Origin of the sequence: Rhodococcoides kroppenstedtii, assembly GCF_900111805.1 — a bacterium.
GTDB lineage: Bacteria > Actinomycetota > Actinomycetes > Mycobacteriales > Mycobacteriaceae > Rhodococcoides > Rhodococcoides kroppenstedtii.
The window spans coordinates 57672-115342 of sequence record NZ_FOJN01000015.1; the positions used below are offsets into that span (position 1 = coordinate 57672).

General features: G+C 70.6%; 57 protein-coding genes and 2 pseudogenes (2 of these 59 cut by a window edge). 9 read left to right on the forward strand and 50 right to left on the reverse strand.

Annotated elements, in window-relative coordinates; translation table 11 throughout:
* Both BMZ18_RS16205 and dxr read right to left on the reverse strand, forming a co-directional pair.
* Nucleotides 1–260 carry the 5' end (the start) of a M50 family metallopeptidase gene (locus tag BMZ18_RS16205; protein WP_068364527.1) on the reverse strand. Its footprint begins 958 nt before the window's first position, so 260 of the gene's 1218 nt are visible here — the first part of the coding sequence; its start codon is at nt 258–260; the stop codon falls past the left edge of the window.
* A gap of 2 nt (nt 261–262) precedes the next feature.
* On the reverse strand, nt 263–1453 hold the full coding sequence (gene dxr / locus BMZ18_RS16210) for a 1-deoxy-D-xylulose-5-phosphate reductoisomerase (RefSeq protein WP_280141997.1): 1191 nt from the start codon (nt 1451–1453) through the stop codon (nt 263–265).
* A gap of 49 nt (nt 1454–1502) precedes the next feature.
* On the opposite strand from dxr, the gene BMZ18_RS16215 reads away from it, so the two are divergent.
* Nucleotides 1503–2084, forward strand: a complete 582-nt coding sequence (locus tag BMZ18_RS16215) for a DUF1990 domain-containing protein (protein ID WP_068364523.1) — start codon at nt 1503–1505, stop codon at nt 2082–2084.
* Between the two features lie 111 nt (nt 2085–2195).
* A complete protein-coding gene (locus BMZ18_RS16220) occupies nt 2196–2471 on the forward strand; it encodes a DUF2631 domain-containing protein (protein WP_068364520.1) in 276 nt (91 codons plus the stop codon).
* A gap of 12 nt (nt 2472–2483) precedes the next feature.
* Here the strand turns inward: BMZ18_RS16220 and rlmN are convergent, their stop codons facing one another.
* A complete protein-coding gene (gene rlmN / locus BMZ18_RS16225; RefSeq protein ID WP_068100669.1) occupies nt 2484–3596 on the reverse strand; it encodes a dual-specificity RNA methyltransferase RlmN in 1113 nt (370 codons plus the stop codon).
* A 130-nt stretch (nt 3597–3726) separates the two neighbouring features.
* Here rlmN and BMZ18_RS16230 point away from each other — a divergent pair, with 130 nt between their 5' ends.
* Both BMZ18_RS16230 and BMZ18_RS16235 read left to right on the forward strand, forming a co-directional pair.
* The gene (locus BMZ18_RS16230; RefSeq protein ID WP_082895112.1) at nt 3727–4122 is read left to right on the forward strand and encodes a LapA family protein; all 396 of its coding nucleotides are present in this window, start codon (nt 3727–3729) and stop codon (nt 4120–4122) included.
* Nucleotides 4123–4197: 75 nt separating this feature from the next.
* A complete protein-coding gene (locus BMZ18_RS16235) occupies nt 4198–5055 on the forward strand; it encodes an HpcH/HpaI aldolase/citrate lyase family protein (protein ID WP_068105491.1) in 858 nt (285 codons plus the stop codon).
* 21 nt (nt 5056–5076) lie between these two features.
* Here BMZ18_RS16235 and BMZ18_RS16240 read toward each other — a convergent pair whose 3' ends face one another.
* The 7 genes from BMZ18_RS16240 to rpsB form a co-directional block, all read right to left on the reverse strand.
* Nucleotides 5077–7455 carry an ATP-binding cassette domain-containing protein gene (locus BMZ18_RS16240; RefSeq protein ID WP_068364517.1) on the reverse strand — a complete coding sequence of 793 codons (2379 nt, stop codon included), beginning with the start codon at nt 7453–7455 and terminating at the stop codon, nt 5077–5079.
* Nucleotides 7456–7486: 31 nt separating this feature from the next.
* Complete coding sequence (locus BMZ18_RS16245; RefSeq protein WP_068100664.1) at nt 7487–8227, reverse strand: class I SAM-dependent methyltransferase; 741 nt, start codon at nt 8225–8227, stop codon at nt 7487–7489.
* Complete coding sequence (locus BMZ18_RS16250; protein WP_082895111.1) at nt 8211–9092, reverse strand: phosphatidate cytidylyltransferase; 882 nt, start codon at nt 9090–9092, stop codon at nt 8211–8213. The genes BMZ18_RS16245 and BMZ18_RS16250 overlap by 17 nt, the downstream gene beginning before the upstream one ends.
* On the reverse strand, nt 9089–9646 hold the full coding sequence (gene frr / locus BMZ18_RS16255) for a ribosome recycling factor (RefSeq protein ID WP_068100662.1): 558 nt from the start codon (nt 9644–9646) through the stop codon (nt 9089–9091). The genes BMZ18_RS16250 and frr overlap by 4 nt, the downstream gene beginning before the upstream one ends.
* Before the next feature lie 51 nt (nt 9647–9697).
* Nucleotides 9698–10420 (reverse strand): UMP kinase, encoded by a 723-nt coding sequence (gene pyrH, locus BMZ18_RS16260; protein WP_068100660.1) that lies wholly within the window; start codon nt 10418–10420, stop codon nt 9698–9700.
* A gap of 168 nt (nt 10421–10588) precedes the next feature.
* A complete protein-coding gene (tsf, locus tag BMZ18_RS16265) occupies nt 10589–11413 on the reverse strand; it encodes a translation elongation factor Ts (protein ID WP_068364514.1) in 825 nt (274 codons plus the stop codon).
* A 137-nt stretch (nt 11414–11550) separates the two neighbouring features.
* A complete protein-coding gene (gene rpsB, locus BMZ18_RS16270; protein WP_068105484.1) occupies nt 11551–12447 on the reverse strand; it encodes a 30S ribosomal protein S2 in 897 nt (298 codons plus the stop codon).
* Between the two features lie 318 nt (nt 12448–12765).
* Between rpsB and BMZ18_RS19190 the strand changes: the two are divergent.
* A pseudogene (locus tag BMZ18_RS19190) lies at nt 12766–13218 on the forward strand (M23 family metallopeptidase); the annotation flags it as partial.
* A 100-nt stretch (nt 13219–13318) separates the two neighbouring features.
* Here BMZ18_RS19190 and BMZ18_RS16280 read toward each other — a convergent pair.
* The 4 genes from BMZ18_RS16280 to BMZ18_RS16295 all read right to left on the reverse strand — a co-directional run bounded on the left by BMZ18_RS16280 (nt 13319) and on the right by BMZ18_RS16295 (nt 16801).
* Entirely contained in the window at nt 13319–14566 is a 1248-nt protein-coding gene (locus BMZ18_RS16280; RefSeq protein WP_082895110.1) for a MinD/ParA family ATP-binding protein, read from the reverse strand.
* A gap of 117 nt (nt 14567–14683) precedes the next feature.
* Nucleotides 14684–15574: a tyrosine recombinase XerC gene (locus tag BMZ18_RS16285; protein ID WP_068105481.1), complete on the reverse strand. Its 891-nt coding sequence runs from the start codon at nt 15572–15574 to the stop codon at nt 14684–14686.
* Nucleotides 15575–15581: 7 nt separating this feature from the next.
* Nucleotides 15582–16352, reverse strand: coding sequence for a siderophore-interacting protein (locus BMZ18_RS16290; protein WP_068364511.1), 771 nt, complete (start codon nt 16350–16352; stop codon nt 15582–15584).
* A gap of 104 nt (nt 16353–16456) precedes the next feature.
* Nucleotides 16457–16801 carry a histone-like nucleoid-structuring protein Lsr2 gene (locus tag BMZ18_RS16295; RefSeq protein WP_068100654.1) on the reverse strand — a complete coding sequence of 115 codons (345 nt, stop codon included), beginning with the start codon at nt 16799–16801 and terminating at the stop codon, nt 16457–16459.
* Between the two features lie 251 nt (nt 16802–17052).
* Between BMZ18_RS16295 and BMZ18_RS16300 the strand changes: the two genes are divergently transcribed.
* The gene (locus tag BMZ18_RS16300; protein WP_068364510.1) at nt 17053–18375 is read left to right on the forward strand and encodes a DNA cytosine methyltransferase; all 1323 of its coding nucleotides are present in this window, start codon (nt 17053–17055) and stop codon (nt 18373–18375) included.
* On the opposite strand, the gene dprA is transcribed toward BMZ18_RS16300, so the two are convergent.
* The 9 genes from dprA to BMZ18_RS16345 all read right to left on the reverse strand — a co-directional run bounded on the left by dprA (nt 18301) and on the right by BMZ18_RS16345 (nt 27326).
* Entirely contained in the window at nt 18301–19398 is a 1098-nt protein-coding gene (dprA, locus tag BMZ18_RS16305; protein ID WP_068364653.1) for a DNA-processing protein DprA, read from the reverse strand. The genes BMZ18_RS16300 and dprA overlap by 75 nt on opposite strands.
* Before the next feature lie 38 nt (nt 19399–19436).
* Complete coding sequence (locus BMZ18_RS16310; protein ID WP_068100651.1) at nt 19437–20966, reverse strand: YifB family Mg chelatase-like AAA ATPase; 1530 nt, start codon at nt 20964–20966, stop codon at nt 19437–19439.
* Nucleotides 20966–21328 carry a YraN family protein gene (locus BMZ18_RS16315; protein WP_068100649.1) on the reverse strand — a complete coding sequence of 121 codons (363 nt, stop codon included), beginning with the start codon at nt 21326–21328 and terminating at the stop codon, nt 20966–20968. Before BMZ18_RS16315 ends, BMZ18_RS16310 begins: the two co-directional genes overlap by 1 nt.
* Before the next feature lie 199 nt (nt 21329–21527).
* A complete protein-coding gene (locus BMZ18_RS16320; protein WP_027505026.1) occupies nt 21528–21833 on the reverse strand; it encodes a DUF2469 domain-containing protein in 306 nt (101 codons plus the stop codon).
* Between the two features lie 7 nt (nt 21834–21840).
* Nucleotides 21841–22569, reverse strand: coding sequence for a ribonuclease HII (locus BMZ18_RS16325; RefSeq protein ID WP_074922309.1), 729 nt, complete (start codon nt 22567–22569; stop codon nt 21841–21843).
* A complete protein-coding gene (gene lepB, locus BMZ18_RS16330; RefSeq protein ID WP_068364647.1) occupies nt 22566–23318 on the reverse strand; it encodes a signal peptidase I in 753 nt (250 codons plus the stop codon). Before lepB ends, BMZ18_RS16325 begins: the two co-directional genes overlap by 4 nt.
* Before the next feature lie 172 nt (nt 23319–23490).
* Nucleotides 23491–23832, reverse strand: coding sequence for a 50S ribosomal protein L19 (rplS, locus tag BMZ18_RS16335; RefSeq protein ID WP_068100648.1), 342 nt, complete (start codon nt 23830–23832; stop codon nt 23491–23493).
* A 201-nt stretch (nt 23833–24033) separates the two neighbouring features.
* Nucleotides 24034–24903: a hypothetical protein gene (locus BMZ18_RS16340; RefSeq protein WP_139204002.1), complete on the reverse strand. Its 870-nt coding sequence runs from the start codon at nt 24901–24903 to the stop codon at nt 24034–24036.
* Between the two features lie 83 nt (nt 24904–24986).
* Entirely contained in the window at nt 24987–27326 is a 2340-nt protein-coding gene (locus BMZ18_RS16345) for a Tex family protein (RefSeq protein ID WP_068364508.1), read from the reverse strand.
* Between the two features lie 82 nt (nt 27327–27408).
* Between BMZ18_RS16345 and BMZ18_RS16350 the strand changes: the two genes are divergently transcribed.
* Nucleotides 27409–28380 carry a serine hydrolase gene (locus tag BMZ18_RS16350; RefSeq protein ID WP_139204003.1) on the forward strand — a complete coding sequence of 324 codons (972 nt, stop codon included), beginning with the start codon at nt 27409–27411 and terminating at the stop codon, nt 28378–28380.
* On the opposite strand, the gene trmD is transcribed toward BMZ18_RS16350, so the two are convergent.
* From trmD to BMZ18_RS16390, 8 genes and pseudogenes are all read right to left on the reverse strand, one after another.
* On the reverse strand, nt 28377–29057 hold the full coding sequence (trmD, locus tag BMZ18_RS16355) for a tRNA (guanosine(37)-N1)-methyltransferase TrmD (RefSeq protein ID WP_068105469.1): 681 nt from the start codon (nt 29055–29057) through the stop codon (nt 28377–28379). The two genes, BMZ18_RS16350 and trmD, sit on opposite strands and share 4 nt — an antisense overlap.
* A 38-nt stretch (nt 29058–29095) precedes the next feature.
* On the reverse strand, nt 29096–29638 hold the full coding sequence (rimM, locus tag BMZ18_RS16360) for a ribosome maturation factor RimM (RefSeq protein WP_068364505.1): 543 nt from the start codon (nt 29636–29638) through the stop codon (nt 29096–29098).
* A gap of 10 nt (nt 29639–29648) precedes the next feature.
* Complete coding sequence (locus BMZ18_RS16365; protein ID WP_068100637.1) at nt 29649–29891, reverse strand: RNA-binding protein; 243 nt, start codon at nt 29889–29891, stop codon at nt 29649–29651.
* Nucleotides 29888–30346: a 30S ribosomal protein S16 gene (gene rpsP, locus BMZ18_RS16370; protein WP_068364502.1), complete on the reverse strand. Its 459-nt coding sequence runs from the start codon at nt 30344–30346 to the stop codon at nt 29888–29890. The genes BMZ18_RS16365 and rpsP overlap by 4 nt, the downstream gene beginning before the upstream one ends.
* A 203-nt stretch (nt 30347–30549) precedes the next feature.
* On the reverse strand, nt 30550–30939 hold the full coding sequence (locus BMZ18_RS16375; protein ID WP_068364499.1) for a universal stress protein: 390 nt from the start codon (nt 30937–30939) through the stop codon (nt 30550–30552).
* A complete protein-coding gene (locus tag BMZ18_RS16380; RefSeq protein WP_068100631.1) occupies nt 30936–32462 on the reverse strand; it encodes a tripartite tricarboxylate transporter permease in 1527 nt (508 codons plus the stop codon). The genes BMZ18_RS16375 and BMZ18_RS16380 overlap by 4 nt, the downstream gene beginning before the upstream one ends.
* Nucleotides 32462–32986, reverse strand: coding sequence for a tripartite tricarboxylate transporter TctB family protein (locus tag BMZ18_RS16385; RefSeq protein WP_068105467.1), 525 nt, complete (start codon nt 32984–32986; stop codon nt 32462–32464). Before BMZ18_RS16385 ends, BMZ18_RS16380 begins: the two co-directional genes overlap by 1 nt.
* Before the next feature lie 8 nt (nt 32987–32994).
* Nucleotides 32995–33963 (reverse strand): annotated as a pseudogene (locus tag BMZ18_RS16390) (Bug family tripartite tricarboxylate transporter substrate binding protein).
* Nucleotides 33964–34070: 107 nt separating this feature from the next.
* Between BMZ18_RS16390 and BMZ18_RS16395 the strand changes: the two are divergent.
* Together BMZ18_RS16395 and BMZ18_RS16400 are read left to right on the forward strand one after the other, a co-directional pair.
* Nucleotides 34071–35708, forward strand: a complete 1638-nt coding sequence (locus BMZ18_RS16395) for a sensor histidine kinase (protein WP_068364496.1) — start codon at nt 34071–34073, stop codon at nt 35706–35708.
* 30 nt (nt 35709–35738) lie between these two features.
* Nucleotides 35739–36422, forward strand: a complete 684-nt coding sequence (locus BMZ18_RS16400; RefSeq protein ID WP_139204004.1) for a response regulator — start codon at nt 35739–35741, stop codon at nt 36420–36422.
* Between the two features lie 111 nt (nt 36423–36533).
* On the opposite strand, the gene BMZ18_RS16405 is transcribed toward BMZ18_RS16400, so the two are convergent.
* The 19 genes from BMZ18_RS16405 to BMZ18_RS16495 all read right to left on the reverse strand — a co-directional run.
* Nucleotides 36534–37622, reverse strand: a complete 1089-nt coding sequence (locus tag BMZ18_RS16405) for an amidohydrolase family protein (protein ID WP_082834094.1) — start codon at nt 37620–37622, stop codon at nt 36534–36536.
* A 13-nt stretch (nt 37623–37635) separates the two neighbouring features.
* A complete protein-coding gene (gene ffh / locus BMZ18_RS16410; RefSeq protein ID WP_068364493.1) occupies nt 37636–39189 on the reverse strand; it encodes a signal recognition particle protein in 1554 nt (517 codons plus the stop codon).
* A 79-nt stretch (nt 39190–39268) separates the two neighbouring features.
* The gene (locus BMZ18_RS16415) at nt 39269–41737 is read right to left on the reverse strand and encodes a [protein-PII] uridylyltransferase (RefSeq protein WP_068364490.1); all 2469 of its coding nucleotides are present in this window, start codon (nt 41735–41737) and stop codon (nt 39269–39271) included.
* Between the two features lie 109 nt (nt 41738–41846).
* A complete protein-coding gene (locus BMZ18_RS16420; protein ID WP_068100623.1) occupies nt 41847–42185 on the reverse strand; it encodes a P-II family nitrogen regulator in 339 nt (112 codons plus the stop codon).
* A 1-nt stretch (nt 42186) separates the two neighbouring features.
* Entirely contained in the window at nt 42187–43500 is a 1314-nt protein-coding gene (locus BMZ18_RS16425) for an ammonium transporter (protein WP_206027492.1), read from the reverse strand.
* 234 nt (nt 43501–43734) lie between these two features.
* Nucleotides 43735–45159, reverse strand: coding sequence for a signal recognition particle-docking protein FtsY (gene ftsY, locus BMZ18_RS16430; RefSeq protein ID WP_139204005.1), 1425 nt, complete (start codon nt 45157–45159; stop codon nt 43735–43737).
* A 38-nt stretch (nt 45160–45197) separates the two neighbouring features.
* Nucleotides 45198–48803, reverse strand: a complete 3606-nt coding sequence (gene smc, locus BMZ18_RS16435) for a chromosome segregation protein SMC (protein ID WP_068364481.1) — start codon at nt 48801–48803, stop codon at nt 45198–45200.
* An 82-nt stretch (nt 48804–48885) separates the two neighbouring features.
* The gene (locus tag BMZ18_RS16440; protein WP_068364478.1) at nt 48886–49176 is read right to left on the reverse strand and encodes an acylphosphatase; all 291 of its coding nucleotides are present in this window, start codon (nt 49174–49176) and stop codon (nt 48886–48888) included.
* Nucleotides 49173–49583 carry an OsmC family protein gene (locus BMZ18_RS16445; protein WP_068364474.1) on the reverse strand — a complete coding sequence of 137 codons (411 nt, stop codon included), beginning with the start codon at nt 49581–49583 and terminating at the stop codon, nt 49173–49175. Before BMZ18_RS16445 ends, BMZ18_RS16440 begins: the two co-directional genes overlap by 4 nt.
* 20 nt (nt 49584–49603) lie before the next feature.
* The gene (locus BMZ18_RS16450) at nt 49604–51979 is read right to left on the reverse strand and encodes a lysylphosphatidylglycerol synthase transmembrane domain-containing protein (protein WP_068364471.1); all 2376 of its coding nucleotides are present in this window, start codon (nt 51977–51979) and stop codon (nt 49604–49606) included.
* A gap of 49 nt (nt 51980–52028) precedes the next feature.
* Complete coding sequence (locus tag BMZ18_RS16455; protein WP_068364469.1) at nt 52029–52754, reverse strand: response regulator; 726 nt, start codon at nt 52752–52754, stop codon at nt 52029–52031.
* A gap of 52 nt (nt 52755–52806) precedes the next feature.
* Complete coding sequence (mutM, locus tag BMZ18_RS16460) at nt 52807–53691, reverse strand: bifunctional DNA-formamidopyrimidine glycosylase/DNA-(apurinic or apyrimidinic site) lyase (protein ID WP_068364466.1); 885 nt, start codon at nt 53689–53691, stop codon at nt 52807–52809.
* 7 nt (nt 53692–53698) lie between these two features.
* Nucleotides 53699–54481, reverse strand: coding sequence for a ribonuclease III (rnc, locus tag BMZ18_RS16465; RefSeq protein WP_068364464.1), 783 nt, complete (start codon nt 54479–54481; stop codon nt 53699–53701).
* Nucleotides 54482–54494: 13 nt separating this feature from the next.
* Nucleotides 54495–54677: a 50S ribosomal protein L32 gene (gene rpmF, locus BMZ18_RS16470; RefSeq protein WP_068100609.1), complete on the reverse strand. Its 183-nt coding sequence runs from the start codon at nt 54675–54677 to the stop codon at nt 54495–54497.
* A 107-nt stretch (nt 54678–54784) separates the two neighbouring features.
* Nucleotides 54785–55312 (reverse strand): YceD family protein, encoded by a 528-nt coding sequence (locus tag BMZ18_RS16475; protein WP_068364461.1) that lies wholly within the window; start codon nt 55310–55312, stop codon nt 54785–54787.
* A 172-nt stretch (nt 55313–55484) separates the two neighbouring features.
* On the reverse strand, nt 55485–56258 hold the full coding sequence (locus BMZ18_RS16480) for a DivIVA domain-containing protein (protein ID WP_068100606.1): 774 nt from the start codon (nt 56256–56258) through the stop codon (nt 55485–55487).
* A gap of 140 nt (nt 56259–56398) precedes the next feature.
* The gene (gene coaD, locus BMZ18_RS16485) at nt 56399–56881 is read right to left on the reverse strand and encodes a pantetheine-phosphate adenylyltransferase (RefSeq protein WP_068100603.1); all 483 of its coding nucleotides are present in this window, start codon (nt 56879–56881) and stop codon (nt 56399–56401) included.
* 13 nt (nt 56882–56894) lie between these two features.
* Nucleotides 56895–57482 (reverse strand): 16S rRNA (guanine(966)-N(2))-methyltransferase RsmD, encoded by a 588-nt coding sequence (gene rsmD, locus BMZ18_RS16490; RefSeq protein WP_068364455.1) that lies wholly within the window; start codon nt 57480–57482, stop codon nt 56895–56897.
* A gap of 1 nt (nt 57483) precedes the next feature.
* The coding region annotated (locus BMZ18_RS16495; protein ID WP_342028311.1) for a biotin/lipoyl-containing protein crosses the window boundary (this coding region is incomplete at its 5' end): on the reverse strand, nt 57484–57671 show 188 of its 558 nt. 370 nt of the annotated region lie beyond the right edge of the window.

Below are 57671 nucleotides of genomic sequence, written 5' to 3' on the forward strand. Positions count from 1 at the left end.
GCGCGGTCGACCTCGTCGGGTGCGAGTTCGTCGACCGCCGTCATGCCGGCGATGTCGCAGAACCCCCCGGCGGGGATCGCCTTGAGTCCGTACTCGGTCTCACCGCGACGCCAGGAGAAGATCTTGGGGCCGAAGCCGATGTAGTAGCGGCGGACCTTCATGCCGGTGGCCTTGGCCACCCACATGTGGCCGCATTCGTGCAGTGCGATCGAGATGCCGATGCACACCGCGAACGCGACGACGCCGAGAACGAACACCATCGTCAGGAACGGCCTTTCTGTGCTGCGAGGTCCCGAGCGCGGTCACGGGCCCACGCGTCGGCCTCGAGGACGTCGTCGACCGTGGACGGTGGCGCCGACCAGCGGTCCGCGCCGTCCTCCACCACATCGGCGACGACGTCCACGATACGAGGGAAGGACAGGTCACCGGCAAGGAACGCCGCGGCGGCGACCTCGTTGGCGGCGTTGTATACCGCGGTGAGACACCCGCCGAGCTCTCCGGCCCGGCGCGCGAGCGCGACGGCCGGGAAGACGGCGTCGTCCAATGGCTCGAACTCCCAGGTGCTCGCCGTCCGGAAGTCCAGCGCGGGCGCGGCGTCCGCGACGCGATCCGGCCACCCCAGGGCCAACGCGATCGGCAGCAGCATCGACGGCGGACTGGCCTGCGCGAGGGTCGACCCGTCGGTGAACGTGACCATCGAGTGGACGATGGACTGCGGGTGCACGGTGACGTCGATGCGGTCGTACGGAATACCGAACAGCAGATGCGCCTCGATGACCTCGAGCCCCTTGTTGACCAGGGTCGCGGAGTTGAGGGTGTTCATCGGCCCCATCGACCAGGTGGGATGCTTGCCGGCCTGTTCCGGGGTCACCGACTCCAGACTCGCGCGGTCGCGTCCGCGGAACGGCCCGCCGGACGCCGTCACAACCAGCCGGGCCACCTCCTCGGCCCGACCCCCGCGCAGGCACTGGGCGAGCGCGGAGTGCTCCGAATCGACGGGCACGATCTGGCCGGGTGACGCCGCGTCGGTGACGAGCGATCCACCGGCCACGAGCGATTCCTTGTTGGCCAGCGCCAGACGCGCGCCGGATCGCAGCGCGGCGAGCGTGGGTGCGAGCCCGAGCGACCCCACCAGACCGTTGAGCACGACGTCCGCCTCGGTCTCCTCCACCAGCTGCCTCACCGCGTCCGGGCCCGAACGCACTCCGGGCAGATCGAGTCGCGCTGCGGCACGGGGATCGGCGACCGCGACCCCGGTCACCCCGGTCTCGGCGATCTGCCGCGCGAGCAGGTCGATCGAACCGCCTCCCGCGGCGAGGCCCACCACGGTGAATCGATCGGGCCGCGCGGCCATCACTTCGAGCGCCTGCGTTCCGATCGAGCCCGTGCTGCCGAGCACGAGCACGCGCGTCGGGCCGTCACCATGCGTCGAGTCAAGGCTGTGCGTCGTCACCCGGACAGTGTGGCCGACGCACCTGACAGGCTCGTGTGAGGATGGCGCGGTGGCTCTTCGTCCGTCCGCCGATCCCGCCTCCTACCGCGCCGCACCGCTGACGTACCCGGAGGTCGGGGGCACGGCGTCGGAGTCGATGCCCTCGGCCGGCTACCACCACGTACGGGAGTCCCGGCCCCTCGGTCGCGGCGTCGAGCTGTTCGACGAGGCCGCACGGCGACTGCTGCGCTGGGACATGCACCGCGGCGCCGGCCTCGCGGTGCGCGCCACCGCGGTGGAGGCGGAGCCCGACGCGATCGTCGTCCTCGGACTGGGCCCGATCCGGATCCCCTGCCGGGTGGTCGACGTCATCGATCGGGTCGATCGGGTCGACGGGATCGACGACCGAACGGACGCCCGACGGGAACGCGGCTTCGCCTACGGAACGCTCCCCGGCCATCCGGAACGCGGCGAGGAGCGCTTCGTCGTGCGATACGACGAGCGCACCGGCGCGGTGTCGGCGCACATCCGGGCGTTCTCGACGGCGGGAAACGCAGTGGTCGCCCTCGGTGGCCCGCTGAATCGACTCGTGCAACGCGTGGCCACCCGGCGCTACCTCGACGCCCTGGTGACCACCGAGTCGCGCCCCTGAGCGAGCCGCTACGACGACCGGTCGTACGCCGCGATACGATCACGGCACGTCTCGCCCCCGGGGCCCCGCGGGCGAACCCACGGACCCCGACGAACTTCAGGAGGATCGGTCGTGACCGGAAGCATCGAGCCGCGCTCGGACGCCCCGCGCGTTCCCGCCACGAACGTCCACATCGCCGAGGTCCCCTCCGCCGCGTGGGGATGGAGCGGCGAGGCGCCGCGCACGTTCCGCATCGCCGGCTGGATCATCTCGCTGTTCCTGCTGGTGATGATCATCGGCAATCACACCGGCCGCGTCGAGGACCTCTGGCTCGTCGGCTTCGCCGTGCTGCTGTGGATCGTGCTGATCCGCGACATCGTGCTGCGCCGCAAGCCGCGCCGCGGCTGACCGCCGACCGACTCAGTTCTCGGCAGCCAACTGGCCGCACGCCGCGGCGATCTCCTGACCGCGCGTGTCGCGCACGGTGCAGGAGACACCGCCGGCGCGCACGCGGCGGACGAACTCCTCCTCGACCGGCTTGGGGCTCGCGTCCCACTCGCTGCCCGGCGTGGGGTTCAACGGAATCAGATTCACGTGGACCAGCGCGCCCAGCGCCTTCTTCAGCTTCTTTGCCAGCAGATCCGCTCGCCACGGCTGGTCGTTCACGTCACGGATCAGCGCGTATTCGATGGACACCCGTCGTCCCGTCGTGTCGGCGTAGTACCGCGCAGCGTCCAGCACCTCGGCGATCGACCAGCGGTTGTTGACCGGCACCAGAGTGTCGCGGAGTTCGTCGTCCGGGCAGTGCAGGGACACCGCGAGGGTCACCGTCAGACCTTCGTCGGCGAGTTTGCGGATCGCCGGGGCGAGACCGACGGTCGAGACGGTCACCGACCGCTGGGACAGGCCGAGCCCCTCGGGAGCGGGTGAGACGATGCGCTTGACCGCCGCCACCACGCGCTTGTAGTTGGCCAGCGGCTCGCCCATGCCCATGAACACCACGTTGGACAGGCGACCCTCGCCGCCCTCCACCACGCCGTCGCGGAGGTCGGCGGCCGCGGAGCGCACCTGGTCGACGATCTCCGCCGTGGACAGATTGCGCTGCAGTCCTCCCTGGCCCGTGGCGCAGAACGGGCAGGCCATACCGCACCCGGCCTGACTGGAGATGCACAGCGTGGCGCGGTCGGGGTAGCGCATGAGGACCGATTCGAGCAGGGTTCCGTCGCCCGCCCGCCACAGCGTCTTGCGGGTGTCGCCGCCGTCGCAGGCGACGTGCTTGACGGGGCTGAGCAACGTCGGGAACAGAGCGGCTCCGACCTTCTCGCGCACCGAGGCGGGCAGGTCCGTCATCTTCTCGGCGTCGGCCTGCAGCCGCCCGTAGTACTGCCGGGCGAGCTGGTCGGCTCGGAACGCCGGCAGGCCGAGCTCGACGACGGCGGCGCGGCGCTGGTCGGCGTCGAGGTCCGCGAGGTGCGTCGCGGGCATGCCGCGGCGGGGTGCGTCGAAGACGAGGGGAAGAGCGGTGGGTGCCATAGTGCCTCCAGTGTCTCACTGCGGAGCGGTGAGCTCGACCGGCTCGACCGGCTCGGTCGCATCGCAACCGGGCTTGATACCCCGGGCTCGGTAGGGTGCAAACACTTCTCGCCCGGGTAATCATTCCCTCATGTCTCGCACCTCGTCCGGCGCCGCCGATTCCGCCGCGTCCGACCCCACCGATCCGACGTCGTCCGCGCTGCCCGGATCGGGACTCGATTCCGGTGGCTCCGACGTCGCCGTCTCCGACAGTCGTCTCCCGGCCGGGAAGACGCCCGACGGCGTGAAGCACACCCGCGCCGCCGCGCTCTACACCGGCCTGGTGGTCGGCGCGATCGTGCTGGTCGTGTTGATGGTGTTCATCCTGCAGAACCTCGACAGCGTGCCGATCCACCTGTTCGGCTGGACGTTCGATCTCCCCGTCGGCATCGGGATGCTCCTGGCCGCGGTGGCCGGCGCCCTGGTCATGGCCACGGCGGGTGGCGTGCGCATCCTGCAGGTCCGTCGGGCGGCCAAGCGTAAGTAGCGTCACATGGTGTCGTGAATGTTCGGTGCCACACGTGAACACTATTGACGCAACCTTCCCCGATCGACTGTGGCGATGCACAGTGGGGTGGTGACGACCTTCCTGGAGAACCCCGTGTCATCAGTCGCTGCGGACCGGGCCCGGTCGTGGCTGCTCGTCCCCGGAAGCAAGCCCGAGTTGTTCACCCCGGCCCTCGAATCCGAGGTCGACGCCGTCATCCTCGACATCGAGGATGCGGTGTCCCCCGCCGGCAAGCCCGCGGCGCGCGACGCCGTGGTCGCCTGGTTGCGCGGCGGCCGTCGCGCGTGGGTCCGCATCAACGACGCCACCACCCCGTTCTGGGCCGACGACCTCGACGCTCTGCGCGGCATCGACACCCTCGAGGGCGTCATGCTCGCCAAGACCGAGAGCGGTAGCCAGGTGGAGGCCACGGCCGCTCGGCTGGGCGACGGTATCCGCGTGGTCGCACTCGTCGAGTCCGCGATGGGCCTCGAGGCCGCGCCGGAGATCGCGCGGGCGGACGCGACGTTCCGTCTCGCGTTCGGCAGCGGGGACTTTCGCCGGGACACCGGAATGAGCGACGAGCCGATGGCGATGGCCTACCCGCGGGCACGCCTGGTGGTCGCCAGCCGCGCCGCCCGCCTCCCCGGTCCGATCGACGGACCGACGTTGACGGTCAACGACGAGCACCTCGCCCGGGACAGCCGACTCACCGTGTCGATGGGTATGACCGGTCGCCTCTGCATGCACGCCGGCCAGGCGCCCGTCGTCAACCGCGAGCTGGCTCCCTCCCCCGACGACGTGATCTGGGCGCGCGACACCATCGCGGCGCTCGGTGTCGACGGCGAGCACGTGCGCGACGGCAGCGATCTTCCGCGCCTCGCCCGCGCGAAGAAGATCACCGATCAGGCGCGGGCCTTCTCCATCGGCTGACCCCTACCGATCGGCGGCCCGTCACCGCCGCACGTACTCGGCCAGGTGCCGGCCGGTCAGAGTGGACCCGTCCGCCACCAGTGCGGCGGGCGTCCCCTCGAACACCACCGATCCGCCGTCGTGACCCGCCCCGGGGCCGAGGTCGACGATCCAGTCGGCGTGCGCCATCACCGCCTGGTGGTGTTCGATCACGACGAGCGTCGTCCCGGCATCGACCAGCCTGTCCAGGAGCGCCAGCAACTGCTCCACGTCGGCGAGATGCAGACCGGTGGTCGGCTCGTCGAGAATCAGGACCCCACCCTTCTCCCCCATGTGCGTCGCCATCTTCAGCCGCTGGCGTTCGCCGCCGGAGAGCGTCGTCAAGGGCTGACCGAGCGCGACGTACCCGAGCCCGACGTCCGACAGGCGCGTCAGGATGCGGTGCGCGGCGGGCAGGGCCGCCTCGCCGTCGCCGAAGAACGTCGACGCCTCCGCGACGGACATAGCGAGCACCTCGCTGATGTCGCGACCGCCGAGGTGGTAGTCCAGGACCGAGGCCTGGAACCGACGGCCCTCGCACACCTCGCACGGTGTGCTCATCCCGGCCACGATGCCGAGGTCGGTGTAGATGACCCCGGCCCCGTTGCACGCCGGGCACGCCCCCTCCGAGTTCGCGCTGAACAGCGCCGGCTTGACCCCGTTCTGCTTGGCGAACGCCTTCCTGATGGGGTCGAGCAGTCCGGTGTAGGTCGCGGGATTGCTGCGGCGAGAACCCCGGATGGGACTTTGGTCGACCGTCACCACCCCGTCCAGCCCGGCGAGCGACCCGTGGATCAGGGTGCTCTTCCCGGAGCCCGCGACGCCGGTGATCACCGTGAGCACACCCGTCGGGATGTCGACGTCGACACCGCGGAGGTTGTGCCGATCGGCACCGCGGATCTCGAGCGCGCCGGTCGGGGTTCGAAGGGTCTCCTTGAGGGCGACCCGATCGTCGAAGTGCCGACCGGTCACCGTGTCGCTTCTGCGCAGACCTTCCACGTCCCCCTCGAAGCAGACCGTGCCACCCGCAGTGCCGGCGCCCGGCCCGAGGTCGACGATGTGGTCGGCGACGACGATGGTCTCCGGCTTGTGTTCGACCACCAGCACGGTGTTGCCCTTGTCCCGGAGGGACTGCAGCAGCCCGTTCATGCGCTCGATGTCGTGCGGGTGCAGTCCTGTCGTGGGTTCGTCGAAGACGTAGGTCACGTCGGTGAGCGACGAGCCCAGATGTCGAATCATCTTGACGCGCTGCGCCTCGCCGCCGGAGAGCGTGCCGGCGGGTCGATCGAGCGACACGTAGCCGAGGCCGATGTCGACGAACGAGTCGAGCGTTCGACGGAGCGTGGTGAGCAGCGGGGCGACCGACGGGTGATCCAGACCGGCCACCCAGCGGGCGAGGTCGGTGATCTGCATGGCGCAGGCGTCCGCGATGGACACCCCGTCGATCCGCGAGGATCGCGCCGCCTCGGTCAGACGGGTGCCGTCGCACTCCGGGCACGTCGCGAAGGTCACCGCCCGCTCGACGAAGGCCCGGATATGGGGCTGCATGGCCTCGACGTCCTTGGCCAGGAACGACTTCTTGATCTGCGGGACCAGGCCCGCGTACGTGAGGTTGATGCCGTCGACCTTGATCTTGGTCGGCTCGCGGTACAGCAGGTCGTCGAGCTGCTTCTTCGTGAACTTCGCGATCGGCTTGTCGGGGTCGAAGTACCCGCAGCCCCGGAAGATCCGGCCGTACCACCCCTCCATGCTGTAGCCGGGGATGGTGATGGCGCCCTCGTTCAGCGACTTCGACGCGTCGTACAGCGCAGTGAGGTCGATGTCGGACACCGAGCCGCGGCCCTCGCACCGCGGGCACATTCCGCCCGTGATCTCGAAGCTGCGACGCTCCCGGGTCTCGCGTCCGCCCTTCGAGACGGTGACGGCGCCCGCCCCGGAGATCGAGGCGACGTTGAACGAAAACGCCTGCGGCGACCCGATGTGCGGATCGCCGAGGCGGCTGAACAGGATGCGCAGGAGCGCATCGGCGTCGGTCGCGGTGCCGACCGTCGACCGCGGGTCCGATCCGAGGCGCGATTGATCGACGACGATCGCCGTGGTGAGTCCGTCGAGCACGTCCACGTCGGGGCGAGCCAACGTCGGCATGAACCCCTGCACGAAGGCGCTGTAGGTCTCGTTGATCATGCGCTGGGACTCCGCCGCGACGGTGCCGAACACCAGCGAACTCTTCCCCGACCCGGACACCCCGGTGAACACCGTGAGCCGCCGTTTGGGGATGCGAACGCTCACGTCGCGCAGATTGTTCACCCGGGCGCCCTGGACGGTGATGACGTCGTGCACGTCCGCGGGATGGGCGCCGCCGGTGGTGTCGATCCGACTCATCGATTCCCCTCGCTGCAGTGATCGAACAGCATCAGACCGTAGTCCGTCGGCCGCGGTCGAGCGTCGTTCTTCGGCGGACGTGGATGCGATAGCCGACCTCGACGGTGGTCCCGGTGATCTCTCGGCGGGCGCGGTCGGCCACCGCGCGCGAGAACTCGATGCCCAGCACCGCGTCGAGCGTCCGACGGTCGTCGAAGACCCAGCGCGTCCTGACGCGACGATCGTCGAATCCCTGTGCGGCGAAAAATCGTTCGACCGCAGCCGGGTCGTACCGGGGCAGGTCGCGCCGCATCCAGTCGCCGTACGGCGGCACGGTCGCGTCCAGATCGACGATCACCAGCGCGCCGCCGGGTCGCAATACCCGCATGGCCTCGGCGATACCTGGCCCGCACCCGGGACCGAAGAAGTACGCCGTGCGCGCGTGCACCACGTCCACCGACGCGTCGCCCTGCGGCAGGGCGTCCGCTCGGCCCTCGCTCACGCGCACGTGCGTCAGGTGCGCGGTACGGCGACGGGCGCGCTCGACCAGCGGCGGATGCGGCTCGACGCCGACGACGCTGCGGGCGTCGGCCGCGAACATCGGCAGGTGGAAGCCGGCGCCGCACCCGACGTCGACGACGTCGCGTCCCGTCCACGGCGCCACCTCGCGGAGCACGCCCTCGACGACGCCGTCGGGATCCTGCGCGCGGTTCTCGGCTTCGTAGACGTCCGGCCACCGCCAGATGTTGGGGCTCGGTACGACGGCCGGGCGGTGCTCAGACGAACGCGGCAAGGACCAGCCAGGTGACGAGGACCGACGGCAACACCGAATCGAGCCGGTCCATGAGTCCGCCGTGCCCGGGAAGCATGGTGCCCATGTCCTTGATGCGGAGGTCGCGTTTGACCTGGGACTCGACCAGGTCGCCCAGCGTCGCCGAGAAGACGACCAGCACGCCGAGGAGCACGCCGATCAGCGGATTCGCGTCGAGCAGGAACCCCACCGTCAGCGCCGAGCCGACGACGCAGAGCAGCAACGAGCCGCCGAGTCCCTCCCAGGACTTCTTCGGGCTGATGGCGGGGGCCATGGGATGGCGGCCGAAGAGGACGCCGGCCGCGTACCCGCCGACGTCGGAGCACACGACCGCGATCATGAGCACCAGGACGCGGGCACCGCCGTCGTCGCCCTGGCACAGCAGCGCCGCGAACGCGCCGAAGAGCGGAAGCCAGGACAGCACGAAGATCGACACGGCGCAGTCGCGCAGGTAGTTCCGCGGCGGCTCGTGCAGCCCGCCGGAGAGCAGACGCCAGACCATGATCACCAGCACCGCGGCACCGAATGCGGAGAACGCACCCGTCGCCCCCAACGGGAGGGTCAGCCAGATGACCGCCTGGCCACCCAGGATGAGCGGGATGCGTGGGACGGCGATGTCGGCCTCACGCAGCCGCTTGGTGACCTCCCACGAGGCGACGGCGATGGCGACGGCCGCCACCCCGACGAAGGCGATGGGGACGAACACCAGGACGACGATCAGCATCACCCCGAGGGCCACACCGACCGCGATGGCGGCCGGCAGATCGCGACCGGCCCGCGACGTCGATGTCCCCGTGGTCGTCCGGGCCGCCGGATCGCCCTGCTCGGGTGTGCTCACGGAGGTCATACCTCCATCAGTTCCGCTTCCTTGTTCTTCACGATCTCCTCGACCTGGGCGACGTACTTCGACGTCGTCTTGTCGAGCTCCGCTTCCGCGCGGGTCACCTCGTCCTCGCCGGCCTCGCCGTCCTTCTGGATGCGCTTGAGCTCGTCCATCGCCTTGCGGCGTACGTTGCGAATGGACACCTTGGCGTCCTCGCCCTTGCCCTTGGCCTGCTTCACGAACTCCCGACGACGCTCCTCGGTGAGCTGCGGAACCGAGATGCGAATGATGTGGCCGTCGTTCGTGGGGTTGACTCCGAGATCCGAGTTGCGGATCGCCGTCTCGATGGGACCGAGCTGACTCTGCTCGTAGGGCTTGACGATCACCATGCGGGCTTCCGGCACGTTGATGCCCGCCAGCTGCGTGATGGGGGTCAGGGCCCCGTAGTACTCCACCATGACCTTGGCGAACATGCCCGGGTTGGCGCGGCCGGTCCGGATCGAGGCCAGGTCGCCCTGCGCGACCGAGACGGCCTTCTCCATTCGCTCCTCGGCATCGAAGAGTGCTTCGTCGATCACGACCGTTCCTTCCGATAGTTCGCTCGCCCGGTCATTGACGGGGCCGGATGACTACTTGACCAACGTGCCGATCTTCTCACCGGCCACCGCACGTGCGATGTTCCCCTCGGTGAGCAGATTGAACACCATGATCGGCATTCCATTGTCCATGCAGAGGCTGAACGCGGTGGCGTCCGCGACCTTCAGACCCTTCTCGATCACCTCGCGGTGAGTGATCTCGGTGAACATCGTGGCGTCGGGGTCCACCTTCGGGTCGGCCGAATACACCCCGTCGACCGCCTTGGCCATGAGGACCACCTCGGCACCGATCTCGAGGGCGCGCTGCGCGGCCGTGGTGTCGGTGGAGAAGTAGGGCATGCCCATGCCGGCGCCGAAGATGACGACGCGGCCCTTCTCGAGATGACGCTCCGCGCGGAGCGGGATGTACGGCTCGGCGACCTGGCCCATGGTGATGGCGGTCTGCACGCGCGTGGTGATCCCCTGCTTCTCCAGGAAGTCCTGCAGGGCGAGGCAGTTCATGACGGTGCCGAGCATGCCCATGTAGTCCGAGCGGGAACGGTCCATGCCGCGGATCTGGAGCTCGGCACCGCGGAAGAAGTTGCCGCCACCGATGACCACGGCGACCTGGGCGCCGGACCGCACGACCTCGGCGATCTCCTCGGCCACCTTCTGCACGACGTCGGGGTCGAGACCGACCTGTCCGCCACCGAACATCTCGCCGCCGAGCTTGAGCAACACTCGTCGGAAACCGGGTCGCGCCGTCTCGTCGGTCACGATGCCTCTCCTGTCCGTCGGGAATTCGGGTGCCTGAAGGGCATCTTGCCCCATCGGCCGGTCGGTCGGCGGTGCCGCCCGCCCGCCACAGCGGACGGTGCCGCCCACTCGAGGTGAGTGGACGGCACCGTCGACGCTGTTCGTGCGGGTTCCGCTACGACCGTCGGGTCAGTTGGAGCCGACCTCGAAGCGCACGAAGCGGGTGATGGTGACCCCGGCGTCCGCCAGCATCGCCTTGACCGACTTCTTGCTGTCCTGCACGGACGACTGCTCGGTGAGCACGACGTCCTTGTAGTAGCCGTTGACACGACCCTCGACGATCTTGGGGAGCGCAGCCTCCGGCTTACCCTCCTCGCGCGCGGTCTGCTCGGCGATACGACGCTCGCCCTCGACGACGTCCTCGGGGACCTCGTCGCGCGTGACGTACTTGGCCTTGAGCGCGGCCACCTGCATCGCGGCACCGCGAGCGGCCTCCGCGGCGGCGTCGCCCTCACCGGTGTACTCGACGAGCACGCCGACGGCGGGCGGCAGGTCCGCACTGCGCTTGTGCAGGTAGGTCGCGACCGGGCCGTCGAAGGAGACGACGCGACGAATCTCGAGCTTCTCGCCGATCTTGGCCGAGAGCTCCTGCAGTGCGGTGTCGACGGTCTTGCCGTTCAGGTCGAGCGCCTTCAGCGCATCGACGTCGGCCGGCTTGCCCTGCGCCGCGACGTCCGCCACGGACTGCGCGAACGACTGGAACTCCTCGTTCTTGGCGACGAAGTCGGTCTCGGAGTTGATCTCGACCAGGACGCCGTCCTTGGCCACGACCAGTCCCTCGGCGGTGGAGCGCTCGGCACGCTTGCCGACGTCCTTCGCGCCCTTGATGCGCAGCTGCTCGACGGCCTTGTCGAAGTCGCCGTCGTTGTCGGCGAGTGCGTTCTTGCAGTCCAGCATCCCGGAGCCGGTGAGCTCACGGAGCCGCTTGACGTCGGCGGCGGTGTAGTTCGCCATCTGGTCCAGCCTCCCAGTAGAAGTTCGAGTGAAAGATCGAGATGAGCCCGTCCCGGTGTCTCACACCGGGGTGAACGCGGGGTGACACAGAACGAGACCCGGCGTACCGCGAGGGGTGCGCCGGGTCTCGTGGGGCATCAGCTCTGTGCGTTCGACGCGTCCGCGGCGGGAGCGTCGGCGGCCGGAGCGTCCGTGACCGGAGCGTCCGTCGCGGCAGGGGTCTCCGCCGCGGCCTGCTGCGTGGCCTCGGCGGCCGGGGACGCCTGAGCGAGCTGCTCGAGCTCCCACTCGGCGAGGGGCTCGCCGGCGCCGACCTCGGGCTTGTCGTCCGCGCCGGAGTTGCGGCCGGCACGGGCCTGCACACCCTCGGCCACGGCGGACGCCACGACCTTGGTGAGCAGCGCGGCGGACCGGATCGCGTCGTCGTTACCCGGGATCGGGTAGTCGACCACGTCGGGGTCGCAGTTGGTGTCCAGGATCGCGATGACCGGGATGTTCAGCTTGCGAGCCTCGCCGACGGCGATGTGCTCCTTGTTGGTGTCGACGACCCACACGGCCGAGGGCACCTTGGCCATGTCCCGGATACCACCGAGGGTGCGATCCAGCTTGGTCATCTCACGCGTGAGCATGAGGATTTCCTTCTTGGTGCGACCCTCGAAACCACCGGTCTGCTCCATCGCCTCGAGCTCCTTGAGGCGCTGCAGGCGCTTGTGCACGGTGGAGAAGTTGGTGAGCATGCCACCGAGCCAGCGCTGGTTCACGTAGGGCATGCCCACGCGAGTGGCCTCGGCCGCGATGGATTCCTGCGCCTGCTTCTTGGTGCCGACGAAGAGCACCGTGCCGCCGTGGGCGACGGTCTCCTTGACGAACTCGTACGCCTTGTCGATGTACGTCAGCGTCTGCTGCAGGTCGATGATGTAGATGCCGTTGCGGTCGGTGAAGATGAATCGCTTCATCTTCGGGTTCCAACGGCGGGTCTGATGCCCGAAGTGCGTGCCGCTGTCGAGCAGCTGCTTCATGGTCACAACAGCCATGGCTGTGCGTCTCTCTTTCTCTGCCGGTTGATGCACGGCGTTCGACCCGCGAGGGTCGAGGTGATCCGTGCCCTGGCACCCGCCGTTCGCCGGAACCCGTGAGAGACGGGACCAGCCGACGAACACGTACCCGAGCGATGGCCGGGTGCGACGAATGCGCGAAGTCGACCTGTACGGACAGGTCGCATCGGACAGTGTACGACGCGTGCGCCGCAGGTCATAACCGGGCATCCCCGGGGCGCCCACCCCGAGCCCGGCCGTCCCCGGGTGGCTCCTCGCGGCGTCGCGGACCCGTCGGGGACGGGCACGGTGTCGGCCATGCCGATTCTCCCGTACGCCGCCGTCCGGTCCGGAACGATCGTCTCGCTCCTCCTGCTCGTCCCGGGGCTCTGCGCCGTCGTCCCCGCCGCCGCGACGCAGCCGTTCCGGTGGCCCTTGGAGCCGCGGCCCGTCGTCGTCACCCCGTTCGCGCCGCCGCCGGAACGCTGGCTGCCCGGACACCGCGGGCTCGACCTCGACGGGAGTCCGACCGCGGGACCGACGGTGCTGGCCGCGGGTGACGGGGTGGTCGCGTTCGCCGGCCTCGTGGCCGGTCGCGGTGTCGTCGCGCTCGATCACGGCGACGTGCGCACCACGTACGAACCCGTCCGACCCCTGGTCGCCCGCGGCACCCGGGTTCGTCGGGGGGACTCGATCGCCGTGCTCGAGGACGGCCATGCGTCCTGTCCCGTGGTGCGCTGCCTGCACTGGGGCGCCCGGCGCGGCGACACCTACGTCGACCCGATGTCGCTCCTGCGCGAAGTTCCGATCCGGTTGAAGCCACCGTCGACGTCGCGGCGCGCGAGCACACCGTCGAGGTCGCGGCGATCCGTCACCAGGCGCGCAGACCGTCCGGCGCGGCGGGAACGGCGTGCCGTCCGCCGGCGGCCGGGAAGTCGTCGGCCATCATCGCGGCGAGCTCGACGAAGGCGTCGCGGGTGCGCGGCCGTAGCCGGTCGAGCTCGACGACGGACCCTTCCGCGAGGTGCTCGTCGAACGGGATCACCACGACGGCGCGGCACCGTGCCAGGAAGTGCCGGGTGAGCTCCTCCATGTCGATGCTCGCGGCGCCCGGCCGGTTGGCGCTCACGACCACGACCGTCCGCTCGACCAGGTGTGCGTAGCCGTGTAGCCCGAGCCAGTCCAGCGTGGCGGCGGCACTGCGGGCTCCGTCCACCGCGGGCGAGCTGACCAGGACCAATGCATGGGCGAGCGAGAGCACCCCGTCCATGGCGGAATGCATGATGCCGGTGCCGCAGTCCGTGAGGACGATGCCGTAGTGGGTGCAGAGGGTCTCCACCACCGCTCGGTAGTCGCGGTCCGTGAAGGCCTCGGACGCCGCGGGATCCCGTTCGCCCGCCACCACCTCGAGACGGGACGACGACTGCGACGTGTGCAGGCGAACGTCGGCGTAGCTGCGGATGTAGGGGCGCGCGGCCAGCAGATCGCGCACGGTCGAGGTGGTCTGCCGCGGAACCCGCTCGCCGAGTGTGCCGAAATCCGGGTTCGCGTCGACCGCCACCACGTTGTCCCCGCGGAGGGACGCGAGCACCGAACCGAGCCCGACCGTGACGGTGGTCTTGCCGACGCCGCCTTTGAGCGAGAGCAACGCGATGCGGTAGTCGCCGGTCACCGGCTGGGTGATGCGGTCGTGGAGGTTCTGCCGACGCACCTCGGCGGCCGACGCTCGTCGGCCGAGCATCGCGTCGACGGCCCGCCGCCACGCACCGGACCGCGGCGATGCATCCGTCGACGGGCCCGTCCCGAGTGGTGCGGCACGGCGGGCCGGACCGTGGCCCTGCGGACCCGGTGGCGGGAACTCCCGGGCTGCGTCGTTCTCCGGAGGGGAACCCTGCCGGGTGTGGTCGGGGAAAGGCCGACCGTCCCCCGGACGTCCGTCGTTCGCGCGTCCTGCGCCGTAGGGGTCCGCGTGTCCCGCGCCGTGGGGGTCCGCGCGAGCCGCGCCGTAGGGGTAGGCCTCGCCCGCGGTGGAGCCGGTGGGTTCGGTGGGGCGGGCCGGCTCGGGTGGCAGCCACGCGGAGTTCGCACCGTCGAATCGGGCCGGGTCGAACCGGGTCATCACGCCTCCCCTCGTGGGTCTCGGCGCTGCCCCCCGGTGTGCGCCCCCGTCGGCACGAACGCTACCAAAAGGCACGTCGACGCACCTCGGCCGGTGTTTCGCGCCGGTCGAGGACGCTCAGGCGCGCGGATGGGCCCGATCGTGCACGGCGCGCAGCCGATCCACCGACACGTGGGTGTAGAGCTGGGTCGTCGCGAGGGACGCGTGACCGAGCAGTTCCTGCACGACACGCAGGTCCGCTCCCCCTTCGAGCAGGTGCGTCGCCGCGGAGTGACGCAACCCGTGCGGTCCGAGGTCGGGCGCCCCGGGAACGGCGTCGAGAACGCGATGCACGACGGTTCTCGCCTGACGCTGGTCGAGGCGACCCCCGCGGGCGCCCAGCAGCAGAGCACCGCCCGATCGCGGATTCGCGAGCGCCGGTCGGCCGTTCTCCACCCAGGCGGACAGCGCACGCTCGGCCGGTACGCCGAACGGCACCACCCGTTCACGGTCGCCCTTGCCGAGGACCCGGATCACCCGTCGGTCCCGGTCGACGTCGTCGACGTCGAGACCGCAGAGCTCCCCCACCCGGATACCGGTGGCGTAGAGCAACTCGACGATCAGATGGTCCCGCAGCGCGAGCGGGTCCTGCTGCTCGGCGCCGAGCGCCGCCGCGGACAGGGCCTCCGCGGCCTCTCCGGCCCGCAACACCCCGGGCAACGTCCGGTGCGCGGCCGGTGCTGCGAGCGACGCGCCCGGATCGGTGGCGATCACCTCGGACTCGGCGAGCCACGAGGTGAACGTCCGCACCGAACTGACCCGCCTGGCGACGGTGGTACGCGCCGACCGACGCGAGACGTCGGCGAGCCAGGCACGCAGCGCACGCCGGGTCACCACCTCGTCGAGGTCGCCGTCGGGGTCCGCGTCCAGGAACGCGAACAGCGACTCGACGTCGGAGAGGTACGCGCGGACGGTGTGCGCCGAACGGCCTCGCCGGTAGGTCAGGTGGTCGGCGAAGCGCGCCAGCAGACGGGACTCAGGCCTCGGCGGCCGCGAGGTCTCTCTTCCACGTGCGGAATCCCTCTTCGGTGCGGCCACGGCGCCAGTATCCCGAAATGGAGGCCCACTCGGCGGGAACGCCACGCTCCCGGCGCACGTAGGGGCGGATGTGATGCATGACGGCCTCGGCTTCCCCGTGCACGAAGACCTGCACCGGACCCGGACGCCACTCGATCGCTCTCACGGCAGCCACCAGCGGGGCGTTCGCGCCGACGACGTCGTCCGGCGCCACGTCCGCGGACGCGCCCCGGTGCACCCACTGCACCTCGACACCCGCGGGAGCGGTGAGCGGAAGTCGATCACCCGGCCCGGCCACCTCGACGACGGCCACTCCACGAGCGTTCTCCGGCATCGCGCGCAGGGCTGCCGCCAGCGCGGGGAGTCCGGTCTCGTCGGCGGCGAGCAGATGCCACGCGGCGTCCTCGCGTGGGGCGTAGGCGCCGGCGGGGCCGTAGAACGAGAGGGGTTGTCCCGGTTGCGCGTTCGACGCCCAGGGGCCGGCCACGCCCGACTCGCCGTGGACGACGAAGTCGATGGCGATCTCGCGCGCGGCGCGGTCGACCGCGCTCACGGTGTAGGTGCGCAGCACCGCCTCCCCCGCGACGTCGAAGTGCAGCTTGACGTAGCCGTCCGTGAACTCGCTGGGTTCGAACTCGTCGAACCCGGGGTCACCGAGGACCACGCGAACGAGGTGGTCGGCCACCTTCTCGGTGCGCCGAACGGTCAGGGTGGTGATGCGACGTGCCACGTGTTCTCCGATCGAGCCGCGCCGCGTGCGCAGCCGAGTAAGCCTTACCTAAGTCTCACTCGACCCTAGCGCACGCGGCGCGACCGCGGTGTCGGTGCGCCGCGTCAGTGGGCGGCGTCGTACGCGTCCTGGATCTCCTGGCTGATGCGTCCGCGCGTCGAGACCTCGAAGCCGTTCTCCTTCGCCCAGGCGCGCACCTCGCTCAGGTTCTGCCGGCTCTTGTTCGATCCGCCCGAACCGGACGCGCGACGCGTCTTCCGCCCGCCGACCTTTTCGGCGTGCTCGATCCAGAAAGCGAATTGGTCGTACAACTCGTTCGCGTGCTTGTGATTGAGGTCGATCGAGTAGGACACCCCGCCGACGGAGAACTCGACCGTTTCACCCTGACCGTCCTTGATCAACGAGCCGTCGACATCGTCGATCATTTGCACTGTCGTCCGTCGTGCCATTTCTCGCTCCTCGTCCGTGACCCCGTGAATTCAATCGAAGATAACAGACGTACGCACCGATCAGCGGATCCGGTCACGTCGATTCGACACGGATTCACGACTTTCGTGTACAACAGCCGTTGCATTTCCCGGGCGGCACCGATCGGTCACCGACCAACCGATCCGGCAGGCGACCGACCAGCCCCGGTAAAGTGCATCCCACGCACCTCCGTCCGGGTCGTCGGCGGCGGGCGGGCGAAGGGACCGAGGGCATGGCGCAGAACGGAATTGCGCCGACCGGTCGTTACGTTCCGGGCCGACGACACACTTTTCTGGATCTGTTCAGCGGATCGGGCGGGATGAGTTGCGGTTTCCACCGGCACGGCGGCTTCGAGGTGGTCGGGGCCGTGGACGCGCAGCTGGGGAAACCGTCCAGCACCCGGGGGTCGCTCGAATGCAATTCGTCCTACGCCGCGAATATCGGACGGAACCCGCACGCGGTGGACCTCGGCACCATTTCCACTCGGGAGCTGTCGGACCTCGTCGCACCCGCCCTTGCCGGGCGACCTCTCGACGTCCTCAGCGCCTGCCCACCGTGCACCGGCTTCTCGCGTGCGAATCCGTCGAATCATGCCCGAGACGATCCCCGCAATTCGTTGGTCGCCCGCGTCGCGGACGTGGCCCGCGAGTTCCGCCCCGCAGTCGTCGTGATGGAGAACGCGCGCGAATTGGTCGGCGGAAATTTCCGCGGCCATCTCGAGGCCTTGCGGCAACGCCTCGAGGACGACGGATACACCGTCGACGCGTCGGTGTACATGCTCTCCGAGCTCGGGCTGCCGCAGAAGCGGGAGCGATCCGTCGTCGTCGCGGTGCGCGGCGATCGGCCCCTGATGACGCTCACGGACCTGTGGAGCGGGTGGCGCGTCCGCCCGGAGGCGGTGACCGTGCGACGCGCCATCGCCGACCTGCCCCCGGTCGAGGCCGGCGTCGCCCACGTCGACGATCCCCTGCACGTCTCGCCGAGCATCGGCCGGGACTCCACCCGTCGACGCCTGCGCGCCATCCCGCACGACGGCGGATCCTGGCTCGATCTCCGGTCGGCGCCGGGCGGCGAGGAGCACCTGACGCCGGCGATGCGACGCTCGATCGCGGCGGGCCGCCTCGGATCGCATCCCGACGTCTACGGGCGCCTGTGGTGGGACCGCCCGGCGCCCACCGTCAAACGCGAGTGCGGCCACTTCGGCAACGGGCGGTACACCCACCCCGAGCAGGACCGGCTCTGCACCGTACGAGAGCTGGCTCTGCTCAACGGCTTTCCCGCAGATTACCGGTTCGATGCACGCTCCCTGTCCAACATGTACCGCCACATCGGCGACGCCGTCCCACCGTTGATCTCCGCCCAACTGGCCGCGATCACAGCCTGGATCCTCGGCGACGACCACACGCACATGCCGACGCCCCACGACGCCGTGCTCGCGGGCACCTCGCTGCGGGCGGAGGACATCGAGGCCGAGTCGCACTCACCCGGACACCCGGACCCAACCGGAGCGTCCCCGGTGCGCGTACCCCTCGACCTCGAGCACCACCAGCGCTGAGCGCACCGCGGCCACCGGAATCCCGGACGTCACCGAGATCTCCTCCGGCTGCACCGCACCCGCCGTCGGCAACGCATCGAGAGTTCGTGCCGCCGTCTCCGGCAACGCATCGAGCCGTCGTCCGAACAGCGAGTCCCGCTCGTCCGACGCCGCCGGCGCCGACCCGAGCGGACCGATCTCCGCGGCGACGTCCTGCGCCCCGGTCACCAACATCGCCTCGCCCTCCCGGATCATGCGATGACACCCCGCCGACGACGCCGACGTCACCGGCCCCGGCACCGCCACCACCGGCCGCCCCACCGCGCGCGCCCACGAGGCGGTGTTGCGCGCACCGCTGCGCCACCCCGCCTCGACCACCACGACACCGTCAGCCAGCGCGGCGACCAACCGATTCCGCGCCAGGAACCGGTACCGCGCCGGCGTCGTTCCGGGCGGATACTCGCTCACCACCGCCCCCTGCTCCGCGATGCGCTCCAGCAGCCGCGAGTGCCCGGCCGGATAGGCCCGGTCCACCCCGCAAGCCAGGACCGCGACCGTCGTGCCGCCCACGCCGAGCGCCGCACGATGCGCGGCCCCGTCGATGCCGTACGCGGCACCCGAGACCACCGTCCACCCGTCCACCGCCAGGTCCCCCGAGATCTCCGCCGTCACGTGATCGCCGTAGGACGTCGCCGCCCGCGTACCGACCACCGCCACCGCCTGCTCGGTGCACGACGCCAGGTTCGCCGACCCGACCACCCACAACGCCAGCGGCGCCGCCGCATCCCTTCGCGCCGCCGGATCGAGCCGGTCCAACGCCGTGAGCCGCCACGCCGGCCACTCCGCATCGGTCCGCACCACCAGCCGGCCGCCCAACCGCGCGAGCGTCGCCGTCGCCTCGGCCGGGTCGACCCCCGCCCGCGCCGCCACCCGCTCGCGCATCGCCGCGGGCACGTCGCCGACCCGCACCGCATCCGCGGCATCCAGCACCCCCCGCTCGGCGACGAGCTTCTCCAGCTCGGGCGACGGGCCCAACGCCACCATCGACAGATACGCCCACGCGGTCCGCTCCCGGTCCGTCGTCACGCCCCCACCCCCGCCGAACCGAGGGAGACCTGCTCCCGGAACGACATCGCCGACACCACGCAGTCGACCTCCGGAACCACGGCGCCCTGCAGATCCGCCAGTGTCCACGCCACGCGCAGGATGCGATCCGCTCCGCGGGCGGTGATCGCCCCGCGCCGCAGCGCACGCTCCAGCGGTGCCAGCGCCTCGCGCGAGAGCCGAAATCGTTGTCGCAGCGCAGAACCCGGCACCTCGGCATTGGTGTTCCATCCGTGGTCACGCCAGCGGTCCCGGGCCGCGGACCGCGCATCCGCCACGCGGGTGCGCACCGCGGCCGAACTCTCCCCCGGCCCGTCGGCCAGCAGTCCACCTGCGTCGGCCTGCAGCCCGAGGCGCAGGTCCACGCGGTCGAGCAGCGGCCCGGAGAGCTTGCCCAGATAGCGACGCCGGGCCGCCGGAGGGCAGACGCACGCGACGGCGCGCGGAGCCGCGCACGGGCACGGGTTCGCGGCGAGCACCAATTGGAACCGGGCCGGATAGCGCGCGACGCCGTCCCGACGCGCGATGCGCACTTCGCCGTCCTCGAGCGGCGTACGGAGTGCGTCGAGCACCCGGACGGACATCTCCGCGCACTCGTCGAGGAAGAGCACCCCGTGGTGCGCTCGACTGACCGCGCCGGGTCTCGCGAGTCCGCTGCCGCCCCCGACCAACGACGCCACGGAACTGGTGTGGTGCGGAGCGACGAACGGGGCCGAGGTGACGAGTGGCCGCTCGGGCGTGAGGGTTCCCGCCACGGAGTGAACGGCGGTCACCTCCAGTGCCTGCTCCTCGGTCAGCGGCGGCAGCAGACCCGGAAGACGCCCCGCGAGCATGGTCTTCCCGACGCCGGGAGGCCCGGTGAGCATGAGGTGGTGGGCGCCGGCCGCGGCCACCTCGACGGCCCACCGCGCGTCGGCCTGACCCACCACGTCGGCCAGGTCCGCGTGGTCGTCGCCGCCCGCGTCGATCACGCACTCCGGGGTGGCGAGGTCGCCGCGCCCGCGCAGCCACTCGACCACCTCGCGCAGGTGCGCAGCGCCGCGTACCTCGATGCCGCTCACCAAGCCCGCCTCGGCCAGACTGTCGGTCGGCACGATCACGCGGTGCCGGTCGGCGCGTCGCGCCGCCAGCACCGCCGGCAGGATCCCCCGCACCGAGCGCACCCGTCCGTCCAGGGCCAGCTCGCCCAGCAGCACGGTCGACAGCAGTGGCTCGGCCGGCACCACCCGCGCGGCGCCGAGCACGGCGCAGGCCAGCGCCAGGTCGTAGACGGACCCCATCTTCGGCAGCGTCGCGGGCGAGAGCGCGAGCACCACCTTCGACACCGGCCAGTCCTGGCCGGAATTGGTGACCGCGGCGCGAACGCGATCCCGTGATTCCTGCAGCGCGGTGTCGGGCAGTCCGACCACGTGCACGCCCGGCAGCCCGCGCCCCACGTCGGCCTCGATCTCGACGAGTACCCCGTCGATCCCGGTCACCGCGACCGAGAACGCGCGACCGAGCGCCATCAGAACGCCCCCGGCAGGTGCGTGATGCGAGGTTCCACGCCGTCGGCGACGAGCACCTCGACGATGTCGAAGCGCACCGGCACCCACGGGCCGGAGCGCTCGGCGAGCCACAGTCCCGCCAGGCGATGCAGCCGCGCCGCCTTCGCGGGCGTGACCGCCTCCGCCGGTGTGCCGAAGGCGGTTCCGGAGCGAGTCTTGACCTCGACGAAGATCACCGTGGTGCCGTCGGCGGCCACGAGGTCGATCTCGCCGTGTCGGCTCCGCCAGTTGCGGGCGAGGACGTCCAGCCCGATCGCCGTCAGGAACGACGCCGCGGCGTCCTCCCCCAGTCGCCCGAGGTCCCGGGTGTCCGGTCGGGCCACCCTGTCGTCGACCTGTCCGTACCCGACCGGCCGGCCGTCCCCGGCCGTGTTCGCATTCCTACCCACGCGTGTCCGCCCCTTGCCCGCACCGACTCTCGGTACGCGAGCGACACAGTGGCCGACGGCGACGACGCGGACCGTCGCGTCACCTGGGCGAACACCCGACCCGGGGACAACCGGCGAGCCTGTGGAGAACCGGTTATTCCGGCAGACGCAGATCCGGCTTGTCGAGCTCCTCGATGTTCACGTCCTTGAACGTGATCACGCGGACGTGCTTGACGAAGCGCGCGGGCCGGTACATGTCCCACACCCAGGCGTCGGACATCCGCACCTCGAAGTAGATCTCGCCGTCGGCGTTCCGCGGAATCATCTCGACGGAGTTGGCGAGGTAGAAGCGTCGCTCGGTCTCCACCACGTAGGTGAACTGGCCGACGATGTCGCGGTATTCGCGATACAGCGACAACTCCATCTCGGTTTCGTACTTCTCGAGATCCTCGGCACTCATGGGTTCATCATCCCGCATCGACCGCGGTCGGTCGTACCCGCCCCGCTGTGTCTCCGGCACCGGCGTTTTCGAGGCAGGCGACGTTGGCCCACGAGCGGCGGTGGTGATCGCAGGGCCCGAGGCGACCGAGCGCGTCGGTGTGCGCGGTGGTGTTGTAGCCCTTGTGCACCGCGAACCCGTAGCCGGGCATCTCGACGTCGAGTCGGCGCATGATGCGGTCGCGGTGGACCTTGGCCAACACACTGGCGGCGGCGATGCACGCGGCGGTGGCGTCGCCCCCGATCACCGGCAACGACGGCACCGGCAGGCCGGGCACCCGAAACCCGTCGGTCAGGACGTACCCCGGATCGACGGACAGGCCCGCGACCGCGCGCCGCATGCCCTCGATGTTGGCCACGTGGATGCCGATGCGGTCGATCTCCGCCGACGGCACGGTGACGATCGAGTACGCGGTGGCCCAGCGAATCACCTTCGGGAACAACGCTTCTCGTGCCGGTTCACTGAGCTTCTTGGAATCGTCGATCGAGTCCAGTGCCGCGCGCGCACGATCACCGAGAATGCAGGCCGCGACGACCAGCGGACCGGCGCACGCGCCTCGGCCCGCCTCGTCCACGCCCGCGACCGGCCCGAGCCCGCTGCGGACCAGGGCCGACTCCATGGTGCGCAATCCGCCGGCACGCCGGATGACCGTGCGGGGCGGCCACGAGGTGCGGGAGAGTCGGACGAGCGTCGTCACCGCTGCTGGATGTCCGGATCGTCGATGAGGCCCCACCGTCCCGGCGGGAGAACGATGGCCTGCGCCTTGCCGATGACGTTGTCCACGGGCACCGTCCCCTGCAGATCGTCCGCGACGTGGAACCGCGAGTCCGCGGAGTTGCTGCGGTTGTCCCCCATCACCCAGACGTTGCCGTCCGGCACGGTGACCGGCCCGAAGCATCGGCCCGAGCGGATGGGAGTGTCACACGTCAGGGAGTTCGGCACGAAGTCGAAATCCATTCTGATGTAGGGCTCGTCGAGCGGCTGTCCGTCGACCAGCACGCGTCCCTGCTCGTCGCAGCACTCCACGGTCTGGCCCCCCGTCGCGATGACGCGCTTGACCAGATCGTTCTCGTCCGGAGCGACCAGTCCCACCAGCGAGCCCAGTTCCTGGGCGCCGCGAACCACGACGTTCGAGGACCGCGTGGAGACGAAGTCACCGTCCCACGAGGGCGGTCCGCGGAAGACGACGACGTCACCGGGCTGCGGGTCGCCGAACCGGTAGGACACCTTTTCCACCACGATGCGGTCGCCGGTGCAGCCGTTGCAGCCGTGCAGTGTCGGCTCCATCGATTCCGAGGGGATGAGGTAGACCCGCGCGACGAAGGTCTGCAGCAGGAAACTCAGGACCAGCGCGACCAGCACGAGGATGGGCAGTTCACGCCAGAACGAGCGCTGCTTCTTCTCCGAACGTCGGGACCGCCGGTCGCTCTCGTCGTTTCCGGGCACCGGGGTCTGCGAGTCCGTCACGCGTACACCCTAACCGCGCGCCGGACCGGGTCACCAACGACGCGGCCCCGGCCGCCGGCACGGCAGACCACGGAGAGGACGGAGACGACGACGGCCGGGCCGCAGGAGCGAACTCCCGCGAACCCGGCCGGATCACGCAGCGCGACGACGGTCAGCGCTTCTCCTTGATCTTCGCGGCCTTGCCACGGAGCTCGCGGAGGTAGTACAGCTTGGCGCGACGCACGTCACCGCGGGTCAGCACCTCGATCTCGGCGATGTTCGGCGTGTGGACGGGGAACGTACGCTCCACGCCGACACCGAAGGACACCTTGCGGACCGTGAAGGTCTCGCGGATGCCGCCACCCTGACGTCGAATCACGACGCCCTTGAAGATCTGCACGCGCTCCTTCGTGCCCTCGATGACCTTCACGTGCACGTTCAGAGTGTCGCCGGGGCGGAACTCGGGGACGTCGCTCCGCAGCGACTGCTTGTCCAGGAAGTCCAGGGTGTTCATGTCTCATCCTTGCTGTGACGTCTGCCGAGCAGAGGACCCGAGCGGCGACCGCGCGATCGAGAAGAGACCGACGGCGCTCGACTGGTTCGTGCTCCGAATAGGTGTCACCCGCCGTTCGTGCACGCCGCAGCGTGCCCGGCCCCGGGCAACCCCACGATTGTGCCAGACGGACCCCCAGCGGCAGAAATCGGCCGCCGGACATCAGCGGGCGCTGACGCTCTCCCGGTCGGTGTCCACGGACCGTTCGGCGTGCGGCGGCGGTGCGGGAACGACGATGCGGTCGAGCACGTCCTCGGCGGCGGCGCGGACGTGCGCCGCGTCGGGCTGCCCGGCGATCAGGTCCTGCGTCCAGATCTTGGCCCGCACGACGGGTCGGCGCACGTTGCGCTCGCGCCGCACCGCCCGTGCCATCCGCTTGGGTCGACGGGTGTAGCGCCACCGAGCCCACGGGGATCCCGGCCGCCCGAGACGCAGGGCACCGACGATCAGCAACGGCAGGAAGAACAGTCCCACCAGTCCTGTCCAGATCTTGCCCTTGGCCAGCACGATGGCGGCGAGCAACAGGTTCAGGGCCGCGAGAGCGACGATCAGCGCGCGGACCACCGGATCCGGGTCGTCCCGGAACCCGGCGACGTCGAAGAACTCGAGCGGTCGCAGACCGAACAGCAGCATCACCGTGACCGCGACGGCCACGAAGACGGCGTCGACCGAGGTGCGGCCCTGCTCGGCCCAGTACACGTCCTCCAGGTAGAAGATGAGCGCGAACTCGTCGAGAACCAGAGCGGCGCCGATACCGAAGAACGTTGCCAGGACCGCTCCGGTGGTCTGCGTGCCGTCCACGTAGACCGCGACGAGGGCGACCCCGGAGACCAGCATGCAGACGGTGCCGAACACCACGTGGTGCACGTGGTGACCGCCGGGGGTGACGTTGCCCGGCCACCACCGCACCTGCGCGCGAATCATGCGGACGCTGAATCGGATGAACGCGAACCCGGCGAGGAACCCGACCAGGAAGAACAGCAACGGAATCCGACCCTCGTCCGACATGTGGTCGATCCACCGCGTGATCATGGCCGTCTCACCTCTCGCCCGTCACCGCCGACGGGTGCGGGAAGCATACCGCCGCACGCCGCCGCAGGTGAGGGAGCGAACGGTCAGCCGAGACCGGCGCGGCGCAGCGCGTCGGCCATCGACCCCGTCGCCGCCGGTGCGTCACGGCGACCGCCGCGATCACCCCGGTCGCCGCCGGCCCGGCCGGACCGCGACGGACGCGGGTTCCGGTCACCACCGCCGGAGCTGCCGCTGCGGGGTCGACCCCGCTCGGGTGCCGACGCCGTCCCCGGCTCGTCGTCGAGGCGCAGGGACAGCCCGATGCGTTGGCGGGGCACGTCGACCTCCATCACCTTGACCTTCACCACCTGTCCCGACTTGACGACGTCACGCGGGTCGGAGACGAACGACCGAGACATGGCGGAGACGTGCACGAGTCCGTCCTGGTGGACACCGACGTCGACGAACGCCCCGAAGGCGGCCACGTTGGTGACGACACCCTCGAGCACCATGCCGGGGGTCAGGTCGGCCACCTTCTCCACACCGGCCGCGAAGGTCGCGGTGGCGAACTCCGGACGGGGGTCGCGGCCGGGCTTCTCGAGCTCGGTCAGGATGTCGGTCACGGTGGGTAGGCCGAACCGATCGTCGACGAACTGCTGCGGTCGCAACGTCCGGAGCACGGACGAGTTACCGACGATCTCGCGAACCCCCACCCCGGCGGCGTCGACGATGCGCCGGACCACCGGGTAGGCCTCGGGGTGGACGCTGGACCGGTCGAGGGGGTCGTCCCCGTCGGTGATGCGCAGGAAGCCCGCGCACTGCTCGAACGCCTTGGGCCCCAGCCGGGGAACGTCCTTCAGCGCGGCGCGGGTGCGGAACGGCCCGTGCGCGTCGCGGTGCGCGACGATCGACTCCGCGAGACCGGTCGCGACGCCGGACACCCGCGCCAACAGCGGCACCGAGGCGGTGTTGACGTCGACACCGACGGCGTTCACCGCGTCCTCGACGACGGCGCCCAGCGACCGCGCGAGCATGGTCTCGGACACGTCGTGCTGGTACTGACCCACGCCGATGGACTTGGGATCGATCTTCACCAGTTCGGCCAGCGGATCCTGCAGGCGCCGTGCGATGGACACCGCTCCGCGGATGGAGACGTCCAGGTCCGGCAGTTCCCGCGACCCGTAGGCCGAGGCCGAGTAGACCGACGCGCCGGCCTCGGACACCACGGCCTTGGTGAGCGCGGCCTTCGGCAGCGCCGCGACCAGTTCCGCGGCGAGCGCGTCCGTCTCGCGAGATGCGGTGCCGTTGCCGATCGCGATCAGGTCGACACCGTGCCGCGTGACCAGACCGGCCAGCGTCGCCAGCGACTCCGCCCATTTGCCCTGCGGCTTGTGCGGGTAGATCGTCTCGTGGGCCACCACCTTGCCGGTGGCGTCGACCACCGCCACCTTGGTGCCGGTGCGGTATCCGGGGTCGAGGCCCATCGTGGTCCGCGCGCCGGCCGGCGCGGCGAGCAGCAGATCCTCGAGGTTCGAGGCGAACACCTCCACGGCACGCTCCTCCGCCGCCTGCCGGAGTCGCTGGCGGATGTCGAGCCCGAGTCCGACGAGGATCTTGGTGCGCCACGCCCACCGCACCGTGTCGAGCAGCCACCGGTCGGCGGCGCGGCCACGGTCGGCGACGCCGAACCGGGCGGCGATGCGGGTCTCGTAGACCGTCGGGGTTCCGCGCGGAATCTCCTCGTCGTCCGGCTCGGGGTGCATCGTCGGGGCCAGCACCTCCTCCTTCTCGCCGCGCAGCACGGCGAGCACGCGGTGGGAGGGAACGGTGGTGAACGGCTCCGAGAAGGCGAAGTAGTCGGCGAACTTGGCGCCCTCGGCTTCCTTGCCCTCGCGCACCGTCGCGACCAGCCGTCCCCGCGTCCACATCAGTTCGCGCAACTCACCCACCAGGTCGGCGTCCTCGGCGAACTGCTCCACCAGGATCGCCCGGGCGCCGGCCAACTGCTCGTCGTCGAAGGACGTCGGATCGGACGTGGGATCACCGAGGAGCGCGTCGGCGACGGGCTGGTGCCCGGCTTCCCGCGCGATCTGCGCCTTGGTCCGTCGCTTCTGCTTGTACGGGAGGTAGATGTCCTCGAGCCGCGTCTTCGTGTCCGCCGCGGCGATGGACGACGCGAGGTCGTCGGTGAGCTTGCCCTGGCTGCGGATCGACTCGAGGACCGTCGCGCGGCGCTCGTCGAGTTCGCGGAGGTAGCGCAGGCGCTCCTCGATGGTGCGGAGCTGCGTGTCGTCCAGTGTGCCGGTGGCTTCCTTGCGATACCGCGCGATGAACGGGACGGTGGCTCCCCCGTCGAGCAGGTCGACGGCGGCGCGGACGCGGTCCTCGGCCACCTCGAGCTCGTCGGCGATCCTGCGGTTCACTGATGTGGGAGCGGTCGTCACGGCGGTCGACCCTACCGCGCCCGGTATCGTCGTCCACAGCACCGCACGTGCGGTGTGGAAAGTTCGAGATTACGAGAATTCGGTGACATCGGCGTCGACGCACGGCTTCGGCCGGCAGTTCTTCGCTCACCCGATCGCGCGGTGGGCCCTTGTACCGATCGCGGCCCTGGCGGTGGCGTGCGGCACGCCCTCCGACGCCGTCGTGGTGACCGACGCGCCGGCCGCGGAACCCTTTCCCGCCCCGGACATGACACCGGCACCCGATCCGCAGAGCCGACTGCAACAGGCCGTGGACGGCGCGGCAAAGCGTGGGGCCGTCGTGTCCATCGGGTATCTCGATCGGCAGACCGACACCTATCGCGGGATCGGTGACGACGATCCCGTCGAGACGGCGTCGGTGGTCAAACTGTTCGTCGCCGACGACCTGCTGATACGCGCCTCCCGCGGCGAGATCGACCTACCGGACGACGTCCGTGAACGGATCGCCCCGATGCTGTCGTCCTCGGACGACGACGCGGCGCAAGTTCTGTGGGATTTCGCCGGGGGCAGCGACCTGGTCGGCCGCGTCGCCGCGCGATACGGGCTGGGGTCGACCACCCCATCCGACGACGGCATCTGGTGGAACACCCGCACCACCGCCCGCGACCTGGTCTCGTACTACGACGCCCTGCTCGACGGACGCGGCGGCCTCTCCCCCGCCGACCGCGAGACGATCCTCACCGATCTCGAGCGCTACACCCCGCTCGGAACCGACGGCTACCCGCAGACGTTCGGCATCCCCCGAGCGTTGTCCGGAGAGTCGACGCGCGGCGTCAAGCAGGGGTGGATGTGTTGCGTGGACGGCCGGTGGATCCACCTGAGCACCGGGTTCGTCGGTCCGGACGAGCGATTCGTCCTGGCCGTGCTGTCCCGAGAGGAGCCCTGGTACGGCGCATCCGGCGGTCGGGACGACACCACCGACACCGACGTCGTCGACGACGACGGGGCCAAGCACGCCCGCATCACCGTGACCGGCGCTCTGCGGATTCTGTTTCCCGACGGCGTGATCGACTAGAGCAGGTCGGGTCGACGCTCACGGGTGCGCGCGAGCGACTGCTCCCGGCGCCACTCGTCGATTCGAGCATGGTTGCCCGACAACAGCACCGGCGGAACCTCCAGATCTCGCCACACCGCGGGCCGCGTGTACCCGGGCCCTTCGAGGAGCCCGTCGGAGAACGAATCCTGTTCGTGCGACTGCTGATTGCCCAGGACGCCGGGGATCAGGCGGGTCACCGCTTCCGTCATCACCAGCACTGCGGCCTCACCCCCGATGAGGACGTAGTCGCCGATGCTGACCTCCTCGACCCGCATGCGCCGGGCCGCGTCGTCGAACACCCGTTGGTCGATGCCCTCGTACCGTCCACAGGCGAAGATCAGATGCCGCTCGCGGGACCACCGTTCGGCGGTGCGCTGGGTGAACGGCACCCCGGCGGGCGTCGGCACCACGAGGATCGGGTCCTCCGAATTCGCCGAGACGGCGTCCAGGGCGTCGCCCCACACCGTCGGTTTCATGACCATGCCGGGACCCCCGCCGTAGGGCGAGTCGTCGACGGCCTTGTGGACGTCGTGCGTCCAGTCCCGCAGATCGTGCACGCCCAGCGACACCAGACCGCGCTCGATCGCCTTGCCCAGCAATGCCGTTCGCATGGGCTCGAGGTACTCGGGGAAGATGGTGACCACGTCCAGCCGCAGCGCGGCGGTGACGTCGTCGAGCCGCAGTGCAGGGTCGGTCACGGCTCGCTCAACAAGCCGTCCGGCGGATCCACCTCGATCACGCGCTCCTCGCGCGACACCCGCGGCACCATCACCGCGACGAACGGGATCAGCACCTCGCCGCGGTCGGCGTCGGCGGGGCGCACCGACAGCAATTCGCCTGCGGCGGAATGCAACACCTCGCGGACGGTCCCGATCTTCTCCCCCGCACGGGCGTGACCTTCCGCGTAGCGCACGGTCATGCCCTCGAGTTCGTGGTCGTAGAACTCGTCGGGGTCCGACGACTCCGGCAGCTCCGCGGTGTCGACCACGAACAGCGTGCCGCGCAGCGCATCCGCCGACGCCCGATCGGAGACCTCGGACAGACGCAGCAGAAGCCGCCCGGAATGTTCCCGGGCGGCTTCCACCGTGAAATCTGTCGTGGCTGCGGCACCGCGAGCGCGACCACGGAGGACGGTGCCCGGCGCGAATCGCTCGTCGGGCTCGTCCGTTCTCACCTCCACGACCACCTCGCCGCGGATACCGTGCGACTTGGCCACTCGGCCGATCACGAGCTCCACGGACGGGGACTCAGCGATCGGTGTCGATGACGTCGACACGGATGCCGCGCCCACCGATACCGGTGACCAGAGTGCGGATGGCCGTGGCGGTCCGACCGCCGCGGCCGATGACCTTGCCGAGATCGTCCGGATGGACGTGCACCTCGACGGTCCGACCGCGACGACCGGTGATCATCTCGACCCGGACGTCGTCGGGGTTGGAGACGATGCCGCGAACGAGATGTTCGACGGCGTCGGCGACCATCGCGCTCACTTGTCGGCGGACTCGTCGGTCGCGTCGGCGGCCTCGGCCGACCCGGCCTCGGCGTCGTCGGCCTTGGCGGCCTTCTTCTTCTTCGGCGTGGTGGCCTCGGCGACCGGCTCGTTGTCGGCCGCGGCGAGGGCGGCGTTGAACAGGTCCAGCTTGGACGGGCCCTGCTCCTTCACCTTGAGGGTGCCCTCGGCGCCCGGCAGGCCCTTGAACTTCTGCCAGTCACCGGTGATCTTGAGGATGGCCTCGACCGGCTCGGTGGGCTGCGCACCGACGCCCAGCCAGTACTGCGCGCGCTCGGTGTCGACCTCGATCAGGGAGGGCTCTTCCTTCGGGTGGTACTTGCCGATCGTCTCGATCGCGCGACCACCGCGACGGGTACGCGCGTCGGCGACGACGATGCGGTACTGCGGGTTGCGGATCTTGCCGAGACGGGTGAGCTTGATCTTGACTGCCATGGAGAACAGAGCCTCTTTCGATGCGGTCGCCGAGGCGACCTGAATTGGTCACGGCGCAATTCAGCGATGCACACGGCGCGTGCACCCGGTTTTGCGATGAAGGGGTGTCGTGACCGCCGCGCGGTGCGTAACCGGAGACGGGCGGACAGCGGTCCATTCTGCCAGACCACTGCCCGCCCGTGAAATCGATGCCTCCGACCGGCCTACTCCCCCGGCTTCACCGCCAGCACCGGCTTGTCGCACTGCAGCAGCAACCGCTGGGCCGTGCTGCCCATGAGCAACTTCCCCACCGGCGAGCGGTGCCGGATCCCGATCACCAGCAACTCCGCGTCGTCGCGGTCCATCGCGCCGAGCAGCGCGTCCACGGGGTCGACGGAGACGTCGCTCTCGATCTGGTGCTCGATTCCCGACTCCGCCAGCGTCGATTCCAGCGCGTCGACATCGCCGTCGCCGGCGAACTTGGTGTCGACCAGCGCGTCGCCGCGCGTCGCGTTCACCACGCGCACCCCGGTGCCCCGGACGCGGGCCTCGGCGATGCCGTGGTCGAGTGCGGCGGCCCCGTAGCGATCCGGGGTGTAGCCGACGACGATCATGCGTTCTCCTTCTCTCGGGTGGGCTCCGGAACGGCGGCGGCGGCGCGGCGGCCGACGAGACGGCCGAGGAACGGCGCGACCAGCAGGACGGCGATGACGACGTACACGGCCACCGCGATCGGCTCGGTGAAGATGCCGCTCCAGTTGCCCTCGTTGAGCTGCAGCGTCTGGCGCAGCTGACGCTCGATGCGCGGGCCGAGGATGACGCCGATGATGAGTGGCAGGACCGGCAGTCCGAAGCGCCGCATCATCAGACCCAGGAGCCCGAAGACGAGCAGCAGGGCGAGGTCGAGCCACTGCAAGTTGACCGCGTAGGCCCCGAGAACCGCGAAGAACAGGATGCCGGCGTACAGGTAGGGCCGCGGCGTGCGCAGCAGCTTCGCCCAGAGCGGCGCGAGTGGCAGGTTCAGCGCGAGCAGCAGGAAGTTGCCGATGAACAAGCTCGCGATGAGCGTCCAGACCAGCAGCGGTTCCTTGTCGAAGAGCGTGGGTCCGGGCTGGATGCCGTAGGACACGAACGCGGTCAGCATGACGGCCGCGGTGGCGTTGGTGGGCAGACCCAGCGACAGCATCGGCACCAGCGTGCCCGCCGCGGACGCGTTGTTCGCGGCCTCCGGGCCGGCCACACCCTCGATGGCGCCCTTGCCGAACTGCTCCGGGTGCTTGGTCAGCTTCTTCTCGGTGATGTACGACAGGAACGTGGGCAGCTCGGCGCCACCGGCCGGCAGCGCCCCGAACGGGAAGCCGAACGCGGTGCCGCGTAGCCACGGCTTCCAGGACCGCTTCCAGTCGCCCTTGCCCATCCAGGGACGCCCGACCGGGATGACCTCGGCGGGCTTGCGACGCAGATGCGCTGCGACCCACAGGGCTTCGCCGAGCGCGAAGACGGCGACCGCGATGACGACGATGTCGATGCCGTCGGACAGCAGTGGGATGCCGAACGTCGCACGGGGCTGACCGGTGAGGAAGTCGATACCGACGAGGCCGATCGACAGACCCAGCAGCAGGGAGATGCACCCGCGCAGCTTCGACGAGCCGAGAACGGCCGTGACCGCCACCAGCGCCAGCAACATGATCGCCAGGTACGACGGCGCACCGAGGGTCACGGCGAACCGCGAGACGATCGGAGCGAAGAGCACCAGCAGCAGCGTGCCGATGGTGCCGGCGACGAAGGATCCGATGGCCGCGGTCGCCAGCGCCTGCGCGGCCCGTCCGGCCTTGGCCATCTTGTTGCCCTCGAGGGCAGTGATGACCGACGACGATTCACCGGGGGTGTTCAACAGAATCGAGGTGGTCGACCCGCCGTACATGCCGCCGTAGTAGATGCCGGCGAACATGATGAACGCCGCACTGGGACTGACGTTGTAGGTGATGGGCAGCAGCAGCGCCACGGTCATGGCCGGCCCGATGCCGGGCAGCACGCCCACGGCGGTGCCGAGCAACACGCCGATGCAGGCGTAGAGCAGGTTCATCGGCGTCGCCGCCTGCGACAGGCCCTCCAGGAGCCAGGTGAGATTGTCCATCAGAGAATCCCGTCCAGAATGCCTGCGGACAGCGGGATTCCGAGTCCGACGTAGAACGCGTAGAAGCTCACCAGCGAGAGCACGAGGCCGATCACGAGGTTCCGGACCCAATGACGATTGCCGAGAATCGTTGCGGCACCGCCGAACAGCAGTGCACCCATGATCACCCAGCCGAGCACGTCGACCAGAGCGATGGTGGCCACGAAGAGCCCGACGAGCAGTCCGACGGTCTTCCAGTCGGCCGGCGACGAGACGTCGACGTCCTCGCCGCTTTCCGGTTCCACCTGCGAGCCTCGCAGGGTGGCGATCGCGAGGGCCACGGCGCAGAGCAGCAGACCGGTGCCGATGACGATCGGGAACAGCTTCGGCCCCACCGGGTCGACCTTGGCGAACTCCGCCGTCAGGTTCATCGCGTCGACGAGGAGGAACACCCCCACCACCACGAGGACGGCGCAGACGCCGAACTGGGCGAGATCGCGGGGCCGTCGTGCGGACGTGTCACCGGGCTCGGGTGGCCGGTTCACCGTGGCGGTCACACGAGCCCCAGCTCGGTCAGGGTCGACTCGACCCGAGCGTCCTGCTCCTGCAGGAACGTCTCGAACGCGTCTCCGGTCTCGAACGCGTCGGTCCATCCGTTGGTCACGAGTGCTTCCTTCCATGCGTCCGTCCCGTGGAGCGTGGTGAGGGCCTCGATCATCTCGGCGCGCAGCTCGTCCTACAGGCCGGGAGGCGCGAGAATGCCGCGCCAGTTGGTGAATTCGAGATCGATGCCCGCCTCGCGCAGTGTCGGGGCGTCGACACCGGGCACCCGCTCGGAGCCGGACACGGCGAGCACGCGGACCTGGCCGGACTCGATCTGGTCGACGTACTCGCCCAGGCCGGAGGTACCGGCGGCGATCTTGTTGCCCAGCAACGCCGTCAGCAGATCGCCGCCGCCGTCGTAGGAGATGTAGTTGACGGTCGTGGGATCGATTCCCACCGTCTGCGCGACCTCCATGGGGAAGAGGTGATCGGGTCCGCCGGGCGACGAACCGCCGCCGACGGTGATCGATTCGGGATTCGCGGTCCACGCGGCGACCAGATCGCCGACGGTGCGGAACGGCGAGTCGGCCGGCACGAGGATGCCTTCCTGCTCCTCGATCATCTTCGCCAGCGGTGTCGCATCGGACACGCGGGCCGCGGACCCGTTGGTGTAGACGGCGCCCACGACACCGAGGCCCATCATCATCATGAGGTCCTCGTTGCCGGCCTCGTTCATCAGGCGCGCCATGGCGACGGTGCCGCCGGCACCGATGACGTTGAACACCTCGACGCGGCCGGTAATGTCCTCGTCCTCCATGATCTTCACCGCGGTGCGCGCGGTCAGGTCGTACCCGCCGCCGGGGCTGTTGGGCACCATCATGCGCAGACGGTGCAGCCCCTCTCCCTCGTCGCCGCGGGTCACCCCGCACGACGCCACCAGGAGCAGCAGCGCCAGGGCGGCGATCAGCCTTCTCGGCATCGATCCTCGATTCGTCTCGTTACTGCATGTCAGACTGTGATCGAGGGCAATCATGAGATGCCGCGTGACACAGGTCACGTATTCGGTAGCAACGAAAGTAGTGTTCTTTGTGGTCGCCATCCCGCCGCGTCGTCCGGCATCGGGTCCGACGACGCCGCACCCTCGCCGGCCAGGTGCTGGTCCTGCAGTTGGCCGTCGTCGCGGTCGTGCTCGGCGCCGTCGCCGCCGTGTCGGTTCATCAGTCCACGCGGGAGTTCCGCGACCTCCGAGGCGGCCGGATGCTGTCCGTGGCCGAATCCCTTGCCTCGACACCGATCGTTCGCGAGCAGCTCGACGCCCCCCTGGTTGAGCAGGTCCTGGCACCCGACGTCGACCGCGCCGCCTCACTGTCGGGGGCGACGATCGCCGAGATCGCCGCCCCCGACGGCCGGGTCCTCGTCTCCACCGACCCGACGCGCGTGCGGGGCCGGGCCGATCTCGGTGACAGCGACGCGGTGCGCGGGCGCGGGTGGTACGGCGACGTCACCGTCGACGGCCGACGGTCGATCGCCGGCCACGTCCCGGTTCTCGACACCGACGGGCGCGTCCTCGCCGTGGTCACGGTGTCCGAGAACTACCCGTCGACGTGGATGTTGTTGTCCGGCTCGGGCGCTCGACTCCTGATCTACCTCGGCATCGGGGCCGGACTCGGTGCCGTCGGCTCCGTCCTGCTCTCCCGGCGCGTCCGCCGCCACACCCTGGGCCTCGAGACGGCCGAGATCGCGACCCTGGCCGATCACCGAGAAGCGTTGCTGCACAGCATCCGCGAAGGGGTGATCGCCGTCGACACCGACGGTCGGATCACCATGATCAACGACAGCGCCGTGGCCCTGCTCGGCGTCGAGCCGGGTGTCGTCGGCCGCCCGGTGGACGAGGTCGGCATCGACCCCGGCCTCACGGAGGTGCTGCTGGCGCAGGGCGAGGTCGAGGACCTCGTGATCACCACGGCCACCCGCGTTCTCGCGGTGAACCGCCGCAGCGCGACCATGCGGGGCGACGCCGCGTCGGGGTCCGAGCGACGCGGCCGGAGCATCGGTACGGTCACCACCATGCGCGACAGCACCGAGCTCGCGTCGATGCAGAGCCAGCTGACGTCCCACAAATCGGTCACCGACACCCTGCGGGCCCAGACCCACGAGTTCGCCAATCAACTGCACACCATCTCCGGACTGGCCCAGCTCGGCAGCTACGACGAGGTGACGGCGCTGGTGGGCACGCTCACCCGCCGCCGCGCCGAGATCAGCGAGTCCATCACCGCGCACGTCCACGACCCGGCCGTGGCCGCCCTGCTGATTGCCAAGACGTCGCTGGCGGCCGAGGTCGGGGTGCGACTCGATCTCGATCCCGCGTCGCACCTGCGCGCGTTGGATCCCACCCTGTCCACGGACGTCATCACCGTCGTCGGGAACCTGGTCGACAACGCGCTGGACGTCTCCCGCGACTCCGGCGCGGAGCGCATCGTGGTGCGGCTGCAGGACGAGCCCGACCTGCTGGTGGAGGTCACCGACTCAGGACCCGGTGTGCCGGAGGACATGCGAGACGTGGTGTTCTCGCGGGGAGTGACGTCCAAGCCGGATACTCCCGGTGGACGGGGCATCGGACTCGCCCTGGTCCGACTGGTCAGCGTGCAACACGGCGGCACCGCCGTCGTCGACGACTCCGACGCCGGTGGCGCGCGCTTCCGCGTCCGTATCCCGCTCGGCTGATCCCCCTTCTTCGAGCAGAGAGGACCCACCGTGCCGACCGTTCTCGTGGTCGACGACGACTTCATGGTCGCCGACATCCATCGTCGATTCGTCGACCACACCGACGGATTCACCGCCGTCGGAATCGCCCACACCGCCGCGGCGGCGTTCACCGCCGTGGCGGAACTGGGTCCGGACCTCATCCTGCTCGACGTCCATCTGCCCGACACGTCCGGTCTCGACGTCCTCCGGCGTCTGCGGGCCGAGAAGAACCCGGTGGGCGTCATCATGATCACGGCCGCCCGCGAACTCGACACGGTGGCCGACGCTCTGAGCGGCGGGGCGGCGGACTACCTCATCAAGCCGTTCGAGTACCCCCAGCTTCGCGACAAGTTGGAGTCCTTCCGGGCGCGCACCGAGGCCCTGGAATCCGGTGCGGCGGACCAGAACCTGGTCGATTCGCTCTTCGGCGGCAGTTCGGCGGCCGACGCTCGCCCGGAGGCGCGACCGCTTCCACTACCGAAGGGGCTGTCGGCGGAGACGGGGCGGTTGGTGCTGGACGCCGTCGCCACCGGGGCGGAACTGTCGGCCTCCGAATGCGCCGAGGCCGTGGGTATCTCACGGGTCAGCGCGCGGCGGTACCTCGAGCACTATCTGGCCACCGGCGCCGTCTCGGTGCGCCTGCAGTACGGCCGGGCCGGGCGGCCCGAGCGCCGCTATCGCTCCGGCCGATAGCAATCGAGACAGCTATCGCTCGGGCCGATAGCAATCGAGACAGCTGTCGCTCCGGCCGATAGCAATCGAGACAGCTATCGCTCCGGCCGGTGACACGCCCGCCACCGGCGATCACCACACGCGACCGCGGAGGACCACCACGTCCGGCGCCGACAGGACCTCGGGACCGAGCCGCGGATCCTCGGTGTGGAACACGAGATCCGCGGGCGCGCCGTGGTCGATGCCGGCGTGACCCAGCCACCGCCGCGCAGCCCAGCTCGCGGCGCCGAGCGCCTCCGTCGGCGTCATCCCGACCCCGACGAGCGCGGCCACCTCGTCCGCCACCCGACCGTGTTCGATGCCGCCCCCGGCGTCGGTTCCGGCGTAGATCGGCACGCCCGCGTCGTGCGCGCGTCCCACGGTGTCGGCCACCCGGGCGTGCAGGTCCCGCATGTGCTTCGCGTAGACCGGGTACTTGCCCGCACTGTCGGCGATGGACGGGAACGTCTCGATGTTGATCAATGTGGGCACCAGTGCCGTGCCGTGCTCGACCATCATCTCGACGGTGTCGTCGGTCAGCCCGGTGCCGTGCTCGATGCAGTCGATTCCCGCGGCGATCAATCCCGGCAGGGCGTCCTCGCCGAAGACGTGCGCGGTCACGCGCGCGCCCTCGCGGTGTGCCGCGTCGATCGCGTCACGCAGGACGTCGTCGCTCCACAAGGGGGCGAGATCCCCGACCCCGCGGTCGATCCAGTCGCCCACGAGCTTGACCCACCCGTCCCCGAACCGCGCCTGCTGCGCCACCGCCTCCGGCAACTGCGACTCGTCCTCGAGATCGACGGGAAGACCGGGGATGTAGCGCTTCGGCCTCGCGATGTGCCGACCGGCCCGGATGATCCGCGGCAGGTCGTCGTGATCGTCGAGTGCGCGGGTGTCCACGGGCGACCCGGCGTCACGAAGGAGCAGCGCACCCACCTCGCGCTCGCGGGTGGCCTGCGCGATCGTGCCCGCCTCGTCCTCGTGTCCGCCGCCGTACCGGATGCCGACGTGACAGTGCGCGTCGACCAGTCCGGGCAGGATCCATCCACCGTCGGCGATCGTGACGGCACCGGGAACCGGATCCAGAGAGATCAGTCCGTCCCGCACCCACACGTCCACCGGGTCGGTCGATTCGCCGTCCCCGCCCAGCAGGACGCCGCGCAGGTGGAGGTTCGGACCGATCCGCACGCGCCGTCTACTTCTTCGGCAGCTTCAGCTGGGAGAGATCGAAACCTTCGAGCCCCGGCGGCAACTGGTCGAGCCCCTTGGGCATCGAGGACAGGTCGGGCATCCCGGCGGGCAGGCCACCGGGGAACCCACCCCGCACCTTCGGTGGCGTGGGCCCGCGACCACCCTTCTTGCCCTTCTTCCCCTTCTTGGACCGCTGGACCTGCTTGCGCGCCCCCGGCATGCCCATGCGGCCCGCCATCGACGCCATCATCTTGCGGGCCTCGAAGAAACGATCGACCAGCTGATTGACGTCGGACACCTTGACGCCGGAACCGTTCGCGATGCGCAGACGTCGAGACGCGTTGATGATCTTGGGATCCGCGCGCTCGGCCGGGGTCATGCCGCGAATGATGGCCTGAACACGGTCGAGTTGCTTGTCGTCGACGGACGCCAGTGCGTCCTTCATCTGGCCCGCGCCGGGGAGCATGCCGAGCAGGTTGCCGATCGGGCCCATCTTGCGGATCGCCATCATCTGCTCGAGGAAGTCCTCGAGGGTCAGCTGACCCGAACCGATCTTCGCCGCGGTGTCCTCGGCCTGCTTCGCGTCGAAGACCGTCTCGGCCTGCTCGATGAGACTGAGGAGGTCGCCCATCCCGAGGATGCGACTGGCCATCCGGTCCGGATGGAAGACGTCGAAGTCCTCGAGCTTCTCGCCGGTGGAGGCGAACATGATCGGTCGGCCCGTGACCTCGCGGACGGACAGGGCCGCGCCGCCGCGGGCGTCGCCGTCGAGCTTGGTCAGCACGACACCGGTGAACCCGACTCCGTCCTGGAACGCCTCGGCGGTGCTGACGGCGTCCTGACCGATCATCGCGTCGAGGACGAACAGCACCTCGTCCGGCTCGGTCGCGTCGCGGATGCCCGCGGCCTGGCCCATCAGTTCCGCATCGATGCCCAGGCGGCCCGCGGTGTCGATGATGACGACGTCGTGCTGCTTGGCGCGGGCCTCGGCGACACCGGCGCGGGCGACCTCCACCGGGTCGGCCGCGGACACGCCGAGCGCGTTCTCACCGCCGCCGATCGAGGTGCCCGGATGCGGAGCGAACACCGCCGCACCGGCCCGCTCTCCGACGATCTGCAGCTGCGAGACCGCCCCGGGGCGCTGGAGGTCGCACGCCACGAGCAGCGGGGTGTGGTTCTGCGTCTTCAGCCACCGCGCGAGCTTGCCCGCCAGGGTGGTCTTACCGGAACCCTGCAGGCCGGCCAGCATGATCACCGTCGGCGGGTTCTTCGCGAACGTCAGTCGCCGGGTCTCGCCGCCCAGAATGCCGACCAGCTCGTCGTTGACGATCTTGACCACCTGCTGGGCAGGGTTGAGCGCGGCGGAGACCTCCGCGCCCTTCGCACGCTCCTTGATCCGGGCGATGAACGCGCGGACCACGGGCAGGGCGACGTCGGCGTCGAGCAGCGCCAACCGGATCTCACGGCACACCGCGTCGATGTCGGACGCCGACAGCCGACCCTTGCCTCGCAGATCCTTGAGGCTCCCGGTCAATCTGTCGGACAGTGATTCGAACACCGATGACGCTCCTGAATTTCCGCGGACGACGTGCTCACCCAGCCTAACGGTCGCAGCCGACGACCGTGGCGACCAGGTGCTAGGGCCGCTCGTCGTCCTCGGCAGGCGGAGCGGGGGCGGGAACCACCGCGAGCAGGCTGCGTTCGATCTCGCCGCGCAGGACCGAGGTGGGCTCGCCTCCCCCGGACAGATCTATCCCGAAGGCGTCGATCACCGACGTGCCTCGCGTGGCCACCTTGGCCCACAGGACGTCGGTGCCGTGCGTCTCGAACACCGCGGCCAACCGACACAGCAGGCCGGGACGGTCCTCCGCGCGGACCTCGACCACCGCCTGCGCGGGGTCCTCCCCGTCGAACCACAGGATGCGCGGCGGCGCCTGGGCGTGCAGGGGAAGACCCCCGACCGCGCGCATGGAGTCCGCCGGGTCGGGCAGCAACCCCGGTGTCGACGCCGATCGGGCCTCCGCCTCCTTGGCCTCGAGCCGCTCGAGCAGGGGCAGGTCGCCGTCGAGTGAGCGGATCAACTCCTGACGGAGCAGCCCCGGTTCCGGCGGGCCACCGAAGGCCGGGCTGACGACGAATCGGTTCACCGCATGACCCCGCGCGCTCGTCACCGAGGCGGACAGCACCCGCAGCGACGCCAGCGCGAGCACCCCGGCCGCGTTGGACAGCAGTCCGCGACGGTCCGGCGCCACGACCGTCACGTCGAACGTGTGCGGCGCGTCGGTCGGCGTCAGATCGACCACGACGCCCTCGTCGGCGCGTGCCAGCAACGCCGGGTCCACCGGATCGGGCTCGGGCAGGGTCTCCCCCGCCACGACCAGTCGGCATCGGTGCACGAGATCCCCGATGAGCGACGCCTTCCACTCGCCCCAGACGCCGGGACCGGTCGCGATCGAGTCGGCTTCGGCGAGGGCGTGGAGCAACTCCAGCAACCGGGCATCGCCGCCGAGGGTGTCGACGACGCGTTCCACGGTGGCGGGATCGTCCAGGTCGCGCCGCGTCGCGGTGTCCGGCAGCAGCAGATGATGACGCACCATCGCCACCACGACCGCGAGGTCCGACGGCCACAGTCCGAGTCGCCGGCCGATCTGCGCGGCGATGTCCGCCCCCACCACGCTGTGGTCGCCGCCGCGGCCCTTGCCGATGTCGTGCAGCAACGCCCCGAGCACCAGCAGATCCGGCCGTGCGACCCGGGTGGTCAGACCCGAGGCGACGGCGGCGGTCTCCACCAGATGCCGGTCGACGGTCCAGGTGTGCACGGCGTCGCGGGGCGGAAGATCGCGCACCGCACCCCATTCCGGCATCAGGCGGCCCCACAGTCCGGTGCGGTCGAGGGCCTCGATCACCGCGACGGCGCGACGACCGGACCCGAGAACGACCAGCAGATCGTCCAGCGCTTCCTTCGGCCACGGTTCCCGGAGTTCCGGTGCGCTGTCGGAGAGTCGGCGCAGGGTCGAGGCGGACATCGGCAGTCCCGTCACCGCGGCCGCCGCTGCGACCCGCATGATCAGACCCGGGTCCTTGGTCGGCCGGGCGTCGCGGGCGAGGACCACCTCTCCGGCATGTTCCACGACACCCTCGTCGAGCGGTCGCCGCACCGGCACCAGGCGCAGTCGCGAGAGTCCCCGGCGCGGAAGCGCATTGGCCGCCGTCCGCAGACCCACGTCGACGGAGTAGCCGATGGTGCGCGCCGAATCGGTGAGCACCCGGGCCAGATCGAAGCGATCACCGAGCCGCAGGGCGGCCGCGATCTCGTCGGCGTCCTGTGCGCGCAGATGATCGCGGCCCCGCCCGGCGACCCGGTGGAGTTCGGTGCGCACGTCGAGAATCCGCCGATGTGCTTCCTGCACACCGCCACTCGGAGAGTCGGGACCCAGTCCGGGCATCGCGTCGGTCACCTGGGCGAGCGAGAGGGCGTCGAGCAGTTGGACATCGCGCAGGCCACCGCGACCGCTCTTGAGGTCGGGCTCGGCGCGATGGGCGATGTCGCCGCTGCGGTTCCACCGGGCGCGGGTCGCCTCCGACAGCTCGGGGAACCGGTCACGTATTCCGCTGCGCCACTGGCGAACGATGCCCGAGACGACGGCGGCGCTGAGTTCCTTGTCGCCGACGATGTGTCGCGCGTCCAGCAGACCGAGCGCCGCGGTGAGATCGGACGCCGCCACGTCCAGCGCCTGACCGGGGGTCCGCACACTGTGGTCGAGCCCGATGTGGGCGTCCCACAGGGGATACCAGAGCTTGTCCGCGACGTCCGAAACCAGGGCCGGTTCCATGTCGTCGTGCAGGAGCACCAGGTCGAGGTCGGAGAACGGCAACATCTCCCGCCGGGCGAGTCCCCCCACCGCGAGCACCGCGAACCCACTGTCCGGGGTGATGCCCACCTCCGAAGCGGTGGTGGTGAGCCACAATTCGAAGAGGTCCGTCAACGCCTCGCGCAGCGCCGGGGCGGCCAGTCGGGCGCGCCCGCGGCCCTCCAGGAGCTTGGCCCGCGCCCGCACCAGATCGGTCGCACCGGCGGTCGTGCCGCTTGCTCGTTCCGTAGCCATCTCGTGTCCTCTCGGGTCCGGCGGATATCGCTGACGCTCCGACGGGACCGGCCGTGACCCCACCACGTTTCTCGGGTGGAATCACGGCCGGTCCCAGCGGGATACGGGGTCAGAGCGCGTCGGTGCCGCGCTCCCCCGTCCGTACCCGGACCACGGCCTCGACCGGCGAGACCCAGACCTTGCCGTCACCGATCTTGCCGGTGCGTGCCGCCTCGACGATCACCTCGACCACCTTGTCCACGGCCGCGTCGTCGACGACGACCTCCACGCGCACCTTCGGCACGAAGTCCACCGAGTACTCCGCACCGCGGTAGACCTCGGTGTGGCCCTTCTGCCGGCCGTACCCCTGGACCTCGCTGACGGTCATGCCGAGGATCCCGGCCTGCTCGAGACCCGTCTTGACGTCCTCGAGGGTGAACGGCTTGACGATTGCGGTGATCAACTTCATCTCACGCCTCCTTGGCGGGCACGCGGCCCATGGAAGATCCGCCGAGGGCTGCGAAGTCGTAGCCCGTCTCGGCGTGTTCGGATTCATCGGCGCCGAGGGACTCGCCCTCGTCGTCGATGCGCAGGCCCACGGTGTACTTGACGATGAGCGCCACGATGGCTGTTCCCACCAGAGAGTAGAGCAGGACCGCGCCCGCACCGATGAGCTGAGCCCACAGCTGCGACGCGCCGCCGCCGTAGAACAGTCCGGCGACACCGGCCGGGGCCTCCTCGGTGGCGACGAAGCCGACCAGGATGGTGCCGACCAGACCACCGACCAGGTGGACGCCCACGACGTCGAGCGAGTCGTCGTAGCCGAAGCGGAACTTCAGGCCGACCGCGAGGGCGCAGAGCACACCGGAGACCACGCCGATGACCAGCGCGCCGAGGATGTTGACCGAGCTGCAGGCGGGGGTGATGGCCACCAGGCCGGCGACGATGCCCGACGCGCCGCCGAGGGAGGTGGCGTGACCGTCGCGGATGCGCTCGGTGAGCAGCCAGGCGAGCATCGCGGCCGCGGTGGCGGCGATGGTGGTGACGAACGTGGCACCCGCGATGCCGTTGGAGCCGACGGCGGAGCCGGCGTTGAAGCCGAACCAGCCGAACCACAGCAGGCCCGCGCCGAGCATGACGAAGGGGAGGTTGTGCGGGCGGAACGGCGTCTTCGGCCATCCCTTGCGCTTGCCGAGGATCAGAGCGAGCACCAGACCGGCCGCACCGGCGTTGATGTGGACCGCGGTACCACCGGCGAAGTCGATGGCCTCGACCTTGTTGGCGATCCAGCCGCCCGTCTGCGTGGTGACCTCGTCGAAGGAGAACACCCAGTGCGCCACGGGGAAGTAGACCAGGGTCGCCCAGAGTGCGGCGAAGAGCATCCACGGTCCGAAGCGCAGACGGTCGGCGACCGCACCGGAGATCAGGGCCACCGTGAGGATGGCGAACATGGCCTGGAAGGAGACGAACACCGTGGCGGGGATGGTGCCCACCAGCGGGATCGCCGCGTCCACCAGGGCGCCGGCCTCGTCCTCGCCGGCCAGGTAGGTGCCGCCGATCAGGCCCTTCAGGCCGAAGAACTGCAGGGGATCACCGACGATGCCGGCCTTGTCCTCGCCGAAGACCATCGAATAGCCGTACAGCACCCACAGCACGCCCACGACACCCATCGCGGACACGCTCATCATGATCATGTTCAGGACGCTCTTCGCGCGGACCATGCCGCCGTAGAAGAACGCCAGTCCCGGGACCATGAGCAACACGAATGCTGCGCTGGTCAGCATCCATGCTGTGTCACCGGTGTCGGGTGCACCGATTACGGGGAAATCCACCTCGAGCCTCCTCCTTGTACCTCGGCCCAGCCGACGGTGGCTGAATACCTGGAGAGAAGAGTGCTCAGTGGCTGTTTCCGCGGCGACACCACGGGGTTTCGGCCGTGTGAACGCCGCGACCGATCATGTTGCGAACGTGTTGCGCGACGGCGTCCCGGGCCGGACCCCGGGCCGAACGCACGCCGATCAGCCCAGCAGAGCGTCCACGAACGCGGCCGGATCGAAGGGTGCGAGGTCGTCCGCGCCCTCCCCCAGCCCGACCAGTTTCACCGGTACGCCGAGCTCGCGCTGCACCTGGAAGACGATGCCGCCCTTCGCTGTTCCGTCGAGCTTGGTCAGGACCACACCGGTGATGTCGACCACCTGCGCGAACACGCGGGCCTGCGCCAGGCCGTTCTGACCGATCGTCGCGTCGAGGACCAGCAGCACGTCGTCCACCGGGGCCCTCTTCTCGATGACCCGCTTGACCTTGCCGAGTTCGTCCATCAGGCCGGTCTTGGTGTGCAGGCGACCCGCCGTGTCGACCAGCACGCAGTCGACTCCGTCGGCAATGCCGCGACTGACAGCATCGAACGCCACCGCAGCGGGATCCGCCCCCTCCTTGCCCCGGACCACGTCGGCGCCGACGCGCTCCGCCCACGTCTGCAACTGGTCCGCGGCGGCGGCGCGGAAGGTGTCGGCCGCACCCAGGATCACGCGTCGGCCGTCGGCGACCAGGACGCGGGCGAGCTTGCCCGTCGTGGTGGTCTTTCCCGTTCCGTTGACACCGACGACCAGGAGCACCGACGGTCGATCACCGTGCGGGAGCGCGCGGATCGAGCGATCGAACGACGGCGTGAGCTGATCGATCAACACCTCGCGCAGCAGGGCGCGGGCCTCGCTCTCGGTCCGGACGTTGCGCACGGCCATCTGCTCGCGCAGGGTGGCGACGATCTCGCCGGTCGCCGCGCTGCCGAGGTCCGCGACCAGAAGCGTGTCCTCGACCTCCTCCCAGGAATCCTCGTCGAGGTCGCCGCCACCGAGCAGGCCCAGGAGCGAGCGGCCGACGGCGTTCTGCGAGCGCGAGAGTCGGCCCCGCAGCCGGTGCAGCCGCCCCTCGGTGGGATCGATGTCGTCGAGCACCGGTGCGGCCTCGGGCGCCGGCGCCGGTGCAGCGGGAGCCTCGGGTGCAGCGGGGGCCTCGGGTGCCTCGGGTGCGGCGGGGGCCTCGGGTGCAGCCGGAGCCTCGGGTGCGGCCGGAGCCTCGGGCGCCGCGGCGGGTTCGGGCAACGTGACGTCGGTGATCCCGCGCTTCGGCGCGTCGCGCGGCACGCTGGCGTCGTCGCCCACCCGCGGCTGGTCGTCGGTGTCGGTGCGCTCCCCCGGAAGGTCCGGCCGAGCGGGTTCCCGACGCACCGGCTCGGGAGGAGCCGCCGTGCCGCGGGAGAAGTCGAAGCCCGTACTCGCCTTGTACCCGCCGGAACGGTCGACCTCCCGCGGCTTCTCCTCGGTGTCACCGCGGAGCGAGATCCGTCGACGGCGCGCCAACACCGACCCGACGACGAGCACGACGACGAGAAGTGCCAGGACAGCGGCTACGACGATCCAGAGTTCGGTGGTCACGTCCACCAGTGTCTCAGGACGGCCGCGCCCCGAGGTGTCTCAGGGTGTCAGCCGGCGGCGCGGGGCAGACGTTGCGAGATGACCGTGGTGATGCCGTCGCCGCGCATGCTCACCCCGTACAGCGCGTCCGCGACCTCCATGGTCGGCTTCTGGTGCGTGATGACGATCAGCTGCGATTTCTCCCGCAGCTGCTCGAAGAGGGAGATCAGGCGTCGGAGGTTGGTGTCGTCGAGCGCCGCCTCCACCTCGTCCATCACGTAGAACGGGGACGGGCGAGCCCGGAAGATCGCGACGAGCATCGCCACCGCCGTCAGCGACTTCTCCCCGCCGGAGAGCAGCGAGAGCCGCTTGACCTTCTTGCCCGGCGGCCGGGCCTCGACCTCGATGCCGGTGGTGAGCATGTCCGACGGGTCGGTCAGCACCAACCGTCCCTCGCCGCCGGGGAACAGCGTGGCGAACACTCCGACGAACTCCCGCTCGACGTCGGCGTAGGCGTCGGTGAACACCTGCAGGATCCGTGCGTCCACGTCCGCGACGACCCCCAGGAGGTCCTTCCGCGCACTCTTGACGTCCTCGAGCTGAGTGGAGAGAAAGTTGTAGCGCTCCTCGAGCGCGGCGAACTCCTCGAGCGCCAACGGGTTCACCTTGCCCAGGGTCGCCAGATCCCGCTCGGCCCGCTTGACGCGGCGTTCCTGCTCGGCGCGATCGAACGGCAGGGGCGCCGGACGGGTCACCTGCTCTCCCCGTTCCTTCGCCTGCTCGTACTCGGCGAGTTCGAGGTCGGTGGGCGGCAGGGTGACGTCGGGCCCGTACTCGGCGATCAGGTCGTCGGGAGCGATGGCGAACTGCTCGACGACGCCCTGTTCGAGCTGCTCGATCCGCAGCACGGCCTGCGCCTTGGCCACCTCGTCCCGATGCGCCGCGTCGGTCAGCTCCGCGACCCGGGCCGCCAGGGCGCGGACCTGCTCGCGGGTGCGCTCGACCTCGGCCGCGCGGTCGGTGCGGCGACGCGTCAGCTCGTCGCGGGTGGCGGCAGCATCGGCGACGACGAGTTCGAGCCGCTCCGTGAGGGCGGCACCGGACTCCGCCACCGCGGCGGCGACGGCGGCCGAGCGGGCCCGCCGCGCCCGGGCGACCTCGGCGCGGGCGCGGGCCTCGCGCTCGATCCGCGCCTGACGACGCAGGCCCTCCGCCCGGCCCCGCACGGACGCGGCGCGTTCCTCCGCCGTCCGCAGGGCCAGTCGTGCCTCGACCTCCACCGCGCGCACCTCGGTGACGGCGGCGGCTGCCTCCTCGCGGGCGAGGGCCCACTCCTCCCCGGCGTCCCCGTCGTCCCCGTCACCGGCGGCGTCGTCCTCGGCGAGCCGCACCCGTTCCTCGTGCTCGGCGAGCGCGGCCGCGGCCTCGTCGCGCTGCTCCTCCACCCGCCGACGCTGCTCGCGGAGGCGATCAACGTCCTGCTGCGCCACCCGGGCGACCTGACCGAGCCGGCCGAGCTGCTCGTAGACGGCGGACATGGCCGCGTCGGACTCGGTGAGGGCGGCGAGTGCCTGCTCGGCGACCTCCCGGCGGTCCGCCTGTTCGGCGAGCGCGCCGGACAACGCCGCCAGTGCTTCCCCGACCCGGCGCTCGTACTCGGCCAGCTCGGCCGTGGACTCGTCGATGGTGGCCTGGACCTCGAGGGAACTCGGCCGGCGATCGGAGCCGCCGGTGACCCACCCGTGGCCGAGCAGGTCGCCCCGCCGGGTGACGGCGCGGGCGCGGGGATCGGTGTCGACGACGGCGGCCGCCTCGGCTGCCGTCTCGACGATGCGGACGTCCGCGAGCAGCGACGCGACGGCCCCGCGGACCGCGTCGCCGGCGGTCACGACGGACAGTGCCGACACCCCCGGCACGGTCCCGTCGTCCTGCCCGTCGCGTCCCGCCCCGGAACCGTCGGTCGACGACGCGGTGCGGTGGACGATGGCCGCGCGGCCCCCGTCGTCGTCGCGCAGGACCCGCAGCGCTTCGTGGGCGCGGTCGCCGGACGAGACCACGACGGCGTCCGCGCCGGCACCGAGCGCGGCGGCCACGGCCACCTCGTACCCGGCCGCGACGGTGAGATGGTCGCCGAGCCGTCCGCCGTCCGCCAGGCCTCGGTCGGCCAGCCATGCGCCCCCGTCGCCGCGGTCGAGCGTGGTCTCGAGGGCCTCGATGCGGGCGCGCAGCGACGCGACGCGGTGCGCGGCCTCCCGCTCCTGCGCCTGCAGTTCGGCCACGCGCGCGTCGGCGCGCGCCGCGGCGTCGACGGCACGCTCGTGCTGCAGGTCCAGCCCGGCTTCGCCGGCATCGAGCTCGCCGACGCGGTCCTGCACGGTCTCGAATTCCGTGCGGGCCTCGTCTCCGCGCGACGTCGCCTCCTCGATGGCGGCCGAGAGTCGGGTCAGCTCGGCGTCGTGGGACTCGACCCGCGCCCGCAGACCGTCGAGGCGGCCGGCCAAGCGCGCCAACCCTTCGCGGCGGTCGGCGACGGCCCGCACCGCGGCGGCGTGCGCACGGTCGGCGTCGGCGGCGGCGGCCTCACGCTCGGACAACGCGTCCCGGGCGGCGTCGAGCGCCTCGCGCGCGATCTCGACGGCCTCCGCGAGCCGCTCCTCTTCCTCCGCCATCTCCTCGGCGCGCTCGTCGAGTTCGTCGGGATCGGGCCCGCCGCGATCGTCCGCCGCGCCGTCGAGATGGCGCGCCCGCTCGGTGGCGATGCGCACCGTGGCGCTCACCCGTTCCGCCAGCGCGGAGAGCTCGAACCACCCGGCTGCGGCCGCCTCGGCACTGGGGGTGAGCTGGGCCAGTTCGGCTTCCGCTCGCGCGAGGACCGCCTCGCCCTCGGCGAGCGCGTCGGCGACGGCGGCCTGCTCGGTGCGGATGCGGTCCTCGTCGCGGGTCTGTTCCGCCAGTTCCCGACGCCGGGTCACCAGATCGTCCGCCGCGAGACGGAGGCGGGCGTCGCGCAGATCGGCCTGCACGGTCTGCGCCCGGCGCGCGACCTCGGCCTGCCGACCGAGCGGCTTGAGCTGGCGACGCAGTTCGGTGGTGAGGTCGGTCAGCCGAGCGAGGTTGGCCTGCATCGCATCCAGCTTGCGAAGCGCCTTCTCCTTGCGCTTGCGGTGTTTGAGGACACCGGCGGCCTCCTCGATGAAGGCACGGCGGTCTTCCGGCCGCGACTCGAGAATGGCGGCGAGACGGCCCTGGCCGACGATGACGTGCATCTCACGGCCGATGCCGGAGTCGCTGAGCAGCTCCTGGACGTCCATCAAGCGGCAGGAAGATCCGTTGATCTCGTACTCCCCGGCCCCGTCGCGGAACATTCGCCGCGTGATGGAGACCTCGGAGTAGTCGATCGGCAACGCACCGTCGGCGTTGTCGATGGTCAGCGTCACCTCGGCACGCCCCAAGGCCGCCCGGCCGGACGTGCCGGCGAAGATGACGTCCTCCATCTTCCCGCCGCGCAGGGCCTTGGCGCCCTGCTCACCCATCACCCAGGTGAGGGCGTCGACCACGTTGGACTTGCCGGAACCGTTGGGCCCGACGACGCAGGTGATGCCCGGCTCGAAGCGCAGGGTGGTCGCGGACGCGAAGGACTTGAAGCCCTTGAGCGTGAGACTCTTCAGGTGCACGGCTGCCTCGGCCCCGTGTCCCGTACGGCAGCGCGCACGCGCGTCGGGTACGCGGATTCGGTCGGAGGCACGGCTGAGCAGCCTACCGCTCGACGAAGCCCGACAGGCCGCCCCGCGCGGGACCGCGGCTGTCCACCACGGTGGTCACCGAACCGGGCGTCGCGTCGGACCGCAGCGCGGCGAGCAGCGCGTCGAGTCGATCGCTCGGCCCCTCCGCGACCACGTGCACCCGGCCGTCGGCGGTGTTGGTGGCCGAGCCGACCAGGCCGAGTTCGAGCGCCTGGGAGCGGGTCCACCACCTGAAGCCGACGCCCTGGACGGTGCCGTGCACCCAGGCGTCGAGACGCTGGTCCTCCGCCGACGGGCTGCTCATCCGTCGACCGCCACCGTGAGGTCGATCTCGGTGCCGGCCTTCAGGGTGCGTCCGACGGTGCAGACCTTGTCGACGGCCTTGGTGACCACGGTGAGCAACCGCTCCTGCGCCTCGGCGTCCAGCTCGCTGAGATCGACCTCGAGGATCTCCTCGAGCCGCGGGTAGACCTCGTTCTCCCGGTCCGCGGCACCCGAGACGCGCACGGTCGCGTCGTAGTTCTCGCCGAGTCGACGCGCGAGGGGCCGATCCGAACTCATCCCGGTGCATGCGGCGAGCGCGATCTTCAGCAGCTCGCCGGGGGTGAAGACGCCGGGGACGTCCTCGGACCCGATCAGCACCTCCGCCCCGCGGTCGCTCTTGCCCGTGTAGCGGCGGGTGCCGGTGCGCTCGACCCAGAGTTCAGCCATGGCCCGATCGTAGGGGGTGGTCAGATCAGCTCGCGTCGGGTCATCCACCGCATGATCGGCCAGCCGAGGAATACCGGGATCCAGCACGTGAGCACCCGGTAGAGCAGAACCGACGGCACGGCCACCGCCGCGGGGAGTCCGAAGGCGGCGAGGCCGCCGATCAGCGCCGCCTCCACCGCACCGACGCCGCCCGGCGTGGGTGCGGCCGAGGCCAGGGTTCCGCCGATCATCGTGACCACCGTGACGGTGACGAAGGTGGTGCCGCCGCCGAAGGCCTGCACACTCACCCAGAGCGCCGCGGCGGCACCGAGCGTCGTGGCCGCGCAGCCGGCGACGATGAGGGCGAATCGGCCGGGGCTGCGCGCCAGCTCCCGCAGATCCGCCCACACCTCGGCCAGTTGCGGCCGTACCGCCGTCCGGAGGAATCGCCGGAGCGTGGGGACGAACAGGAAGGCGCCGAGCGCGCCGAACGCGACGCCGGCCACGAGATAGAGGATGGTCGCGCCGGGAACGAAGCGCGTGATGTCGGCCGTCTGGCCCGCCGCCACGGAGAACGCAACGAGCAGCGTGACGTGGGCGATGACCTGCACCAGCTGCTGTAGCGCGACCGCCGCGGTGGACCGCGCCACCGACACGCCGCCCTTCTGCAGGAACCGCACCGAGAGGGCGAGCCCGCCGACGCCTGCCGGGGTCGTGGTCGCGGCGAACGTGTTGGCCACCTGCATGACCGTCGTGTGCCAGTAGCTCACGAGCCCGCTCGCACACGCCCACAGAGCGGCCGCGGCTCCGAAGTACGTCGCGCCGGAGATCACGAGTCCCAGTGCGGCCCAACCCCAGTCGATCGACCGCAGTTCCGTCGCGAAGGTCGGCAACTGCCCGACGAACGGATACGCCACGTAGACGAGCGCGATGAGCAGGACCAGCTGGATGATCTGGTTACGGGAGAACCGGGTGACCTGCTCGGCGGTGATGGTGCCGATGCCGGTCCGCGCGGCCACCGTGTCGCGGGTGGCGGTCATGAGGGCCTTGGCGTCCGGGACCTCGTCCCGGACGAGGCGGGGTATCGCCGACGGGGTCAGGCGGCGCGACGCCCCCACCACGTCCGTCGGGCCCAACCTGTCCAGGGCGGCGTCGACGGCGGCGTCCGGGCCGACCAGGGCCGCCGAGGTCAGAAGCAACTGCGCGGCATCGGAGCGCAGTCGCGCCGGGGACGCGCCCAGCTCGGCGGTGCCGAACCCGTCCAGCAGCGCGGTGCCGTCGACGTCGATCCGGACGTCGGACGCGCGCAGCGAGCCGTGGGCGATCTGCCGGGCACGAAGGACGCCGAGGGTCCGCCACAACGCGACGACGTCTCGGTCGCGTCCCGGTTCGAGTGGACGACCGCGGGCCACGCTGTGGGCGTAGAGGACCCAGCCGCGGCCCAGGTCCGCCACCGCGGTGGGGGTGATGGCGGACACACCGAGCGCGTCGACGGCGATGCCCATGAGCGCGCGGTGTTCCACCGCGCGGCGCTGCGAGGCGTGCAGCGGAGCGTTCTCGTTGGGCCGAAGGGTCACGATGCGTCGGGCGTACCGGAGCGCGCCCCGGCTGCGCTGGTTGGGGCCGAAGAGTTCGACCACGGCGCCCGGGCCGGCGGCGCCCGTGTCCGCGGACAGCAGCAGCGGACCCAGGCCGGCGGGGCGCAGGACGGTCAGCGCGGAGACCGACACGCCGCGGCGTTCCAGTTCGCGGACCGCACGGTCGAGCGGCACCTCGAGGGCCGGGGTCCCCACCACCCACACCACCAGTGACCCGGCGAGCCAACCGACCGAGAGGCCGATCAGCGACCGGGCGGGAACCACGGTGCTGACCACGAGGTGGATCGGGACGAACGCGAGGAGCAGGAACCACCAGGCCCGACGCCACCGAGCCGGCAGGCCGGGCCCCGACACGGTGAGCACGGCGGCCACGATGGCAATCCATCGCGGGTCGTCGAGAACCTGGGAGGCGAGAGTGTCCAGCCGGGTGGATTCGTCGATGTGCCAGCCGGGCGCGGAAATGCCACTGGGGCTGATCGAGAGCGACAGCGCCGCGAGCGCCGCCGCGGCGAGGTACCCACCGAGCAGACGCCACCGCCGTGCCGCGACCAGGCCGGCGAGCACCGTGAACGGCAACGCGAGAATGGCGATGCTGTAGACGAGGTAGACGGCGTTGGACTGGCTCGGGGTGAGAACGCCGACGATGTCGGAGATCGACCGCTCGAGGGCCATCCACTGGCTGCGCGTGATCACCGACCCCACGATCACGAGGCCGAGGAACACGGCGGACGCGACGACCCGCAGGATGTCGCTCGTACGACGGGTCAACGGTTGCAACACGTTCCCGTGCACCGGGATCTGGCGTCCGTCGACCAACACGCTGGTCAACCTAACCCGGGCGAGCGCCTCGAAGCCGCAGGCAGGCAGGTCAGACCTGGAACCGGTAGCCCATCCCGGCCTCGGTGAGCAGGTGCCGGGGATGCGACGGATCCGCTTCGAGCTTGCGACGGAGTTGGCCGAGATAGACACGGAGATAGTGCGTTTCCGACTCGTACGCCGGCCCCCACACCTGCCGGAGCACCTCCTTCTGGCTCACCAGTCGTCCACGGTGCCGCACGAGCATCTCGAGCATCCCCCACTCCGTCGGCGTGAGGTGCACTGCCGCGCCGTCCCTGGTGACCGTCTTCGCCGTGAGGTCGACGGTGAACGAGTCGGTCTCCACCACCGGCTCCGCATCCCCCGACGCGCCGACCGCCCCGCGACGGACCGCCGCCCGCAGGCGCGCGAGGAACTCGTCCATGCCGAACGGCTTGGTCACGTAGTCGTCCGCGCCGGCGTCCAGGGCGTCGACCTTGTCCGCCGAATCGGTCCGCGCCGAGAGCACCACGACCGGCACCGTCGTCCACCCCCGCAGTCCGGCGAGCACCTCGAGCCCGTCCAGGTCCGGCAGTCCGAGATCGAGCACCACCACGTCCGGCTTGGTGTCCGCCGCCGCACGCAACGCTCCGGCGCCCGTGGTCGCCGTCGTGACGTCGTACCCACGGACACCGAGGTTGATGCGCAGCGCCCGCACCAGCCCCGGCTCGTCGTCGACCACGAGCACGCGCGTACGCGGCGGCGCGTCGCCGGCCGCGGAGGACTGTCCCGAGGTCACGGGTCCATCATGGCCGAACCGGGGACGGGAACCGGACTCGTTTGCGCGTTCCTTACGCGCGTCGCACCCGCGGACGCGGCTGACACCCGGGACAGCTGAACGACGAGCGGTTCATGAACTTTTCCCGCCGGATGGGTGCGCCGCAACGCGGGCACGGCAGGCCCTCCTGCCCGTAGGCCGCGAGGGACCGATCGAAGTACCCGGACTGACCGTTGACGTTGACGTAGAGCGCATCGAACGACGTTCCGCCCTGGGCCAGGGCCTCCCCCATCACGGCGTGGGCGTGGTGCAGCACCCGCCGCAGGGCCGGCCGGGTGAGCGAATCGGTCAGACGGGCACCGTGGATCTTGCTGCGCCACAACGACTCGTCGGCGTAGATGTTGCCGACGCCCGAGACGACGGTCTGGTCGAGCAGGGCACGTTTGATCTCGGTGTGCTTGCCGCGCATCGTCGCCACCACCTGCTCGACGTCGAACAGCGGATCCAGCGGATCGCGCGCGATGTGCGCGACCGGCGCGGGCACCGGGGTGCCGCCGGAATCGACCAGATCCGCCACGGCCCACCCACCGAAGGTCCGTTGATCGACGAAGCGCAGTTCGCGGTCGTCGCCGAGGTCGACGCGGATGCGCAGGTGCTTCTCGGCGGGCGCGCTGGTGGGCTGCACGAGCATCTGCCCGCTCATACCGAGGTGGACCACGATGGCGTCGGCGCGCGCGAGGTCGCCGCCGGGGGGCGCGACCACCAGCCAGAGATACTTGCCGCGCCGATCGACCGCGCGCACCTCGGTTCCGGCGAGCCGGGCCTCGAGGTCCAGGCTGCCGAGCTCGTGCCGCCGCGCCGCGCGCGGATGAAGCACCTCGACGCGGTGCAACACGGAACCGACGACGTGATCGTCCAGACCACGCCGTACGACCTCGACCTCGGGCAGCTCGGGCACCGGCGGGTCAGATCCCGGGGGCGGTCGGCGCGGTACCGACGCCGCCCGCGGGCACCGCCGCGGCCCCGTCGGACAGGTCGTTCCACGCGGTGCCGGCAGCGCGTTGCTCGGCTTCCTTCTTGGTCCGGCCGACACCGGTACCGAAGGGGGTGCCGCCGACGAGAACCGTGGCGGTGAACTCCTTGTCGTGGTCCGGCCCGGTCGCGGAGATCTCGTAGACCGGCACACCCAGACCCTTCACCGCGGTGAGTTCCTGCAGGCTGGTCTTCCAGTCGAGTCCGGCACCCAGACGTGGACCACGCTCGAGCAGGTCCTCGAACAGGCGCAGGACCACCTCGCGTGCCGTGTCGATGCCGTGCTGGACGTGGATCGCACCGAGCAGGGATTCCATCCCGTCGGCCAGAATGGACGGCTTGTCCCGTCCGCCCGTCATCTCCTCGCCCTTGCCCAGGCGCAGGTGCGCACCGAGGCCGCCGTCGCCGAGCCCGCGGGCGACCTCGGCGAGGGCGTGCATGTTGACCACGCTGGCGCGGATCTTGGCCAGCTCGCCCTCGGACTTGTCCGGGTGCGTGGTGTACAGCTTCTCGGTGATCGACAGCCCCAGCACCGAGTCACCGAGGAATTCGAGGCGCTCGTTGGTGGGCAGACCCCCGTGCTCGTACGCGTACGAACGGTGGGTCAGCGCCAGTTCGAGAAGTTCGGGGTGCACCGAAACGCCGAGAGCGGCGAGAAGCGATGCGTGCTCGCTCTCACCGCTCTCGGGCGACGGCGTCGTGATCTGGTCGGTCACGATCGATGCTCGATCAGACAGCCGCGGAGACCTGGCGACCCTTGTAGGTGCCGCAGTTCGGGCACACCGTGTGGGGCAGGGTCTTCTCGCCGCAGCCGCGGTTGGGGCACGAGATCAGCGTGGGTGCAGTGGTCTTCCACTGGCTGCGTCGCGAACGGGTGTTGGACCGCGACATCTTGCGCTTCGGGACAGCCACTTCTACTTCTCCTCGTACTCGGTCTTACTGCGTTGTCGGACGTGCTGCCCTGTCGGGAGCACTGCTTGTCGGTGCTGGTCGCACGGGCGCGCAAAACGCCTGCGGACCTAGGTATCGGAGCTCTGATCCTGCAGCTTGGCTGCCAGACCGGCCCAGCGAGGATCAATTGTCTCATGCGCATGCCCGGGTTCCGCAATCGACAGGCGGATGCCGCATTCCGGGCACAGCCCCTGGCAGTCCTCGCTGCACAGCGGCCGGAGCGGCAACGTGAGACCCGCCACGTCGACGATCAGCGGCTCGAGATCGGCCGCGTCGTCCTCGACCCGGTAGACGTCGTCCGCGTCCGTCGTCTCGTCGGTCACGCTGTCGGGATACGCGAACAGCTCGGTCAGGTGGAGCTGGACGTGCGAGGTGAACGGCTCCAGGCAACGGGAGCACTCGCCCACGGTGTCGGCATCGACGGTGCCGCTGACCAACACACCCTCGGTGACGGACTCCAGCCGCAGATCGAGGTCGAGGTCCGCCCCCTCCGGCACCGCGATCAGGTCGAGCCCGATCCGCGACGGAGCGGGCACCGTACGTTGCACCGGCATCATCGATCCACCACGCCGTCCGAGACGACGGGTGTCCACCACCAGCTCCGAGACGGGGCCAGTGGAACGGGAACGAGCGGCGGAAGACAACGAACGACCTTTCGAGAACAGAAGTACAGGAGCCTGCCGCACGGGCGGTGCGGGCAACCACTCCACGGTACGGGAGCGAACCGCCCCGTTCAACTTCGGTCGCGTCGGAGAGGGCCTCGTCGACTCAGTAGCGGGAACGCGACTCGCCGCGCGGGGCGGAGAAGTCGGCGTCGTAGTTCGGCACGCCGGTTCCGGTCCGCAACTGCTGCCGTCCCCGTCCCACCGAACGGAGCGTGCCGGACAGCAATTCCTCGAACTCGGCGAGCTTGCTGTCGACGTAGAGGTCGCATTCGCTGCGCAGGCGGTCGGACTCGGCGTGCGCGGCGTCGATGACGCGAGCGGATTCGGCGTGGGCCGCCGTCACCACCTCGGTCTGCGACACCAGGCGTTCCTGTTCCGCGACACCGTCGGCGACGGACCGCTCGTACGCGGCGTTGCCACTGTCGGTGAGCCGCTGGGCCTCGGCCCGCGCGCGTTCGACCAGGTCCTCGTACTCCCGCTCGCCGTCGGCGACGGTCGCATCGGCTCGCGCGGTCGCGTCGGCGACGAGGGACTCGGCGTGCGCGGTGGCCTCGGCGACCATGCGATCGGCGTGCGCCTTGGCGTCGGCGAGCAGCCGATCGGCCTCCTCGCGCGCGTTCTCGACCGTCGACGTCGCCTCGGCGTTGGCCGACGAGATCGTCTTCTCCGCACCGGTCCGCGCGTCCGACACCAGCTTGTCGCGGTGGTCCAGCACGTCCTGCGCGTCGTCGAGCTCACCCGGGATCGCGTCCCGCACGTCGTCGAGCAGTTCGAGGACGTCGCCGCGCGGCACGACGCAGCCGGCGGTCATCGGAACGCCCCGCGCTTCCTCGACGATCGCCACGAGCTCGTCGAGCGCCTCGAATACCCGGTACACGGTTCCTGGACCTCACTTCGTCGTCGGTGGCCGGTCAGCGTCGCGGCGGTCCTCCACGGGACCACCATCGACCGGCCTGCTCACCCAGTGTGCGCGATGGTCGTCGGCGGACGCGCCATCTGCGGCGGTGTGTCGGGGGGTCAGGCCCGCTCGGCCAGGCGGGTGAGCAGCCGCTCGTGCACGACGGAGGGCACCATGGACGTGACGTCGCCGCCGAGTCGTGCAATTTCCTTGATGAGGGAGCTGGACAGGCAGCTGTGCACCGGGTCGGTGCCGAGGAAGACGGTGTCCACGCCGGTGAGGCGGCGGTTCATCTGCGCCATCTGCACCTCGTAGTCGAAGTCGGCCGCGTTGCGCAGGCCCTTGATCATCGCGGTGGCACCGTGTTGCGCCGCGTAGTCGACCAGCAGCCCCTCCCACACGTCCACGCGCACGCCGGCGAGGTGGGTGGTGCAGGCGTCGATCATCTCGACGCGCTCGTCGATCGTGAACAGTCCACTCTTGTTCGGGTTGACCACCACGGTCACCACGACCTCGTCGAATTGCGTTGCCGCGCGGGCAATCACGTCGAGATGACCGAGATGGACAGGATCGAACGAGCCGGGGCACACGACGCGGGTCACAGCGGCGAAGGTATCAGTCGGCGCTCTGCTCCACCTCGCGACGCTCCACCTCTCGACGCGCCAGGTCCACGCGTGCTTCACCGTAAGTCCAGGACTTCACCGCGGACAGCCCGCTCGGCCACGCGGTGTCCGGGGATCTGCTCGACCGCTCGACCACCACGAGGGCGTCGTCGGCGAGCCATCCGCCGTCGACCAGGCGCCGCAGAGCCGTGCCCACCTCCGCGTCGGAGACGGCGTAGGGCGGGTCCGCGAAGACCAGGTCGTACTCGCGATCGGGCGGCGCCGACACCGTCCCGGCCACCGTCGCCGTGCGGACGACGGCGCCCGGCAGCCCGACGGTGGTCACGTTGCGTGCGATCACCCGCGCCGCGCGGGCGTCGTTCTCCACCAGGAGCACGTGCGCGGCTCCGCGCGAGAGCGATTCGAGGCCCACCGCGCCCGACCCCGCGTAGAGGTCGAGCACGGCGGCGCCGTCGAGATCCATGCGCGCCTCGAGAGCGCTGAAAAGCGCCTCGCGCACCCGGTCCGCCGTGGGCCGAGTACCGCGCGGCGGCACCGCCAGCGTGCGCCCGCGGGCGTGGCCGGCGACGATGCGGGTCACCTCAGTTGGGGTCGGTGGTGTCGCCGACGGCGATGACGGCGATGAGGTCGCCGCCTTCGACGCGAGCCACCCCGGACAGGGCGATGCGAGTGATGGTGCCCGACCGTGGTGCGGTGACCGCGGCCTCCATCTTCATCGCCTCGATCGTCGCCACGGTCTCTCCCGCCGCCACACTGTCGCCCTCCTTCG

Bases quoted from the DNA above. Each gene is read 5' to 3' on its own strand.
- BMZ18_RS16445 (WP_068364474.1), bottom strand. From the start codon at position 49,583: ATGGCTGAACTCTGGGTCGAGCGCACCGGCACCCGCCGCTACACGGGC.
- tsf (WP_068364514.1), bottom strand. From the start codon at position 11,413: ATGGCGAACTACACCGCCGCCGACGTCAAGCGGCTCCGTGAGCTCACC.
- BMZ18_RS16340 (WP_139204002.1), bottom strand. From the start codon at position 24,903: ATGATCACGCGGTGGATCGACCACATGTCGGACGAGGGTCGGATTCCG.
- rpsB (WP_068105484.1), bottom strand. From the start codon at position 12,447: ATGGCTGTTGTGACCATGAAGCAGCTGCTCGACAGCGGCACGCACTTC.
- BMZ18_RS16310 (WP_068100651.1), bottom strand. From the start codon at position 20,966: ATGGCGCTCGGTCGCGCGTTCTCGGTCGCGGTGACCGGGATCGACGGG.
- BMZ18_RS16420 (WP_068100623.1), bottom strand. From the start codon at position 42,185: ATGAAGTTGATCACCGCAATCGTCAAGCCGTTCACCCTCGAGGACGTC.
- BMZ18_RS16415 (WP_068364490.1), bottom strand. From the start codon at position 41,737: ATGGCTACGGAACGAGCAAGCGGCACGACCGCCGGTGCGACCGATCTG.
- BMZ18_RS16280 (WP_082895110.1), bottom strand. From the start codon at position 14,566: ATGACCCGGTTCGACCCGGCCCGATTCGACGGTGCGAACTCCGCGTGG.
- BMZ18_RS16440 (WP_068364478.1), bottom strand. From the start codon at position 49,176: ATGAGCAGCCCGTCGGCGGAGGACCAGCGTCTCGACGCCTGGGTGCAC.
- rlmN (WP_068100669.1), bottom strand. From the start codon at position 3,596: ATGGCACCCACCGCTCTTCCCCTCGTCTTCGACGCACCCCGCCGCGGC.
- rplS (WP_068100648.1), bottom strand. From the start codon at position 23,832: ATGAACACCCTGGACTTCCTGGACAAGCAGTCGCTGCGGAGCGACGTC.
- BMZ18_RS16295 (WP_068100654.1), bottom strand. From the start codon at position 16,801: ATGGCACGACGGACGACAGTGCAAATGATCGACGATGTCGACGGCTCG.
- BMZ18_RS16235 (WP_068105491.1), top strand. From the start codon at position 4,198: ATGCACAGTGGGGTGGTGACGACCTTCCTGGAGAACCCCGTGTCATCA.
- BMZ18_RS16320 (WP_027505026.1), bottom strand. From the start codon at position 21,833: ATGAGTGCCGAGGATCTCGAGAAGTACGAAACCGAGATGGAGTTGTCG.
- BMZ18_RS16380 (WP_068100631.1), bottom strand. From the start codon at position 32,462: ATGGACAATCTCACCTGGCTCCTGGAGGGCCTGTCGCAGGCGGCGACG.
- BMZ18_RS16240 (WP_068364517.1), bottom strand. From the start codon at position 7,455: ATGAGTCGGATCGACACCACCGGCGGCGCCCATCCCGCGGACGTGCAC.
- BMZ18_RS16300 (WP_068364510.1), top strand. From the start codon at position 17,053: ATGGCGCAGAACGGAATTGCGCCGACCGGTCGTTACGTTCCGGGCCGA.
- BMZ18_RS16425 (WP_206027492.1), bottom strand. From the start codon at position 43,500: ATGCTGACCAGCGCAGCATTCGTGTTGCTCATGGTCCCGGGACTGGCG.
- rpsP (WP_068364502.1), bottom strand. From the start codon at position 30,346: ATGGCAGTCAAGATCAAGCTCACCCGTCTCGGCAAGATCCGCAACCCG.
- dprA (WP_068364653.1), bottom strand. From the start codon at position 19,398: ATGGTGGCGTTGGGCCCGTCGCCCGAGCTGGAGAAGCTCGTCGCCGAG.
- BMZ18_RS16250 (WP_082895111.1), bottom strand. From the start codon at position 9,092: ATGACCTCCGTGAGCACACCCGAGCAGGGCGATCCGGCGGCCCGGACG.
- BMZ18_RS16230 (WP_082895112.1), top strand. From the start codon at position 3,727: ATGTCTCGCACCTCGTCCGGCGCCGCCGATTCCGCCGCGTCCGACCCC.
- BMZ18_RS16375 (WP_068364499.1), bottom strand. From the start codon at position 30,939: ATGATCGTCGTCGGCTACACCCCGGATCGCTACGGGGCCGCCGCACTC.